This is a genomic window from Pontibacter chinhatensis, assembly GCF_900113285.1.
Lineage (GTDB): Bacteria > Bacteroidota > Bacteroidia > Cytophagales > Hymenobacteraceae > Pontibacter > Pontibacter chinhatensis.
This window is the reverse complement of sequence record NZ_FOOT01000001.1, coordinates 807,401-865,071: the sequence shown is the minus strand read 5'-3', so window position 1 is coordinate 865,071 and position 57,671 is coordinate 807,401. Positions and strand designations below refer to the sequence as shown.

At 51.5% G+C, this 57,671-nt stretch carries 39 protein-coding genes and 1 riboswitch (2 of these 40 running past the window's edge); of the genes, 19 read left to right on the top strand and 20 right to left on the bottom strand.

Features of this window, described 5'->3' with window-relative positions; genetic code table 11:
• From BM040_RS03600 to BM040_RS03585, 4 genes are all read left to right on the top strand, one after another.
• Positions 1-863: the 3' portion of an NRAMP family divalent metal transporter gene (locus BM040_RS03600; protein WP_092099085.1), read on the top strand. It extends 328 nt beyond the left edge of the window; 863 of the gene's 1,191 nt are visible here — the last part of the coding sequence; its start codon lies beyond the left edge, outside the window; it ends in the stop codon at positions 861-863.
• Between the two features lie 72 nt (positions 864-935).
• Positions 936-1,682 carry a Mut7-C RNAse domain-containing protein gene (locus tag BM040_RS03595; RefSeq protein ID WP_092099082.1) on the top strand — a complete coding sequence of 249 codons (747 nt, stop codon included), beginning with the start codon at positions 936-938 and terminating at the stop codon, positions 1,680-1,682.
• A 637-nt stretch (positions 1,683-2,319) separates the two neighbouring features.
• Positions 2,320-5,583, top strand: coding sequence for a SusC/RagA family TonB-linked outer membrane protein (locus tag BM040_RS03590; protein WP_092099081.1), 3,264 nt, complete (start codon positions 2,320-2,322; stop codon positions 5,581-5,583).
• An 18-nt stretch (positions 5,584-5,601) separates the two neighbouring features.
• The gene (locus tag BM040_RS03585) at positions 5,602-7,308 is read left to right on the top strand and encodes a RagB/SusD family nutrient uptake outer membrane protein (RefSeq protein ID WP_092099079.1); all 1,707 of its coding nucleotides are present in this window, start codon (positions 5,602-5,604) and stop codon (positions 7,306-7,308) included.
• 265 nt (positions 7,309-7,573) lie between these two features.
• Here BM040_RS03585 and BM040_RS03580 read toward each other — a convergent pair whose 3' ends face one another.
• Entirely contained in the window at positions 7,574-9,115 is a 1,542-nt protein-coding gene (locus tag BM040_RS03580) for a glycoside hydrolase family 10-like protein (RefSeq protein ID WP_092099078.1), read from the bottom strand.
• 213 nt (positions 9,116-9,328) lie between these two features.
• Here BM040_RS03580 and BM040_RS03575 point away from each other — a divergent pair, with 213 nt between their 5' ends.
• The 4 genes from BM040_RS03575 to BM040_RS03565 all read left to right on the top strand — a co-directional run bounded on the left by BM040_RS03575 (position 9,329) and on the right by BM040_RS03565 (position 14,496).
• Positions 9,329-9,940, top strand: coding sequence for a peptidoglycan recognition protein family protein (locus tag BM040_RS03575; protein WP_175490964.1), 612 nt, complete (start codon positions 9,329-9,331; stop codon positions 9,938-9,940).
• 48 nt (positions 9,941-9,988) lie between these two features.
• Positions 9,989-11,854, top strand: a complete 1,866-nt coding sequence (locus BM040_RS03570) for a glycoside hydrolase family 9 protein (protein WP_245756084.1) — start codon at positions 9,989-9,991, stop codon at positions 11,852-11,854.
• Entirely contained in the window at positions 11,854-12,555 is a 702-nt protein-coding gene (locus BM040_RS21970) for a polysaccharide deacetylase family protein (RefSeq protein ID WP_175490980.1), read from the top strand. The genes BM040_RS03570 and BM040_RS21970 overlap by 1 nt, the downstream gene beginning before the upstream one ends.
• A 72-nt stretch (positions 12,556-12,627) precedes the next feature.
• A complete protein-coding gene (locus BM040_RS03565; RefSeq protein ID WP_092099076.1) occupies positions 12,628-14,496 on the top strand; it encodes an outer membrane protein assembly factor BamB family protein in 1,869 nt (622 codons plus the stop codon).
• 208 nt (positions 14,497-14,704) lie between these two features.
• Here BM040_RS03565 and BM040_RS03560 read toward each other — a convergent pair whose 3' ends face one another.
• Complete coding sequence (locus tag BM040_RS03560; protein WP_092099075.1) at positions 14,705-16,285, bottom strand: glycoside hydrolase family 10-like protein; 1,581 nt, start codon at positions 16,283-16,285, stop codon at positions 14,705-14,707.
• A gap of 461 nt (positions 16,286-16,746) precedes the next feature.
• Between BM040_RS03560 and BM040_RS03555 the strand changes: the two genes are divergently transcribed.
• Positions 16,747-19,584: a serine hydrolase domain-containing protein gene (locus tag BM040_RS03555; RefSeq protein WP_394333074.1), complete on the top strand. Its 2,838-nt coding sequence runs from the start codon at positions 16,747-16,749 to the stop codon at positions 19,582-19,584.
• Between the two features lie 312 nt (positions 19,585-19,896).
• Here the strand turns inward: BM040_RS03555 and BM040_RS03550 are convergent, their stop codons facing one another.
• Positions 19,897-20,196, bottom strand: coding sequence for a hypothetical protein (locus BM040_RS03550; RefSeq protein WP_139217753.1), 300 nt, complete (start codon positions 20,194-20,196; stop codon positions 19,897-19,899).
• 609 nt (positions 20,197-20,805) lie between these two features.
• On the opposite strand from BM040_RS03550, the gene BM040_RS03545 reads away from it, so the two are divergent.
• A complete protein-coding gene (locus BM040_RS03545) occupies positions 20,806-21,693 on the top strand; it encodes a DUF3078 domain-containing protein (protein WP_092099072.1) in 888 nt (295 codons plus the stop codon).
• Between the two features lie 481 nt (positions 21,694-22,174).
• Here BM040_RS03545 and nagB read toward each other — a convergent pair whose 3' ends face one another.
• The 4 genes from nagB to BM040_RS03520 form a co-directional block, all read right to left on the bottom strand.
• Positions 22,175-24,142, bottom strand: coding sequence for a glucosamine-6-phosphate deaminase (gene nagB, locus BM040_RS03535; RefSeq protein ID WP_092099069.1), 1,968 nt, complete (start codon positions 24,140-24,142; stop codon positions 22,175-22,177).
• 43 nt (positions 24,143-24,185) lie between these two features.
• A complete protein-coding gene (locus BM040_RS03530; RefSeq protein WP_245756083.1) occupies positions 24,186-25,253 on the bottom strand; it encodes an ROK family protein in 1,068 nt (355 codons plus the stop codon).
• Between the two features lie 580 nt (positions 25,254-25,833).
• The gene (locus BM040_RS03525) at positions 25,834-27,225 is read right to left on the bottom strand and encodes a SusD/RagB family nutrient-binding outer membrane lipoprotein (RefSeq protein ID WP_092099065.1); all 1,392 of its coding nucleotides are present in this window, start codon (positions 27,223-27,225) and stop codon (positions 25,834-25,836) included.
• Between the two features lie 12 nt (positions 27,226-27,237).
• Positions 27,238-30,441, bottom strand: a complete 3,204-nt coding sequence (locus BM040_RS03520) for a SusC/RagA family TonB-linked outer membrane protein (RefSeq protein ID WP_092099063.1) — start codon at positions 30,439-30,441, stop codon at positions 27,238-27,240.
• 270 nt (positions 30,442-30,711) lie between these two features.
• Between BM040_RS03520 and BM040_RS03515 the strand changes: the two genes are divergently transcribed.
• The 4 genes from BM040_RS03515 (at position 30,712) to BM040_RS03500 (ending at position 35,565) form a co-directional block, all read left to right on the top strand.
• A complete protein-coding gene (locus BM040_RS03515; protein WP_092099061.1) occupies positions 30,712-32,061 on the top strand; it encodes a D-alanyl-D-alanine carboxypeptidase in 1,350 nt (449 codons plus the stop codon).
• A gap of 128 nt (positions 32,062-32,189) precedes the next feature.
• Complete coding sequence (locus tag BM040_RS03510; protein ID WP_092099059.1) at positions 32,190-33,203, top strand: dipeptide epimerase; 1,014 nt, start codon at positions 32,190-32,192, stop codon at positions 33,201-33,203.
• A complete protein-coding gene (locus tag BM040_RS03505) occupies positions 33,203-34,291 on the top strand; it encodes an aminotransferase class I/II-fold pyridoxal phosphate-dependent enzyme (protein ID WP_092099057.1) in 1,089 nt (362 codons plus the stop codon). Before BM040_RS03510 ends, BM040_RS03505 begins: the two co-directional genes overlap by 1 nt.
• Before the next feature lie 92 nt (positions 34,292-34,383).
• Positions 34,384-35,565: a C40 family peptidase gene (locus BM040_RS03500; protein ID WP_092099056.1), complete on the top strand. Its 1,182-nt coding sequence runs from the start codon at positions 34,384-34,386 to the stop codon at positions 35,563-35,565.
• Positions 35,566-35,651: 86 nt separating this feature from the next.
• Here the strand turns inward: BM040_RS03500 and BM040_RS03495 are convergent, their stop codons facing one another.
• A complete protein-coding gene (locus BM040_RS03495) occupies positions 35,652-36,695 on the bottom strand; it encodes a serine hydrolase domain-containing protein (RefSeq protein WP_175490963.1) in 1,044 nt (347 codons plus the stop codon).
• A gap of 259 nt (positions 36,696-36,954) precedes the next feature.
• Here BM040_RS03495 and BM040_RS03490 point away from each other — a divergent pair, with 259 nt between their 5' ends.
• The gene (locus BM040_RS03490; protein WP_092099052.1) at positions 36,955-38,214 is read left to right on the top strand and encodes a DUF819 family protein; all 1,260 of its coding nucleotides are present in this window, start codon (positions 36,955-36,957) and stop codon (positions 38,212-38,214) included.
• A gap of 219 nt (positions 38,215-38,433) precedes the next feature.
• Here the strand turns inward: BM040_RS03490 and BM040_RS03485 are convergent, their stop codons facing one another.
• Positions 38,434-39,354: an N-acetylmuramoyl-L-alanine amidase gene (locus BM040_RS03485; RefSeq protein ID WP_092099050.1), complete on the bottom strand. Its 921-nt coding sequence runs from the start codon at positions 39,352-39,354 to the stop codon at positions 38,434-38,436.
• Positions 39,355-39,526: 172 nt separating this feature from the next.
• A riboswitch (SAM riboswitch) is annotated at positions 39,527-39,628 on the top strand.
• A gap of 240 nt (positions 39,629-39,868) precedes the next feature.
• Here BM040_RS03485 and BM040_RS03480 point away from each other — a divergent pair.
• Positions 39,869-41,209 (top strand): Na+/H+ antiporter NhaC family protein, encoded by a 1,341-nt coding sequence (locus BM040_RS03480; protein ID WP_092099048.1) that lies wholly within the window; start codon positions 39,869-39,871, stop codon positions 41,207-41,209.
• Positions 41,210-42,053: 844 nt separating this feature from the next.
• Here the strand turns inward: BM040_RS03480 and BM040_RS03475 are convergent.
• Genes BM040_RS03475 through BM040_RS03450 form a run of 6 tightly spaced genes read right to left on the bottom strand, consistent with a single transcriptional unit; the run spans position 42,054 to position 48,110 of the window.
• Positions 42,054-43,385, bottom strand: a complete 1,332-nt coding sequence (locus BM040_RS03475) for a DUF58 domain-containing protein (protein WP_092099046.1) — start codon at positions 43,383-43,385, stop codon at positions 42,054-42,056.
• Positions 43,385-44,377, bottom strand: a complete 993-nt coding sequence (locus BM040_RS03470) for an AAA family ATPase (RefSeq protein WP_092099044.1) — start codon at positions 44,375-44,377, stop codon at positions 43,385-43,387. The genes BM040_RS03475 and BM040_RS03470 overlap by 1 nt, the downstream gene beginning before the upstream one ends.
• Before the next feature lie 3 nt (positions 44,378-44,380).
• Entirely contained in the window at positions 44,381-45,568 is a 1,188-nt protein-coding gene (locus tag BM040_RS03465) for a DUF4350 domain-containing protein (RefSeq protein WP_092099042.1), read from the bottom strand.
• A complete protein-coding gene (locus tag BM040_RS03460) occupies positions 45,565-46,302 on the bottom strand; it encodes a DUF4129 domain-containing protein (protein ID WP_092099040.1) in 738 nt (245 codons plus the stop codon). Before BM040_RS03460 ends, BM040_RS03465 begins: the two co-directional genes overlap by 4 nt.
• On the bottom strand, positions 46,286-47,173 hold the full coding sequence (locus BM040_RS03455) for a DUF7847 domain-containing protein (RefSeq protein ID WP_092099037.1): 888 nt from the start codon (positions 47,171-47,173) through the stop codon (positions 46,286-46,288). Before BM040_RS03455 ends, BM040_RS03460 begins: the two co-directional genes overlap by 17 nt.
• Positions 47,148-48,110, bottom strand: a complete 963-nt coding sequence (locus tag BM040_RS03450; RefSeq protein ID WP_092099035.1) for a stage II sporulation protein M — start codon at positions 48,108-48,110, stop codon at positions 47,148-47,150. Before BM040_RS03450 ends, BM040_RS03455 begins: the two co-directional genes overlap by 26 nt.
• Positions 48,111-48,191: 81 nt before the next feature.
• Here BM040_RS03450 and BM040_RS03445 point away from each other — a divergent pair, with 81 nt between their 5' ends.
• Positions 48,192-48,911, top strand: a complete 720-nt coding sequence (locus tag BM040_RS03445; RefSeq protein WP_092099033.1) for an RDD family protein — start codon at positions 48,192-48,194, stop codon at positions 48,909-48,911.
• A gap of 828 nt (positions 48,912-49,739) precedes the next feature.
• Here the strand turns inward: BM040_RS03445 and BM040_RS03440 are convergent.
• From BM040_RS03440 to BM040_RS03430, 4 genes are all read right to left on the bottom strand, one after another.
• Positions 49,740-50,408: a V-type ATP synthase subunit I domain-containing protein gene (locus BM040_RS03440; RefSeq protein WP_139217752.1), complete on the bottom strand. Its 669-nt coding sequence runs from the start codon at positions 50,406-50,408 to the stop codon at positions 49,740-49,742.
• 246 nt (positions 50,409-50,654) lie between these two features.
• Complete coding sequence (locus tag BM040_RS03435; protein ID WP_092099030.1) at positions 50,655-51,956, bottom strand: NCS2 family permease; 1,302 nt, start codon at positions 51,954-51,956, stop codon at positions 50,655-50,657.
• A 110-nt stretch (positions 51,957-52,066) separates the two neighbouring features.
• On the bottom strand, positions 52,067-52,270 hold the full coding sequence (locus tag BM040_RS21540; protein WP_139217751.1) for a hypothetical protein: 204 nt from the start codon (positions 52,268-52,270) through the stop codon (positions 52,067-52,069).
• Between the two features lie 56 nt (positions 52,271-52,326).
• Positions 52,327-53,094 (bottom strand): S1/P1 nuclease, encoded by a 768-nt coding sequence (locus BM040_RS03430; protein ID WP_092099029.1) that lies wholly within the window; start codon positions 53,092-53,094, stop codon positions 52,327-52,329.
• A 303-nt stretch (positions 53,095-53,397) separates the two neighbouring features.
• Here BM040_RS03430 and BM040_RS03420 point away from each other — a divergent pair, with 303 nt between their 5' ends.
• Positions 53,398-53,835: an acyl-CoA thioesterase gene (locus tag BM040_RS03420; RefSeq protein WP_245756082.1), complete on the top strand. Its 438-nt coding sequence runs from the start codon at positions 53,398-53,400 to the stop codon at positions 53,833-53,835.
• On the opposite strand, the gene BM040_RS03415 is transcribed toward BM040_RS03420, so the two are convergent.
• Positions 53,832-56,294 carry a penicillin-binding protein 1A gene (locus BM040_RS03415; RefSeq protein WP_092099025.1) on the bottom strand — a complete coding sequence of 821 codons (2,463 nt, stop codon included), beginning with the start codon at positions 56,292-56,294 and terminating at the stop codon, positions 53,832-53,834. The two genes, BM040_RS03420 and BM040_RS03415, sit on opposite strands and share 4 nt — an antisense overlap.
• A gap of 334 nt (positions 56,295-56,628) precedes the next feature.
• Between BM040_RS03415 and BM040_RS03405 the strand changes: the two genes are divergently transcribed.
• On the top strand, positions 56,629-57,671 hold the 5' portion of the coding sequence (locus BM040_RS03405) for a potassium/proton antiporter (RefSeq protein WP_092099021.1). It continues 415 nt past the right edge of the window; only the first 1,043 of its 1,458 coding nucleotides appear in the window; it begins with the start codon at positions 56,629-56,631; its stop codon lies off the right edge, out of view.

The following is a 57,671-nucleotide window of genomic DNA, read 5'->3' as shown; positions in this document are numbered from 1 at the left end:
TGCTTGGCATCTCTCCCGAAACCGGCGCTATACTTGCCGCTGCCATGGCCGTGGCGGTGTTCCTGGTACGTGAAGCCGGTAAAGTGATGGACCGTTTTGCGCAAGTCATGGGCTTTCTGATGATTCTGCTTATCGTTTATGTAGCCATTATTTCGGAGCCGCCCCTAGGAGAGGCTGTTACCAAGACTTTCCTACCCGATGAGGTGGACATGCTGGCGATTGTAACGCTGGTTGGAGGCACTGTGGGTGGTTACATCACCTTTGCCGGGGGCCACCGCCTGCTGGATGCCGGTATAAAGGGGAAGGAGTCGCTACAGCAGGTAAACACCAGCGCCGTGATGGGAATTGGAGTAGCCTCTGTTATCCGTATTTTACTTTTCCTGGCTGCCTTTGGGGTGGTAAGCAAAGGGTTGGTGCTGGATGCAGCTAATCCGCCTGCTTCCGTTTTCCAGCTGGCCGCAGGGGAGGTGGGCTATAAACTATTTGGCGTGGTGATGCTTTCAGCGGCGGTGACTTCTATTGTTGGCTCTGCCTATACCTCGGTGTCCTTTATCAAGTCGTTTAGCAGCTCTATCCGCAAGTACGAGAATTGGGTCATCATCGGATTTATACTTGTATCCACGGCTATTTTTGTCACTATCGGCCAGCCTGTGCGCCTGCTTATACTGGCCGGTGCCCTCAACGGACTCATTCTGCCGCTTACCCTGGCAATTATACTTGTGGCTGCCTACAAACCCGGCATTATGGGTACCTACCGCCACCCGCCGCTGCTTGCTGTTTTTGGGGTGCTGGTGGTGCTGGTGATGGCCTTTCTCAGTGGATATACTTTGCTACAGCAACTGCCTAAGTTGTTTAGTTATTAGTGGTTCTAGATTTTATCTAATTCAAGTAACGAACAACGAACACCCATCCCGCCGTACAACTAAAGTATGAGCATGCAGCAGCATACAGCTACTTTCCGGTTCCATGGGGGTTTAAATGATTTTCTGCCCAAGGGCCGGCGAGGGAGCGCTATACTTTATATTTATAATGGAACACCGGCAATTAAGGATTCAATCGAAGCACTGGGCGTGCCACACCCCGAGGTGGATGTGATACTGGTAAACGGGAAGCCAGTTTCTTTCTCATACTTGCTAAAGGAGAATGATGCGGTGGAAGTATACCCGGTGGAGGAGGGGAGGAGCTGGCCGGTTGGCTATACGATGGAGGAGAGAAATCCGCCACCACACCGTTTCGTGCTGGACGTGCACCTGGGCACGCTGGCTAAAAGTATGCGCATGCTCGGCCTCGACACCTACTACCAAACCGACCTGACCGATGCTGCCATTGCCCGCATCGCGGCAGCAGAAGAGCGTGTGGTGCTCACGCGCGACATAGGGCTTTTGAAGCAGAAAAGCATTACCTGGGGTTACTGGCTTCGCTCGCAGCTCGCGGAGGAGCAGTTGGAAGAGGTAATCAGGCGCTACAGCTTGCAGCCCAGTTTCCGGCCGTTTGCCCGCTGCCTGGCCTGCAATGTACCGGTACAGCAGGTGCGCAAAGAGGAGGTGCTGGAGCAACTGCCACCCAAAACCAGGGTATACTTCGAGGAGTTCTACCGCTGCTCCTCCTGCAGCCGCGTGTACTGGAAAGGCTCGCATTATGAGCATATGCAAAAGTTTGTCGCCAGAATCAGCCGCACCTGAAACATGGCGCTACGTTTAAGCAACCTCAAAAAATCGGGTCCATTTTAAAAAGACTCGTTGCTTTTCTGAAGGCTGTTTTCTTTTAAACTGAGTTCAAACATTAATTTTTCATACAATTACCGCTTTTCCTCATAAGCTAGCAGCAAGAAATGTTAATTTATTCACCTAATCTGCTTTATCGCTGTCATACCTCATGTTATGAGGTAAAATGAACATATTGTATTCATACATTAATGAGTAGGTTTATCCCTGTCTAAACTTGCTTTATCCTACCCACCGATTGTAACATCTCTATATGTAGCTGCCCTTGCAGGTTCCGCATACGTTTGCGGATGGCAAAATCTAATACAGTAATAATTGTACTATTTAAAGTGTGCAAGGTTGAAAAAAATGTCCCCAGCATGCGTCTGTAGCTGCAGTGGGTAGTTGCTTACTTCACGTTAAGAGTATCCTTTGTTATGTTGTAAATGCTTGTATGTAAATATTTTGCATTATTATTTATAGGGTGTTTTGAGAGGTGATAACACACTCATTTTTGACCTGAATATTGAATCAGGAATGATAAATTCTTTTGAATAGTAGCATAGAATATAAAAGATTATATATCTTCACCCCCAAATAACAACCTATCATAAACATGAAGAACTATTTACGATGTATTTTGTGGGGGCTTTGCATGCTCCTGCTACATGCAGAGGGTTTTGCGCAAGGCAGAACTGTAAGTGGAACAGTTACTTCCGCGGAAGATAAGATTGAGCTCCCGGGTGTATCTGTTGCAGTAAAAGGTAAAACGCGCGGTACTACTACAGATGCCGCCGGTCGTTACTCTATCTCAGATGTGGAGGCGACAGATGTATTGGTGTTCTCCTTTATCGGTATGAAGCCTGAGGAACGGCTTATTGGTGAAGCGAACACTATCAACGTGGCCCTAAACACTGACGCCAAAGCGCTTGAAGAGGTTGTCGTGGTGGGCTATGGTACGCAGACCAAGGCAAACCTGACAGGTGCTGTATCTACTGTTGATACAAAAGTACTTGAGTCAAGACCAGTAACCGACGTGGCCCGTGGCCTCCAGGGTACTACCCCAGGTCTTACTATTACTACGTCAAGTGGCGCGATTGGTCAAAATCCGGATATTACTTTAAGAGGTATGTCCGGTACGCTTAGAAACCCAGGAGCTAAACCACTGATCCTGGTAGACAACGTGGAGATTCCAAGCTTGCAGATGGTTAACCCGGAGGATATTGAGTCAATCTCTGTATTGAAGGATGCTGCCTCTTCTTCCATTTATGGTGCCAGAGGTGCCTGGGGTGTAATCCTGATTACAACAAAGACAGGTAAAAGGAACTCTGATACCAAAATTACTTACTCTAACAACTTCTCCTGGTCTACACCAACTACAACACCGGAGATTGCTGGGGCAGCCGATGGAGCCGAAGTGGCCCTGCAGGCTCTGAGAAGAAAGAACCCTAACACAAACGTGTTTGGCATCGTGGGTATGTACATTGATGAAACCTCTATCGAGAAAATGCGGGAGTGGGAGCGTCTGTACGGTGGCCAGAACCTTGGCAACGAAATGGTGATGGGCCGTGACTTTGAAATCAGAGACGGACGCCTTTTCTTCTATCGTTCTTGGGACCCGGGAGAAATGTTCATGAAAGACTGGACACCTCAGCAGAAGCACGATATCTCCGTTTCAGGCGGTAGCGAAAAAACCAACTACTACATGGGTTTTGGCTACTTAGGCCAGGAGGGTGTGCTTAAGGTAAATCCGGATAACTATGACAGATACAACCTGAACTTAGGGGTTAACACCTCCGTTACGGATTGGTTCGATGCCCGCGCCAAGGTATTGTACTCCAAGTCAGACTTCACTCGTCCTTTCTACTTCTCCAGCGAAACCTATGACCCTTGGTACTACCTGTACAGATGGCCATCTGTTTACCCGTACGGCACTTACGAGGGGCATCCATTCCGAAGTGCTATCACAGAGGTGCAACAGGCCAAGATGAACAACCAGACCGCTGCGATGACAAGAATCAATATCGGTGGTACACTGAAGCCGCTTCCAGGGCTGACAGTTGATGCTGACTATACTTACACCAGCAACAACGACCACGAGCATCAGACTGGTGGCGTACTTTCTGCCTATAACTTTTGGGCCACTGGTGCAGATTTGAAGTACGAGCCTTACAGCAGCGCGGCGTATAACCGCGTGCAGTACAACTCTGACTGGAGCAACAGAAACGTAGGTAAAGTATTTGCCACTTACGTGAAAGATATTGGCCGTCATTCATTAAAAGCAATGGCTGGTGGTGACGCGGAGCACTATGAGTATTGGTTCCAGATGTCTCAGAAGCGTAACCTGATGGACCCTAACATGGGCGAAATTGACCTTGCTACTGGTGAACAGTTTGTGGACGGCGCCCGCGACGAGTGGTCTAACATTGGTACATTCGGTCGTATTAACTACTCGTTTGACGATAAGTACCTTATCGAGTTGAACGGCAGATACGATGGGTCTTCCCGTCTGTCCCCAACTAAGAAGTGGGCTTTCTTCCCATCAATGTCTCTTGGTTACGTGATTACTAAGGAGCCATTTATGGCTTTCACAGACCCAGTTATGAGCTTCCTGAAACTGAGAGCTTCCTATGGTGAAATCGGTAACCCGAACTCCAGACTTGGTGACATCTATCGTTTGATGAGTTCCTCCACATCAGGATGGTTGATCAACGGCGTGAACGTGATGACAGCAGGTACACCAGGTGCTTTCCCGGCAGGCTTAACATGGGAATCTGTTAACACGCTTGACTTTGGTTTGGATGCCAGATTCCTCAAGGATAAAATTGGCCTTACCTTCGACTGGTATAGAAGAACTACCAAGGATATGCACAGCGAAGGTCTGGTTCAGCCGGCTACTTTCGGTACTACACCTACCATCCGTAACAGCGGAGAACTGCAGACAACAGGTTGGGAACTTGCCCTTGATTTTGAGCATACCTTCAGCAATGGCTTTAACATAAACGCCACAGCTACACTGGCAGACTTCCAGGAGAAAATTACAGCGTATGCTGACAACAAAGGAATCAACTCTAACCGCCCGGGCCGTGTGCTAGGTGAGATTTGGGGATATGAGACCGATCGTTACTTCACAAACGACGACTTTGTGCAGGATGCCAGCGGAAATCTTATCGTGGATGCTAATGGCCATTACGTGATGAAGGAGGGTATTCCTAGCCAATCGTTCTTTGAAAGCGGCTGGTTCTTCTATGGTCCAGGCGACGTGAAATACAAAGACCTGAACGGTGACGGCAAGATAGACCGAGGTGCGCAGACAATCGATGACCATGGTGACATGAAAGTTATCGGTAACTCTACCCCTCGTTATCAGTATGGCCTTCGTTTAGGTGCTGACTATAAAGGTTTTGACCTGAGTATGTTCTTCCAGGGTGTTGGCAAGCGCGATTTCTGGGCAAATGGTCCCCTGTTCATTCCAGGCTACAGAGCTGGGGAAGCTTGGTACACGCACCAGCTTGACTACTGGACTCCGCAGAACCCGAATGCGTTTTATCCAAGACCAACAGATCAGGAAGGCTCTGCAACGGCTAACAACTCCAGAAACTTCCTGCCGCAGACCAAGTACCTGCTTGATCTTTCTTACATGAGAATGAAGAACATCACGTTTGGTTATACACTGCCAAGCACGCTGACCAGCAAAGTTAAGATCGACCGCCTGCGCGTGTATTTCAGCGGTGAGAACCTGTTTGAGTTTGACAACCTGGATATTCCGATTGACCCAGAGGTAAACTATACTACTGCCGGTCTGAACGATTCCAACACATTTGGTAGAGTTTACCCTTATCGCAGAACCCTATCATTTGGTCTTCAAGCTACATTCTAATTTAAAAGCGGTATTAACATGAAAATAAGATTTATAGCAGCTATACTTCTCTCCTCATCCTTGCTGATGAGTTGTGAGAAAGAATTTCTTGAAACACCACCGGTTGATAAGTTGACCGACGATACTTATTGGACAACCGAGGAGAACGTTAGAACCTTTTCTTACGGCTTCTATACGGCCTACTTTACAGGCTATGGTTCAGGCTATACCTGGGGTAAGTACTTTTCAGGTCAGTCCCTTAACGATGATTTCGCCCCATCTAACCCAACGCAGTTTACCAGAAACGTGCCTTCATCAGGTGGTGGCTGGACTTTTTCCTGGGTAAGAAAAGCCAACATCTTCATCGACAGAGTACAGAAGGTGCCGATGGATGACGCGGCCAAAATTCACTGGACCGGCGTAGGTCGGTTCTTCCGTGGGTTAGAATACCATGATCTGGTAAACCGTTTCGGGGATGTGCCTTGGTTTGAGCGCGAATTGACTGAGGCTGACGTGGCAGAGCTTTACAAGCCACGCGACTCACGCACGCTGGTAATGGACAAGGTGTTGGCTGACTTCAAATTTGCCGCTGAGAATGTTAGGGAGACAGACGGTGTGAAAGGCCTGACTGTTAACAAAGACGTAGTTCTGGCTTACATGTCCCGAGTGTTCCTGTTCGAGGGTACCTGGCAGAAGTACCATAACAACAACAACGAGAAAGCTGCTGAGTATCTGGCTGCTTCTAAGTGGGCAGCAGAGCAGATCATCAACTCTGGCAAATATAGCCTCGGAAACTACAGGAGTGTATTTAACTCTTTAAACCTGGCTGGCAACCCCGAGGTTATCATGTACAGACAGTATGAGCCAGGCATCCTGACCCATGCGTTGAACAGCTATAACAACAAGGAGCCGCAAACTGGTCCTTCTAAGGACGCCATTGACGCTTATCTGGCAGCAGATGGCCTTCCTATTTCGCTATCTGAGCAGTATAAGGGAGATCGTGGCATTGCGAACGTGATGGCAAACCGTGACCCGCGTATCAAGGAAACATTTGTTTCTACTGAACTGCGCCTGAACGGTGTGGCTAATAACTACTCCTCTTCTGGTTATGCTACACACAAATTCCTGAACGAGAGTATCATGAATGCTCCGGAAGGAAGTTCTAACTTGAACCCGACAGATGCGCCGGTCATTCGCTATGGTGAGGTGTTGATGAACTATGCTGAAGCTGCCGCTGAGTTAGCAACTGTAGGAGGTCCGGCCTTCACACAAGCCGATCTGGATATGTCTATTAACGTGTTGCGCTCAAGACCAGGTATAAAGATGCCGCACTTGCAGGTGATGGGCTCTGAGGCTGCGGTAAATGATCAGGTTTACACCGATCCGGAAAAAGATCCGTCTGTACCTTCCATTATTTGGGAGATTCGCCGTGAGAGACGCGTTGAGTTGATGATGGAAGGCTTTAGACTGGATGACCTGAGAAGATGGAAGAAGCTTGAGTACGTGGACACACAGGCAAATCCGGAAATTAACAGAGGGGCCTGGATCAGAAAAGCTGACTATAAGGACTTGAAAGATGACGTAGTGTTGACAGAGGGCACAGAAGGGTACATCATCCCTGCTTCTGCTGCTGCCTCACAGCGTCTGTTCACCGAACCTAAAGTATACTTGGATCCGCTTCCACTGGATCAAATTAAACTTTACCAGGATAACGGTGCCACATTAAGCCAGAACCCTGGTTGGTAACCCTTAATAACTGATTAACCTTTAAAGCCCCCGGCATTTTATGTCGGAGGCTTTTTTATTGGCTGCCCATGTAGTAAAGCTCTTAAGTTATCATACATGAAGAGGTCGCAATACTGTAATTATACTAACATTGTTTTAGTAATGGTATTAAAGAGAAGTAATAGCTTACAAGTATAGCAGATGACACTTACCAGGATATAGGACTAAAAAGTGGGTCTCCATGTCGAGCCCGCTTTTTAGTTTTATAGTTCTGTTACCTAATTCTCTACAACAGCTTCTTGCCCTTCACCTTCACCCGTGCCGTAGGTGCGCTCTCATTCTGGATCTGGTCCAGTGCCGTTACAACGTAAGTATAGCGCTTGCCTGGTTGCACGTTCCGGTCGAGGTAGTGCAGCGTGTCTTTGTATACTTTGGCTACGATGTTTTCGGGGTTATCAAAGTTAGGTTGCTGGTTTTTCGGGAAACGGTATACCACGTAGTAGCGAGCGGTTTCGCCGTCGGAGGCAGGCTTGGAAGGGCTCCAGTTGAGGTAAACACCTGCATGCGTGCTTTTAGCCTCCAAAGCCTCCGGGGCCAGCGGGGCAATAGCGTCTATCCAGGCCATGGTGGGTACCAGTGCGGGCAGTCGGTAAAAGTCCTGGCGCAGGCTGTCCTGCACCCCGTTCGGGTTGCTCATTACCGATCTGGAGCTGAAGAACACGCTGCCATGCACATCGGGCGTACTACGGTTCAGGCGAAGCTGGCGTCCATTCTCTAAGGGATCAGACCATTCCTTAAACCTGCGGTCGCTGTTGACTTTATAGGTGCCCTGGCCAATGTAGAGGTGCTTGCCAAAGTTGTTCTTGCTCCACCAGTCCAGCAGCTTGGCGTAGTCAGCTACATCATAGCCGATATGGAAGTATAGCTGCGGCACGTTGTAGTCTATCCAGCCTTTTTCGAGCCAGCCGCGGATGTCGGCGTACAGGTGGTCGTAGTTCGTGAGTCCGCCTTTGGTGTCGGAGCCGCGCGGGTCCTCCGCAGTTTTGTTACGCCAGATGGAAAAAGGGCTGATGCCAAATTTTACCCTTGGGTTAACAGCTTTTATACTATCAGAGAGAGACTTGATAACTTCATCCACGTTATAGCGGCGCCAGTCGTCTTTGCTGGCAAAGTCTGCCCCATACTTTTCGAAGTCCTCATCATCCGGAAAAGGCTCGGCCGTAGGGTAGGGGTAGAAGTAGTCGTCAAAGTGAATGGCGTCAACCTCATAGTTGCGCACCACATCCATGATAATGCCGGTGATGTACTCCCGCACCTCCGGGAGGCCCGGTTTAAAGTATAACTTGCCGCCATACTGTATAAACCACTCCGGCTTGGTTTGGGTGATGTGGTTGGGGTTGAGGTTAGCGATGACGGTGTCGTGGGAGGCGCGGTAGGGGTTAAACCAGGCATGGAACTCCATGCCGCGCTTGTGGGCCTCTGCAATCTGAAAAGCGAGCGGGTCGTAGGGCGGGTTGGGCGCTTTGCCCTGCGTGCCGGTAAGCCAGTGCGACCACAGTTCCTTGTCGCTGCGGTAGAATGCGTCCGTGGTGGGACGCACCTGTACTACTACCGCATTCATGCCATTCTTCTGGTGCTCGTCCAAAATGTATTTAAACTCCTCCTTCTGAATAACCGAGGAAAGGCCCGGCTGGCTTGGCCAGTCAATGTTGGCCACCGTGGCAATCCAGACGGCCCGAAACTCGCGCTTTGGTGGGGTGGACTGGGAAAAAGCCTCCAATGCCGGAAAGCTTAGCAAAAGGAAGCAAAGTATAAAAAGTTTCTTCATGGGTAATGGTTAAAGATAGGATGGTTATAAGGAAGTTATCAGTTGGTTTCTTTGTGATGGCTCACCGTGTAAAAGAAATCTCTGAAGTATAGGAGTGGTGCATCAGTGTTTAATTGTCAATATATAATGGATATTGTATATTAGCAATGCTAAATTGCTATCACTGAGTGCGGAGCAAAGTATAAAGCCTGTGCCTCACCTCCCGGTTAACCTATGAAATACCTCCTCCTGATCCCCTTTATACTTGTGCTGCTTCTGGGCTGTCAGCGGCCCGCCTCGCAACAAGTAGTGCCTGGCGATATCGCTTTTCTTTCGCGCGAGGCTTGGGGGGCTAACGCACCAGTATTGCCCATGCGCAGCCATACCCTCAACCGCCTAACCATCCACCACACGGCCACCAAGCAGCTGCCCGACCGAACCCTGACCGATAAGATGCGGGCCCTGCAGAAGTTCTCGCAGGAGGAAAGCCTGTTGTGGGACGGCAGAACCAAGCCGCAGTGGGCGGATATTCCATACCATTTATACATCGATTGCCACGGCCAGGTAGCGGAAGGAAGAGACCTTGGCTATGCCGGAGACTCCAACACAGCCTACGACCCGGCCGGCCACCTGCTGGTAGTGGTGGAGGGAAACTTTGAGGAGGAGCCCATCACCCCGGAGCAGATGAAGACGCTCAACAGGCTGGTGCCTGCCCTGGCCCAGCGCTACAACATACCAGCCGACAGCCTGGGCGGCCATATGGACTTTGCACAGACCCAGTGCCCGGGCAAAGGGCTCTATGCCATGCTACCGCATTTCAGGGAATTGGTGGCACAGAATAGGTAACGCTTTATCTTACGATTTATACTTTAAAAACTGAGCGAAAATCTCTGCATGATGATACAAAAGAAAACACTTAAAGCGCTGGCGCTGGCGGCACTTATTTCGGCGTCTGGTGGCCTGGGCCTGATGGGCTGCGCACAGACAAAGTATAAAGGCACTGACGAGGCTGCTTCACAACAGGCGAGCGCTTGGGTGCGCATCAACCAACTGGGATACACGCCTACAAGTATAAAGGTAGCGGTATGGGTGAGCAAAGGGCAGGAAAAGCTGCGCCGGTTTGAGCTGGTAGACGCTTCTACGGACAAAGTGGTGTTCAAAGGCGAGGCAGGGGAGGCATTTGGATCCTATGGTCCTTTCACGGAGTCGTATCGTCTTAACTTCACGTCTTTTACAGCGCCAGGTACTTACTATATAAAAGCCGGGGGCGCAACATCGCCGGTTTTCAGGGTAGCGGCTGATGTGTATGAAGGAACCGCCGACTTCACGCTTCGCTACATGCGCCAGCAACGCAGCGGCTTTAATCCATACTTGAAGGACTCCTGCCACGTGCACGACGGCTATACCATGTATGGGCCAATGCCGGATAGTACCTTAATTGACGTGTCGGGTGGCTGGCATGATGCTTCCGATTACCTGCAATATTCGACTACCTCAGCCAACGCGACTTACCACCTGCTGGCTGCTTACCGCGATTTCCCGGAGGTATTCGGTGACGATCACCAGGACAACGGGCTGGAGGGAAGCAACGGTGTGGCCGACGTGCTGGATGAGGCGAAGTGGGGCTTGACCTGGCTCACCAAAATGCACCCGCAGGAGGATTGGCTTTTTAACCAACTGGCTGACGACCGCGACCACCAGGGGCTGCGGCTGCCGACCAAAGACGATGTAGATTATGGTATGGGGCCTGGAAAAGCGCGGCCCGTATACTTTGTGACCGGCGAGCCGCAAGGGTTGGGCAAGTATAAAAACCGGGCGACAGGCGCAGCCTCCACGGCGGGTAAATTTGCCAGCGCCTTCGCCTTGGGAGCCCAGATCTACAGCGGCAAGGATGATGCTCTGGCAGCGTTATACAGCAAAAAAGCCCAGTCGGCTTACAAGCTTGGGCTAGCGAAACCAGGTGTAGCCCAAACCGCGCCAAACCGGGCGCCCTATTTTTACGAGGAGGACAACTGGGTAGACGACATGCAGTTGGGTGCGGCCGCCTTGCATCAGCTAACCGGCGACCAAACATACTTTACCCAAGCCTTTACTTACGGGCTACAAGAAAAGGTAACTCCCTGGATGGGCGCCGATACGGCACGGCATTACCAGTGGTACCCCTTCCACAACTTCGGGCACTATGAGCTAGCCAAAAAAGCCGACGACGCTAAAAAGGCAGAGCTGCTTGGTTTTTATAAGGAAGGCATCGAACGCGTTTATGCGAAAGCAAGGAAAAACGCCTTTTACCGCGGAGTTCCTTTTATCTGGTGCTCGAATAATCTGACCACCTCCTTCGCCATCCAGAGCTACCTGTACCGCACCCTGAGCGGGGATGAAACCTATGCTGAGCTGGAGCAGGCCAACATCGATTGGCTGTTTGGCGTGAACCCCTGGGGAACCAGTATGGTGTTTGGGTTGCCTGATCATGGCGACACGCCGGAAGACCCGCACTCTGCACTCACCTTCCTGCACCAGATGCCACTAGATGGAGGATTAGTGGATGGCCCGGTTTATGGCAGCATTTATAAAAACCTGATCGGTATTAAGCTGGAGCAACCGGATGAGTATGCCGAATTCCAGTCGGACCTGGTGGTATACCACGATGATTTCGGCGATTACTCCACCAACGAGCCTACCATGGACGGAACTGCCTCGCTCATTTACCTGCTCGCGGCTAAAGAGCACAGCGCACGGGAGGGGGCGCAGGCAAAAAAGTAATCCGGGATGCGCACGGGGCCATCATCCGGGGCGATACCACTGTCAAAAGTTTAGCGCTGGTTTTTACCGGCGATGAGTATGCGGATGGCGGGGAGGTAATTGCATCGACGCTGAGGGAGCATCGGGTGAAGGCCTCGTTCTTCCTGACCGGGCGCTTTTACCGGAATCCGGCTTTTAAACCCTTGCTCCAGGAGCTTGTCAAAGAGCAGCATTACCTGGGCGCCCACTCCGACGAGCATCTGCTCTACTGCGACTGGACCAAACGCGATAGCCTGCTTGTGACGCAGGAGCAGTTTCGCCAGGATTTGCTCAAGAATTACGAGCGCATGGCTGCCTTTGGGGTGCGGAAATCGGATGCGCCTTACTTTCTGCCACCCTATGAGTGGTACAACCAAAGTGTAACCGAGTGGACGGCGCAGGAAGGGTTGCAACTGATAAACTTCAGTCCCGGCACCCGCTCCACCGCCGACTATACCTGGCCGGAAATGGGCAGCCGGTATGTTAGTTCCGAAAGGGTATACCACTCCATCCTGGAGCAGGAAGCCAATGACCCAAACAGGTTGAATGGGTTTATACTGCTGGTGCACATCGGCACAGACCCGCGTCGCACTGACAAGTTTTACCACCACCTGGATGCGCTGCTGACTGAGCTGAAGGGGAAAGGGTATAGTTTTGTGACCATCGATGCGCTGTTACAATAATGGATTTAAAATGTAAAGCCTTAACTCAAACAACTGAGTATACTTCACTTAACCTACAAACCCTATAATTTAATGACAAGATTGAAAAGTACCTGGCTGCTGGCCCTTCTGTTCCTAGTGCAAGTGGCCAGTGCCCAGTCCTTTAAATTTGCTTTCGTGTCAGATACCCACATCGGTGGTAATACGGCAGAGGAAGATCTGCGCCGCACGGTGGCGGATATTAACGCTAATGACTCCATCAGTTTCACTGTGCTGACAGGAGACATCACGGAGTTTGGCTCCGATCAGGAGCTGAAACTAGCCAAGCAGGTGCTGGATAACCTTCACAAGCCTTGGTACATCATTTCCGGAAACCACGACTCCAACTGGTCGGAGAGCGGCAGCAACAGCTTTCGGACTGTGTTCGGATCCGAGACCTTTTCTTTTACTCATAACGGCTATCTTTTCGTCGGTACTAGTTCCGGACCCAACATGCGCATGGGGCCGGGTCAGGTGCCAAGGGAAAACATTGTGTGGCTCGACTCGGTGCTCAACCACATGAAGGAGCCCGAGATGCCTGTGATCTACCTCAACCATTACCACCAGGATTCTTCGCTAAACAATTGGTATGAGGCAATTGACCTTCTGAAGCAGCGGAATGTGCAGCTGATGCTCCACGGCCACGGCCATGGCAACCGCCGGTTCACCTACGACGGCATCCCAACGGTGATGGGGCGCTCCAACCTGAGGGCCAAAGACGAGGTGGGCGGCTATAACATCGTTACTTTCAAAAATAATATAGCAAGCTTCCAGGTGCGAAAGCCAGGCGTGGAAACGCAGCAGACCTGGGTAGAGGTACCCCTGGTGAACCATCACTTTGACAAAGACACCACCCGCTACCACCGGCCCTCTTACGCGGTGAACAGCCGATATCCTCATGTAAAGGTGGTATGGGAGTATCAGGATGACAGTGATGTGGGCGCAGGCACTGCCACCTACAAAAACCACGTGTTTGCCACCAATACAAGCGGCGAGATCTACGCCCTGGATAAAGCGAGTGGGGAGAAACGTTGGGCCTTTCAAACAGGTGGCAAAATCTACTCCACCCCGGCCGCATCGAAAGGCTATGTGGTAGTGGGCTCTTCGGATAATAGCATCTATTGCTTGTCTGCTAAAGATGGTAAACTGATCTGGAAAACAGAAACACAGCGTCCGGTATTAGGTGCTCCACTGATAGATGGCAACACCGTGTACATAGGTGGCTCAGATGGCCACTTCAGGGCACTAAACCTGAAGAACGGGAAAATTATCTGGGACTTTGATCAGGTAAACGATTTTGTAGTAACCAAGCCGCTGCTCTATGAGGGAAAAGTATACTTTGGAAGCTGGGGAAATGAGTTCTATGCCTTGGATGCCAAATCAGGTGCGCTGGTGTGGAAATGGAGCAACAGATCTAATAACCGTATGTTCTCAGCTGCAGCCTGTTACCCTGTCGCTACAAATGGGCGTGTATTTATCGTAGCACCCGATCGGTTCATGACTTCCCTGAACGCAATGACGGGGGAGGTGATCTGGCGCAAGAAAATGGATAACATCCGCGTGCGGGAATCGATGGGCTTATCTGAGGACAAGTCCCTGGTGTACGTGAAAACAATGGATGGCGAGTTGCTTGGTGTATCGACGGCCGCAGACACGATGCAAATCAGCTGGGAATCGGCCCTGAAGTTGCCGTATGAACTTGCGCCATCTGCCATTGTAGAGCACGCAGGTGTGGTTTACGTGCCCAGCCACTCAGGTATGGCCAGCGCTATCGAGCGGAGGAGCGGCAAAGTGCTGTGGAAGTATAAAGTATCTAACGGCCTAATGAATCCTGCTATGCCACTGGGTAAAAGAAGAGTGGTGGTGAGTACCATGGATGGCAAGATTGCCTGTCTGGAGTATGAAGCGCAAAAAGCACTGTAAACAGCATTGTTAAGTAGGAATTTATACTTTCCTTAAACAAGAACAGCCGCTCCCAGAGCGGCTGTTCTTGTTTAAGGAAATCTGATAAGGTTAAGTATAGGGGCAGTTGTTAAAGTTTAATCAGTTAAAAGAATCTGAAGGTATCTTTACGTTTATACTTCAAAAGTCCTTTCTAAAACTTTTTTGTCCAAAATTTCTCAGTCGAGCTTTACCATTTATACTTTACCGTAACCGGCAGCGAAGGCTCGCTCTCGTTCTGCTGGCGGTCCAGGGCGGTTACCACGTAAACATACCTGCCGCTCTCCAAAGGCGTTTCGTCGATGAATACGGTGTTGGTGCCGAAGACCTTTGCCACGATGCTGGCCGGGTTGTTCAGGTCATTTATACTTGGCTGCCACTTGCGGTCCTCCCAGAAAGCACGTTTCCAGATAGGCGTTTCCCACATGTCGGCTTTCTCAAAGCGGTAAATCAGGTAGTAGCGCACATCCTGGTCGTGTTGCCAATGCAGGCGTACCCCATTATCTGTCTGGCGAGCTTTTAGCGAAAATGGTGGCTCCAGCTCCTCACTTTTCTTCCACTCCATCACAGGCGGCAGGGCAGGGTATCTATAATATGACGTGCGCAAAGAGTCCTGCAGGTTGTTCGGGTTGCTCATCACCGATTTGGAGCTGAAGAACACGCTGCCCGTAATGTTGGGGGTATGCCTGGTGAGCTGCAGCTGGCGCGGCATCTGGTTTGGGTCGTGCCAATCGGAGTAAGTAGGGTCGGAAGCAATTTTGTAGGCCCCCAGCCCTATGTACAGGTGGCGCTGGAAGGAGTTCTGCGACCACCACTCCACCAGCGTCTTAAAGTCGGCGGCAGGGTTGCCAATGTGCCAGTACAGCTGTGGCACCAGGTAATCAATCCAGCCCAGCTGCATCCACTTGCGGGTATCGGCATAGAGGGCCGTGTAGCTCGGGGCGCCCGCGCGGGTATCGGAGCCGTCCGGGCCGTCAGCCAGGTTCTTCCAAACGCCAGAAGGGCTGATGCCGAACTTTACCCAGGGCTTCACGGCGCTTATACTATCTGATACGGCTGCTATCAGCTCATCCACGTTGTAGCGGCGCCAGTCGTCCTTGTTCGTGAAAAGGCCCTTGTAGGCAGCGTATGTGTTGTCATCCGGGAACTTCAGCTTGCCCACCGGGTAAGGGTAGAAGTAGTCGTCGAAGTGCACTCCGTCTATATCGTAGCGGTTTACCACGTCCATCACAACGCTGGTAATGTACTGGCGCACCTCCGGAATGCCCGGGTTAAACAGCAGCTTGCCATCATACTGCACAAACCAGTCCGGCTTGCGCTTGGTGATGTGGTCCGGGGCTAGCTGTGCCTTGGCATCGAATGTAGCGCGGTAGGGGTTAAACCAAGCATGGAACTCCATGCCGCGCTTGTGGGCCTCGTCGAGCATGAACTGCAGCGGGTCGTAGGGCGGGTTCGTGGCCACCCCCTGCTTGCCGCTCAGAAACTCCGACCAAGGCTCCAGGTTGCTGCGGTAAAGGGCGTCTGCGGCGGGGCGAACTTGCACTATTACCGCATTCATCCCGTTTTTCTGGTGCTCGTCCAAAATGTACTTAAACTCTTGCTGCTGCACGGCAGGGGAAAGGCCTTTCTGCCCCGGCCAGTCGATGTTGGCCACGGTGGCAATCCAGACGGCGCGGAATTCACGCTTCAACGGCTGCTGTTGTGCCTGCGCCAATGTAGCAGAGGCTCCCACGAAAATTAGCAGGAAATACTTGAGTAAAAATTTACGCATTAGCAGTAAGGATTAAGATGGTATTATACTTTATTAAGTTGATGTTTTCTTAAAAGTAGTTTGTGGGTGCAAAACTGTACTTTATCGAAATATAGTAATAGGATGTTATTTAGGAAACAATCCGCCTCAAATTAACCGCATAATTTGTACTATAATTTAGAGGGGAGAGGAGGGTGTAAGAATCTGTGATAACATGGGCCACCTTTCTTATAAAAGGTTTAAATTTACCCTCTGACATGCTAATCACTAACCCTTAACAAACCTTGAAAAAGAGTTCCTATCTTTTGTTCACCCTTGTTGCCCTGCTGATGTTTGGGGCGATGGATGCGGATGCTCAGAGGAGCACCTCTAAGACACGCCGCAGTACAACCCAGAAAGCGATTGCCAAAACCTTTAATCCGGCCACTGATCCGCCTTTCCTGAACGCCAACCAGGCCTGGGTGGACTCTGTGTTTAACACCATGACACCGGAAGAGCGCATCGCCCAACTCATCATGATCCCCGTCTACTCTAACAAAGACCAGGCACACATGGACTCGGTGAGCAGGCTGGTAACAAAGTATAAAGTAGGCGGACTTATCTTCTTCCAGGGTGGCCCGGTGCGCCAGGCGCACATGACCAACCGCCTGCAAAGCGAAAGCAAGGTGCCCCTGATGGTAAGTATAGACGGGGAGTGGGGCCTGGCCATGCGCCTCGACAGCACGATCCGTTTCCCGTACCAGATGGCTTTGGGCGGCATCGAGGATGAGCAGCTCATCTACGAGATGGGAGCTGAGATTGCCCGCCAGTGCCGCCGCCTGGGCATACACGTGAACTTCGCGCCGGTGGTGGACGTGAACAACAACGCCAATAACCCGGTTATCGGTTTCCGATCTTTCGGCGAAGACAAGTATAACGTAAGCCGCAAGGCCATGGCCTACATGCGCGGCATGCAGGACGAGAAGGTGCTGGCCAACGCCAAGCACTTCCCCGGCCACGGCGACACCAACGTGGACTCACACTATGGCCTGCCGGTTATTCACTTTTCCAAACAGCGCCTCGACTCGCTGGAGCTTTACCCGTTCCGCCAGCTGATGAAAAACGGACTAGGCAGCCTGATGGTGGCCCACATGAACATCCCGGTGCTGGACAATACCGATAGCCTGGCCTCCACGCTCTCCAAGCCTATCGTAACCGACCTGCTGAAGAAGGAAATGGGTTACCAGGGACTGGTATTTACCGACGCCCTGAACATGGACGGCGTGGCCAAGTTTTACCCGCCAGGGATTGTGGACGTGAAGGCCCTTCTGGCCGGTAACGACATGCTCCTGAACACTATGGACGTAAAAACGACCATCCAGGAAATTAAGAAAGCGATTGCCAACGGAGAGATTACGCAGGAAGAGGTAGATGCCCGCGCCCGTAAGGTGCTGGCCGCCAAGCAGTGGCTGGGGCTCGACAAGTATAAGCCGGTGGAAATCGAGAACCTGGTGGAGGATCTGAACAACCCGCATGGCAAGTACCTGAACCAGCAGTTGGTACAGGCCTCACTCACGCTGCTGCGCAACAAAAACAACATCCTGCCTATCCAGAACATCGATACCCTGAAAGTGGCGGCGATTGCCATTGGCACAAAGCAGGAAACGGACTTTCAGAAAGGTCTGTCCCGTTATACCAAGGTTGATACTTTTTACCTGCAGCCTACCGCCTCTTTAGCAGAACTGATGGCCCTGAAAGAGAAACTGCAGGAGTATAACCTGGTTATTGCCGGACTGCATAAGCTTAACCTGAAGGCTGGCAGCAGCAACTTCGGTATCTCTGCCGAAATGAACCTGTTCCTCAAAGACCTTATCCGCTCCAAGCCAACCATAGTGGGCATATTTGGAAACGTGTACAGCTTAGCAGAACTGGAGAGCCTGGACAAGGCACATGCTGTGATCGCCGCTTATCAGGAAACGCCGGAAACGCAGGACCTGACCGCGCAGATGGTTTTTGGTGGTATTGGTGCCAAAGGCAAACTGCCGGTAACCATTAACAATACCTTTAAGCTTAACGATGGCCTGAGAACAGAGGGCGGCCTGCGCTTTGCCTATACGATGCCTGAGGCAGTTGGCCTGAAATCAGCTGACCTGAAGGGAATCGACTCGCTGGTGGCGCAGGCAATTGCCGAGAAGGCGACGCCTGGAGCACAAGTACTCGTTGCCAAAGATGGAAAGGTGATTTACCACAAGGCCTTCGGCCACCATACTTATGACAACGAGCGTCCGGTGCAGGTAACCGACCTCTACGACCTGGCCTCTGTAACCAAAATCAGCACGGCGCTGGCAGCCTTTATGAAGCTGAGTGGCGAGGGCCGTTTTGATGTGGACCGCACATTGGGCGAGTACCTGCCGATGATGGAAGGCACCAACAAGGAGAACCTCAAGTACCGTGACATCCTCACGCACCAGGCAGGCCTGAAATCGTGGATAGCGTTTTGGAGAGAGACGGTGAAGAAAAATGGCAAGTTTAAGTGGGGCACCTTCAAGGCCGATTCTTCCCGCCGTTTCCCGATAAAAGTGGCCGACAACCTGTACATCCACCGCAAGTATGCCGACAAGATTTACAAAGAAATCGCCAAGTCGCCGCTGAACGAGAAGCCGGGCTATGTCTACAGTGACCTCTCGTTTATTCTGGCACCGCTGGTGGTGGAGAACATCACCGGGGAAGATTTTGAAACGTACCTGAAAGAGAAAATCTACAGACCGATTGGCGCGACCACGCTGACGTTTAACCCTTACAAATACTACAGGCCGGAGCAGATTGTACCGACAGAGTATGAGCCGCACTTCCGTAAGCAGCTGCTGCATACGTATGTGCACGACGAGGGCGCAGCCATGCTGGGCGGCGTAAGCGGCCATGCCGGCTTGTTTGGCAATTCGAACGACGTGGCCAAACTGATGCAGCTATACTTGCAGGACGGTAAATTTGCCGGCCAGACCTACATTGGTGGCAACACTGTGAGCCAGTTCAGCAAGTGCCAGTTCTGCGACCAGGGCAACTACCGCGCCTTAGGCTTCGACCGTCCGGCCAAGCCGGGCCAGCAGAACAGCAACGCCGCTCCAAGCGCTCCGGTGGAGAGCTTCGGCCACTCGGGCTTTACCGGCACCTATGCCTGGGTAGACCCCGTGAACAACCTGGTGTACGTGTTCCTGTCGAACCGCGTGAACCCAACACGCGATAACCCGAAACTGAGCCAGCTGAACACCCGCACTAATGTGCTGCAGGTAGTGTACGATGCTATAGACAAAAGCAAATTAGCGCAGCGCACCAACCCGTAAACAGCTGCTTTATACTTTAACAAAAAGAGGCACCAGTAATGGTGCCTCTTTTTTTGTGGAATTTATACTTTGGAAGGCCAATAAAAAGTAGGTTAGTTCAAAAGGCCATCAGGTAGGCAATTGAGAATTCTATAATGTGTAATGGTCAATTATTGTTCTTCACCATTCTCTCCATTCATCTGCTATACCCTCGCCATCAGCAAACTCTTTAGGGTTAAGACCAGCAGCAACTGTAATTCGGTCTATCAGAGCACAAAGCTCTTCTCTTTCTCCTGTCTCTATTAAACCTGGTGCTTTATTATTCAGGTCATTTTAAGTAAGTATAGCCGTTTTAAAAAGCGTAGTCTTTTCATCATTAGGAGCATCCTCTCCAATAGCAATCAGCCCTTCTATTAAATCATCTAATACCTGCTTCGACTTCTCACAGTTCTCTTTTGTGTATTGCTTCAGCCCATGCCTGAAAGACTTTCTCCACCTTGAAAATGGGTAACTGCTTTTTGCTTCTGATAATCTTTCCTTATAGGTCATGCTTTCTGCTTTACCTATGGGCTTTGTAGCTGGTGCACTTGCTGCTATGCTAAAACACAAAAAAGCTGTTATGATTGCTATCATTGAGGTTTCCATTTCTTATATAAATTGCCGCTGAAATTTAGCATAATATGCGCTTCTGCGATTTTTAAATAGTGTTGTCAGAAGTTATTCCAATCCTTCTTTCAAAAGCATATAGCCAATTATTATGAACGCTATACCGCCTATATATCCTTTCAAATGCGTGATATAGCTAACAGATAAAGACGGTCTACGTGCCTTTTCATCTTTATAAGTTATATACAAAGTAAAGAAGCCTACTAAAAATGAAATTAAGGAATATACTATCTGCATCAGCGTTGATTTCTCCTTTGTAATTAAATTACAGGGGATTATGCCTTAAAATTAAACCTTGAAAGCTGATACATTTTACTTGTGAACCAACCTTTTCTACTTTAAAACTAGTTACAAATACGGCATAACTGTTATTCCGCGAAGCGTTCTAACAATAAGACTGGCTCAAGAATATGCGGCCCCAATACATAGTTCACATACATGATTCTGGAATAAAGTAAAAACTCACTTTTCCCAAACGTTCCGGCCCACATAGCCAGCCAAATTATCTAAAACTTTCACCCGCAAAATCAGTAAGTATAGCAATTAATAAATATAACCATTGTTTTATACTTGCCCATGATGCGACCTCTATTTATACTTTGCGCCCTGTTGTTGAGCGTACCAAGCGTATTTGCCCAAACCGTTACAGAGCCGGATACGGTGTGGCGGCGCTCTTTTGCGGCGGGCATCAACCTTAACCAGTCGGCCTTCAGCGACAACTGGAAAGCCGGCGGTATTAGTTCTATCGCCTTCAACACCAACCTCGATGCGCGGGCAGACTACAAGCGGGACAAGGTGAGCTGGGATAATGCCGTGCAACTGCAGTATGGCCTTATCAAAAACAAGGATGAGGAAGGACGCAAAAGTATAGACCGCATCTACCTCGACACCAAGTATGGCTACGCCTTTTCCTCCGACTGGAACACCTTCGTGTCGGCCAATTTTCTGTCGCAGTTTACCAAAGGGTATGAGTATGATGTAGACGAGGATGGCACCGACAGGCTCATTTCCAACTTCCTCTCGCCTGGCTTCCTGACCTTTGCGCTGGGTGCGGAGTATAAGCCTAACCCATACTTTTCGCTGAGGCTGAGCCCGTTTGCACCGCGATTTACTTTTCTGGCTGATGAGTCGGTGGGGGAGAACGAACGCTATGGCGTGCCTGAGGGCAAGCAGGTGCGCACTGAGTGGCTGGCTGCCATGGTGCAAGCCTCCTACACCCGCGACATTATGGCTAACCTGAATTTTAAGGCCAATTACCTTTCTTACATCAACTACAAGGAGCTGGAAGGGAAGAAGATTGACCACATGCTGAACGCCACGCTGGCGGCTAAGGTAAACCGCTACATCAACGTAAACCTGATGGCCAACTTTGTGTATGATTACGACCAGGACGCCGCCGTGCAATATAACCAGTCGCTCGGACTGGGCATACTTTATACGTTGCAGGGCTTCAGTGCCAGGTAAAGTATAACTGTAGGTACTCCAAGCCCTCGCTCGCCTCCGGCGAGTGTGCGGTATACTGAGGCCTCAGGCCGCCTTGGGTTATAGCTTTATAACCTAAGTTGTGATTAACCCACCCCAACCCCTCCCAGGAGGGGAATTCCTTCAAAGGCATTATAATTCCACTCTCGTGGACTAGCCAAAACGAGAGTTTTGAGCTAGCGAGCGTAGCTCTTAGGGGTGGGTTTACACCTTTACAATAATAATAAATCGCAACTTGAACTTTATACTTTCTGTGTAACGCAGCAAGACGCCAACTAATACCTAACACTCGTCAAAGCCGAGTGGCGCAAATGCTTTTATACTTTGCAGAGATGTAGCGCCAGGTAAAGTATAAACCACAACCTCCTAAAAAGCCTAAAGCCCGCTCAGAAACTGAGCGGGCTTTTTCGTAGCTCTAAAACCTTAATTTTTCCTATGTGTTTCCCTTGAGAGAGGGTGTGGTTTAGTAGTGAAAGCGTACGAATGCCTCCATGGCCTCATAATCGGCGAGGCCAAGTTTATGATATCTTTCTGCGGTTTCGCGGTTGCGTTCCTCAGCGCGTACCCAAAACTCGCGTGAGTCGTCGCCCGGGAATACCGGCGTGTCTTTCTGTGACTGGTGCTTGAAAATTGCCTGGCGCTTGCGGATAACCTCCTGTGGCGACAGCGGCACGGCCATCTCAATCTCGTAAGTCTCAAACTCGTGCCATGCGCCGCGGTACATCCACAGCCAGCAGTCGTTTACCCAGGTCTCACCCTTTTCTCTCAGGCGCTGCAGGGCATCTACAATGATTTTGAAGCAGACGATGTGCGTTCCGTGCGGGTCGGCGAAGTCGCCGGCGGCAAACACCTGGTGCGGTTTTACTTGCTGCAGCAGCTCCATAGTCAGCTCAATGTCTTTGTCAGAAACAGAGTTCTTCTTGTGCTTGCCTGTCTCATAGAAAGGCAGGGCCATAAAGTGGATGTGGTCGTCTTCCAGGCCAGCGTAGCGGGCACCTGCGATGGCCTCGCTCTTGCGGATGAAGCCCTTCACGTTCAGGATGTCCTGTGTGTCCACCTGGTTCGGGTGCTTCTCCTCAATAAAGCCGCGCATGTCGTCGTAGATCTTCTCCAGCTTAGCGGTGTCGTTGCCAATGCTTCTGTTAAAGTCAATAGCGAACTCCACATAACGCAGCACGTCATCGTCCCAAACAGCGGTGTTGCCGGAAGTCTGGTAAGCCACATGCACGTCGTGGCCTTGGTCTACTAGTCGGATGAAGGTACCACCCATGGAAATCACGTCATCGTCAGGGTGCGGAGAGAAGATGATAGCGCGCTTCTGCGCCGGCTCGGCACGCTCCGGACGCTGGGAGTCATCGGCCTTTGGCTTACCACCCGGCCAGCCGGTAATGGTATGCTGCATCTGGTTGAAGACGTCGATGTTGATGTTATAGGCAGGGCCAAACTCAGTGGCCAGCTGCGCCATGCCGTTGTTGTTATAGTCTTCTTCTGTCAGCTTCAGGATTGGCTTGCCCAGCTTCTCAGAAAGCCAGATAACTGCTTTCTTCTGCATCTGCTTGTCCCAAACGCAGTCTTTTACCAGCCACGGGGTGTTAAAGCGGGTCAGGTCGGAGGCAGCGGCCTCATCCAGCACAAACTCTACGCTGTTGGAAAGCTGCAGGTAGGTAGCAGGCACGTCGCTCGACATGTCGCCTTCCACAGCTTTCTTAATGATAGGAGCCTTCTTCTGGCTCCAGGCCATCAGGATGATCTCGCGGGCCTTGAAGATGGTGCCGATACCCATGGTGATGGCCTTGGTGGGCACGTTCTCCTTACCGCCAAAGTCGCGGGCAGCGTCACGGCGGGTCAGGTCGTCCAGCGTAACCAGGCGCGTACCGGAGTTTGGCGCAGAACCCGGCTCGTTAAAACCGATGTGGCCCGTACGACCGATACCCAGGATCTGGAAGTCCAGTCCGCCCACTTCTTCAATCTTGCGCTCGTAGCTCAGGCAGTAATCGTGTATCTCCTCTTTTGGCAGCGTGCCATCGGGAATATGCACGTTATCCCTGTCGATATCGATGTGGTTGAACAGGTGCTCGTTCATGAACGTAACGTAGCTCTGAGCGGCGTCAGGCTGCATCGGGTAGTACTCGTCCAGGTTAAAGGTGATCACGTTGCGGAAGCTCAGTCCTTCCTCGCGGTGCAACCTCACCAGCTCGGCATACACCCCCACTGGGGTAGCGCCGGTTGCCAGGCCCAGTATAGCGGCCTCGCCAACCTCCTGCTTGCTTCTGATGATGTCGGCGATGCGCTTTGCCACCTTTACAGAGGCAATGTGCTGATCGGGATATACAGTTACCGGAAGTTTCTCAAAACGAGTCTCTTCCAGCAGGTTTAGTCTTGGAGCGGATAGCTGCGGGTTATAGGCAGCTTTCTTTTTAAGTAGATGCATAGTGCGTGTATACTTTTACTTTGTTTTACCTCTTTTTAATTCGTTAGCGGGCCTGCTCCAGCTGTTTCTCCAGTATGTTCTCCAGCACCGTGGCTGTTGCGCCCATCATATTAGCCTGCGGCCCCAATGCCGACAGCGCGATGTTAGTAGACTCTCTGAGCTGCGCCATACAATACGTGTTAATCGATTGCTGGATTGGCGTGGTGATGAGCTGGCCTGCTTCGGCCATGTTGCCACCAAGTATAACCAGCTCAGGATTGAACAGCTGTATGAGTATGGCGATGCCTTTGCCCAAGTTAACGCCTGTTTCGGAAAGCAGGTTGATGGCAAACTGATCGCCCTGTTGGGCTGCCTGTATGATCTGTTTTGGCTCCAGTTGCTCCAGTTCCTCGGCAGAGAGCTTGCTCAGCAGCGACTTCTGGCCGGACTTTATACCTTCGCGGGCGGCACGCACCATCGCGATACCGGAGGCCAGGGTTTCGAGGCAGCCGCGTTTGCCGCAATGGCAAAGGATACCGTTCTCCACCAGCGGGATGTGCCCGAACTCGCCGGCAAAGCCAGCGGCTCCGCCGCGCAGGTTCCCGTCCATTATCACGCCGGTACCCACACCCCAATCGATAGAGATGACCAACACATCCTGCCTGCCTTTGGCCTGCCCGAAACGGAGTTCTGCCAGGGCGGCGCTTTTTACGTCGTTCTGTATAAATACCGGCTTGCCCAGCTTGCGGCTCAACACCTCCTGCAGCGATTCGTCCAATACGTCGGTGCGGAGGTATGTTCGGCTATCGCCTTCCTTGCTGGCTACCAGGCCAGGCATACTTAAGCCTATGCCTACCAGCTTTTGTTTGTCAATGCCGGATGTCTCGATTAAATCCTGTACCCAGCCGCAGAACGTATCCAGGCCAGTTAAGTCCTCGGGCAACGTATAGCTGTAGGATCGGATGGGGGTAATCTGGTTATTGTTGTTGTCCATGATCGCCATGCGTGTGCTAAAGCGGTTCATGTCGATGCTGAGGACAAAAAGGGAGTTGTTGCGGAGTCCGTAGAGGTCAGGTTTGCGGCCGCCCACTGATTTGCCAAGCCCTTGCTTCTCCACCAGTCCCTCTGCCATGAGTTCACCTAATAAACCCATGGAGGTAGGAGAGCTGATGTTGAAGCGAGAGCAAATGTCGGCATTTGTGCGGGCTCCCTTAACATACAAGTGTCTGATTATCTTGATTTTTTGAGAGAATTTCTTCTTCTCAACATTATTAAGACTATCCAGATACTCTGTATGCGATGTTAAGGTGCTCATACACATAGCGCGGTAAAACCTATCGTTACAAAAGTATTTAAAGTTTACGAAAGACCAAAACTTTTATAAAGTTTTTTACTAAAGTAAATAAGTAACGGAAAAAATATAAAGTATGTTTTAACATAGTTAGTCATCATACTTTGGCTGAAGCTTCTTACAAATTATAAAGCGCACAGGTATACTTCTGTATTCACCTCATTGTCCATACTTATACTTTTATCACCCTCTGGATCAGCCTATTTTATACTTTTTATACTTTTCTAAAACGTGGAATTACGAAGGGTGCTAGCGGGCTGAGGTAATACACTCTGCTATACTTTCGCGAAGTATAATTGCTGTTGCAGGCAATAAAAAAGGCTCCCCGTCAGGAGAGCCTTTTTTATTAGTGGAGAAGGGATTATTTATCCCACCATACTTTGCCGTAGAGGCCATCGGTGCCGCCAAATTGGCGTTGTAGCGCCTCGTTATAGTTAGCGGTGTTGTTGGCAGCTTCGGTTGCCGTATACATCAATCTGGTTGGTACGTCTTTGCCTTCCGGAGAAACTAAATTGTTAGGGTAACCTGTTCTGCGCCACTCTGCCCATGCTTCGTAGCCATGCATAAACAGGTGAATGTAACGCTGTGTAGCAATTTGCTCTAGTGCAGTGTCAGGGTTATAAGCTACTTCAGCATTTGCAAGGTAATCTGCTGCTTCTGTAGTGCTTCCGGTCCATTGTGCGATAGACTGTTTAATAGCTTCGTTGTAGTTGGCTTCTGCTTCTGCATCACCACCTTCAATCCAGCCGCGCTTGGAAGCTTCTGCCTTTGCAAATAACGCCTGTGCGTACGTAACCAGATAAACCGGCGCATCCTGCTGCCAGAGTTGCTCTCCCAAGGTAGAGTATTTGAGTGGGTCACCTCCGTTTGGCGATCCGAATCTTAAACCTGCATACTCGTCTGCGTCGTTTGTGTTGGCAAAAACCGGAAGCCGGGGATCAGCTGTAGCTTTTAGTGTGTTAACAAGATTCTCACTCAGAGACCACCATGTTAAACGGTTCTGGAGACTAATTTGTGAGTACCAGTAATTTTCATTGACCTCTAGAGCCAAGTGCTTGAAAACAAAATTGTCAGCATTAGAGGTCATTATTCCTGCTGCCAAAGCTTTGTTGAACTCCTCTTTGCCTTTGCTTGGGTTTACCTCTGAAATACGCAGCGCCATTAATAGCCTTATGGTATTGCTAAGTTTTCTCCATCTTTCCATGTCGCCTCCATAAACAATGTCATTGCTTATGGAGCCAGTAACAATCTGCTCATTTGCCTCATTCAGAAGTATAAACAGGTTGTTATAGATGGATTCCTGTGTATCATATGCCGGTGTGAAGTTGGCATTTCCTTTTAATGCCTGTGAAAATGGTACGTCTCCCCAACGATCAGTGATGTTCCAGAAATAATAAGCCTTCAGAATTTTAGCGACAGCTTTCTGGTTGGCAATCGGGCCTTCCTTGCCATCTAGTTCCTCTGAATTAATTACCGTTTCAAGGTTCATGAGAGGGCCAGTGTACCATCCATAAAAGTTTGTAGCCCCTTCCGGGTAAAGAGAAGTACCAACATATTGTAATTCTGAAAGGTACTGGGCCATAAACTGTGCCTGAGTAGAAGAACTTAAACCCGGTAGACTGAGCATGGAGTTTGCTAAAAGCTGCCCACCTGATGCGTCACTTGGCTTGTTCGGGTTCACATTAATATCCTCATCTATCTCACAACTTGTGAGAGACAGACAGGCTAGTAGAAAAATATATAGTTTCTTCATGTGTTTGTCAAATTAGAATGAAATGTTCAGGTTTACCCCGTACGATCTTACCGTATTCAGCCCGCCGGTTTCTAACCAGCCGAAGGAAGATGAGCCGGTTGCAAGTTCTGCAGGATTTAGGCCTTCAGGCGCCTTCTGCCAGATCATTAATGGGTTACGGGCAATAAACGCGATGCCAACTTTTTGGAAAGGTAAGCTACCCAAGGAGGCTTTGTCCAGGCTATAACCTAATCTAATCTCTCTTAATCTTACATAAGAGGCATCGTATATCCATTCTTCGTAAATTCTGGTACCCAGTGTGTTTCTGAAGTAAGTTCTTGCATCTACAAACCCGGTAAACTCTCTGCCCGATACATCCTCGTCATTTATTTTTACACCAGGTCCATAAATGCCGCTAACTTTTACACCTCCACCTTCAGCCAGTGGGTCACGTACGTTTTTGCCATTTTCATTGATAGCGGCTGTTTCAGGAGCTAGGCCAGCTTTAACTGCCAGCATGCGGGACCAACTGATAAACTGTCCGCCCAGCTGATAATCTATCATAGCACTTAAGTCAAACTTACCTAAGCGGAACGAATTCTGAAGACCACCGGTAGCATCTGGTAGTACGCTGCCGAAATTATGTGTCGCAGTAGTGTATAGTGGCATATTGTTGCTGCCGAGCAGTATTTTGCCAGTCTCAGGATCGCGCTGATAGGCCTGCCCTACGATGCTGCCAAATTGTTCGCCAACATTGGAATATAGGTACATGGACACGCCACTATAGGTATTAGACTCTAATAAACGGGAATCCAGCCCAGGATAAAGTTCTTTTACAGTACCTCTGTTTCTAGCAGCGTTAAATGCTATGTCCCAGGAGAAGTTTTGGGTCTGGATTGGAGTACCTGTAAGGGCGATTTCGATACCTTTGTTTACCATCAGACCAGCATTGATGTAAGATGAACTGTAGCCACTTGCTCCGGATACATTCAGTGTGATTACATCATCCTCGTTACGCTGTTCATAGTATGTTACATCAGCCCCTAAGCGTCCGTTAAAGAACTTCAGGTCAGCACCTACTTCGTATGATGTAGCAAAAGATGGCTTAATGAGCGGGTTGTTTAATACATCAGGCACAAAGGATGTATTAACGGTGCCGTACAGTCCGCCTATCTCATAGTTCATTGAGGTGGCATACACACTTACATCGTTACCTGCCATGGCATAGCTTGCTCTCAGTTTACCGAAGGATAATGGCTGCCAGTTTAGCAACTCACTAAACACGAACGAAGCAGATACTGATGGATAATAATAAGGGTCTGGCAGGGTGGAAGAGTGGTCTCTTCTTAGAGAAAAATCCACAAAGTAGGTGTCTTTGTAGCCCACGGTTGCCATACCGTAAATACTATTTAGTTGTTTACGAAGAAGGTATGAAGCTACTGCTGGCCTTTCGCTCGAGCCTTCAATATTATAGAAACCAGGGCTAGTCAGACCACCTCTTGTTGCCTGACTTAGATACGTGTAGTTTCTGTCAAATAAGTTAGCTCCTACGTTTACATTGAAGGAGAAGTCATTCCATTCCTTTGTATACTGTGCCAGGAATTCGTAGTTCATTTCCTTATTCTGATACTTTCCTGTTGAGTAAGCAGCGTTAACACTTCTGCCGCCGGCTGCTATTCTGCTCTCAATATTCTGGGTGTACATATCAGAACGGACGAAGCCACTCACTTTTAAATCTGGCAAAACCTGGTAGGTCAAACCCACATCGCCAAAGAAGCGATCACGGTTGTCGTTATTCAGGTTCTCGTAGGCCTCAAAGTATGGGTTATTCCAATCAGATGGACGCCAGTTCGTGATTACACCCTGAGCATTTGGCCTTCCAATGTTCCAGTGGTAGAAAGTACCATCGTCATACTTGTAGTTCTTCAGGCGCTTCATGTCCAGGTTGCGCTGAAACCACTGCATAAAGTTTCTGGAACCTTCATAGTACCCTTGTGAAGGACGCTGCGCATCGTTGTTAGCATAGTTGATGTTAGCCGAAGCGGTTATCTTGTCACTCAAATCTAGTGAGGCACTCAATCCAAGGTTATTTCTTTTCAACCATGTGTTCGGTTCCACACCCTCAATGCGCGTGTTGTTGTAGCTTAAGCGGAAAGAAGAGTTTTCGTTACCGCCGGAAATACTTACTCCATTGTTCAGGTTGTGGCCTGTTTCAAAGAAATCTTTAATGTTGTCAGGCTGAGGTACAAAAGGCTCTAATTGCCCATACATCGGGTCTTGCGGATAAAAACTGTGCATATGGCGAACCGGCGTGCCATCCATTTTAGGTCCCCAGCTTTCGTCTGTGCCATCCACATACTTTTCACCATTGGCAAGCGTTCTCCAAGTCTGGCTTCCGCCGCCGCCATAGATGTTCTGCATTGGCATGAAGTTGCCAACTTTTTCAACAGAGAAAGCAGAGTTCAATTGCACATCGACCTTTTTAGGGCCCTTCTTGCCTTTTTTTGTTGTGATCATAACCACCCCATACTGGCCACGAATACCATACAGGGCAGATGCAGCAGGGCCTTTAAGCACGTTGATAGATTCAACATCTTCCGGGTTGATATCCTGGGCTAAGTTACCATAGTCAGCTCCGCTTCTGCCGGCAAAGTTTGCGTTAGAAATTGGTGTTCCATCTACTACAATTAAAGGTTGTCCACCTCCGGTTACAGAGTTTACACCCCTGATCTGAATTTTCTGAGTGCCCCCCATACTAGAACCAGAAGAGCCAGTCATCTGCACACCAGCCACTTTACCGGAAAGAGAGCCAAGCACGTTCTGCTCTTTGGTCAGGGTAAGGTCTTCGCCTTTCACCTCCTGGGTGGCGTAGCCAAGCGAGCGCTCCTCACGCGCAATACCCAAAGCAGTTACCACCACTTCACCAAGCTGCTTGCTGTCAGGGTTCAGGCGCACGTTAAACACGCGCTGGTTGCCTACCCTTGTCTCCTGCACCTCGTAGCCCAGAAAACGGAACAGCAGCACCGACTCCTGGTTTGGCACACTAATCTGGAAGGTACCGTCCGCTGAGGTGGTGACCCCGGTGGTGGTACCCTTTACAATTACACTGACTCCGGGCAATGGAATGCCGCTATCAGCGCCTGTTACCGTGCCGCTTACGTTAACTTGCTGGGCAAGGGCCGTGCCGCACCAGCAAACTAACAGCAACAGTAAAGTTGACAGGTATAATTTTCTCATGAGTGTTTTAGGTTAGTTAAAATTTAGATTAGCCAACTAATTTACTTATATTAACTATATAGCCAAATTTCTATAGATAAATTTGGTAGTTAATAAAGGTGTTGTAACATTAAAAATGGTTTCGTTCATCTTTTAGATGAAAAGATTGGATTGTAGGCAGGAGTAAGTCCCAATGGCTTAGCAAACAGACAGCCTGTCCGCAAACATTTTTGATTATATAGCACTTTTTACTTATTTAAGCGTTTCAACCTGCTTCGAAAGCCTATCCCTATGCGCCTGACACAACTAACGTATACTTACGGCCTGCTTTGCAGCCTTTTCCTGACGGCGGCCTGCGGCAGCAAGGTACCATCAGCCTCGAAAGAAACGGCTCGTTTCGGGCCTGCGGAGATAAAGCGGGAGGTGGCTGAGTCGCAGGTGCTGCGGCAGAGTTTTGTGGGCTTTGCCTTGTATGATCCGGAACTGGGGCAGATGGTGGTGGAGCACAATGCCGACAAGTATTTTGTACCGGCCTCCAACACGAAGCTATTTACCTTCTATGCCACCCACAAAATGCTGGGCGACTCCATTGCGGCGCTGAAGTATGTGAGCCGTGGCGACTCGCTTATCTTCTGGGGTACCGGCGACCCTACCTTCGCGCACATGGACCTGAAGAACTCGCTGGCCTACGACTTCCTGAAGAACCGTCCGGAGAAGAAGTTATACTATGTGGAGGCCCCTTATACCAGCACGCCTTTCGCCACCAACTGGGGCTGGGACGACTATAACTACTACTACCAGCCGGAACGAAACGTATTCCCCATCCACGGCAACGTGATTAAGTTTTACAAGGAAGAGGCGACACCCACTTTCACGATAACCCCTTCCCACTTTGAAAACAGCGTGGTGGTGGATACTACCAAAACCCGCTCCCGCACGACCTTTGTAAGGGGCTGGCGCACAAATAATATCACCTACTATACACGTAACCTCACCAATAGCTTCTCTACCGAAGTGCCTTTTATCACGTCTCCGGAGATGGTGGTAACGCTGCTGTCGGACACCCTGAAGCGGGAAGTGGAGCTGCTGAAGATGCCCGTTCCTGCTGGCGGCAGCGTGTTCTATGGCATGCCCACCGATTCGGTAGTGAAGCGGATGCTGCAGGTAAGCGATAACCTGATGGCAGAGCAACTCATGGCGCTCTGCTCCGGCACTATCTCCGATACCCTCTCGGTAGAGCGGGCCATCAAGCACGTAAAGGAAAATTACCTGGCTGACCTGCCGGATGAGCCGGTGTGGATTGACGGGTCGGGTTTATCCAGCATGAACATGTTCACGCCGCGCAGCATCATCGTCCTGTTGCAAAAGCTCATGCAGGAGCGCCCACAGGAGCGCCTGCTGCCGATGCTGGCCGTTGGGGGGAAACCCGGTACTTTCCGAAACATCTACAAAGCCGAGGTGCCGTTTGTGTTTGGCAAGTCCGGCACCTTGTCGCACGTGCATAACCAGAGCGGCTATATCAAGACCAAAAGCGGCAAGCTGTTGCTTTATAGTTTCATGAACAACAACTACAAAGTGCCTACTTCTGCCATCCGCGACGAGATGGTGCGCATCATGACGGAAGTACACAACCGGTACTAAAAAGTTAGAAATTTAGAGAGTTATAAAGTTAGTAAGTTCAAGAATCGTATCTAATCTGCCTATCTTTAATTTCTGTAAATCCTGAGCTGATACCAAAACTTAACCTATACAATCATACTTACACCATCATGAAACTAACCATCCGGTCTTTCGACCTGCCCCTGAAGTATACGTTCACCATTTCTTACGACTCGCGCGATGTGCAACCTACTCTGATAGTGGAGCTGGAGCACAACGGGCAAAAAGGCTATGGCGAAGCTACCAGTAACCCCTACTATGGCTTCACGATAGAAAACATGACGGCGGCGCTGGAAAACATCCGCGGACTGATTGAGGAAACGGAGCTGGAAAGCCCTGAGTCTTTTTGGGCAACGGTACAGCCGCACCTGCAGGACAACCCTTTCGCGCTGTGCGCCCTCGACTTGGCAGCTAATGACCTTTTTGGTAAACTACAGGGACAGCCGCTCTACAAAATTTGGGGCTTGAACACGGACCATATCCCACTTACCAACTATACCATCGGCATCGACACCATCGAAAACATGGTGAAAAAGCTGAAGGAGATGCCTTGGCCGTTGTATAAGATTAAGCTGGGAACGAAGGAAGATGTGGCCATTATTCAGGAGCTTCGCAAGCACACCGACGCCGTGTTCCGGGTGGATGCCAACTGCGCCTGGGGCGTAGAGGAAACGATTGAGAACTCAAAGCAACTCAAGCCGCTGGGCGTGGAGTTTATCGAGCAGCCCATGCGCGCCGATGACTTGGAAGGTATGAAGAAAGTGTACGAGCAGTCGGTGCTGCCGCTGATTGCTGACGAGAGCTGCATTACCGAGAGCGATGTGGCCAAGTGCGTGGGCCATTTCCATGGCGTGAACGTGAAGCTGATGAAGTGCGGAGGCCTGACGCCTGCCCGCCGCATGCTGAAAGAGGCGCGTGAATTGGGCTTGAAAACGATGGTAGGCTGCATGACGGAGTCTTCGGTGGGCATCTCGGCCATCGCCCATTTACTGCCGATGCTGGATTACGTGGACATGGACGGCGCCCTGCTGCTAAGCAAAGACATCGCACGCGGCGTTACTATCACCGACGGAAAAGTAACTTACAGCAACGTGAACGGAACAGGAGCCGAGCTGCTGGCCTAATGGGCGCTCCATTTTATACGGACCATCTGCCCGGTAGAACCGTTACTTTAGACGGGGAAGAGTTTCTCTACTGTAGCGGCACGTCCTACCTGGGCATGGCCTGTAACGAGGTGTTTCAGAGCCTGGTGGTGGAGGGCCTGCGTCGTTACGGTACTAACTACTCCAGCTCCCGGCGTTCTAACCTGCGCCTGGAAGTATACCGGCAGGTGGAGGAGCAGCTTGCAAGTATAAGCGGGGCGGAGGCAGCCGTGACTATGTCGTCGGGTTTCCTGATGGGGCAGACGCTGGTGCAGGTGCTGCGCCATCGGGGCCGGTTTCTGTATGCGCCCGGCGCGCATCCGGCTTTGTGGGAAAGCGATGCCGCCGCTGTGCAGGCAAACGCCCAAATCAGTTTCAAAGACTGGACGAAGCAGGTACTGGAGGAGGTGCTAACGTCAGATGAATTTTCCTTTATCATCATCTGCAATGCACTGGACCCGCTCTGGGCCAAGCCTTATACTTTTGACTGGATAGGCCAGCTGCCAGCGCACAAAAGTATAACCGTGGTGGTGGATGACTCCCATGGCTTTGGCGTGACCGGTCCGGGCGGCGTGGGCATTTACCCCGAGCTCAGTAAGTATAAAAACGTGGAATTGGTTGTCGGTAGCTCCTTTGGCAAGGCCTTGGGCATCCCGGCGGGTTTCATGCTGGGCTCGCGTAAGCTGGTGGAGGAAGTGAAAAGCAGTCCATACTTTGGGGGAGCGTCACCGGCGATTCCGGCTTACCTGTTTGCCTACTTGCAGGCCGGTGAAATCATAGCGGAAGCCAGGCAGCGGTTGCAGCAGAACATTCATACTTTTACAGGATTGCTGAAAAAGCCTCAGGAGCTGTTCAGCTTTATCCCGGATTATCCGGTGTTCAGTACCGGCATGGAAAGTATAGCCGAGCACCTGCATCGCCACCGCATCCTGATTTCCAACTTCCGCTACCCAACGGCCGAGAGCCCGCCCATTGTTCGGGTTATCCTGAACAGTCTGCATACTGCTGCGGATTTGCAGCGACTGGCTGAGGCAGTAAACCAATTTTACCCGGATAATGTCTTTAAATAAGAAGTAATTGTAACGCAGATACTTAACTTTACTCTGAATACTAGTCAGTCACCTTAGCTGTAGCCCTTAAAGCGACAGAGAACTTAAACATCATGATGAAGAAGCATTATTTTATACTTGCCCTAGGGTTGCTAGCGGCCGCTTGCACGCCAGGAAAGGAGACCGCTACCTCGGCCGACGGTGCCATGGAGGAGCACATTGAGGCGGTACGACAGGAGTTTGCCCCTGATAAGCGCGTGGCCCTGTTCAAAATTGAGCAGCGCGGCAACGTACTGGCCGGCGAAACCAACATGCCCGAAGCCAAGCAGGAACTGCTGGGTAAATTAAAAGCAGAAAACATCGCTTTCGTGGATAGTATCCAGGTGCTGCCCGATGCAGAACTGGAGGGCAAAACGTATGGCGTTATCACCATTTCGGTTGCCAACCTGCGCTCGGAGCCCAAGCACCCGGCCGAACTGGCAACACAGGCTACCATGGGCACACCGGTGAACGTGCTGAAGAAACAGCGTGGCTGGTACCTGGTGCAGACCCCGGACAAATACCTCTCGTGGGTGGATGCAGCGGGCGTGAGCCTGATGGACAAGGGCAGCTTTGAGAACTGGCAGAAGAGCCCGAAATTGCTTTACACCAAGCCCTATGGCTTTGCCTATGCCACTGCCAGCGCTAATGCCGGCACCGTATCGGATATGGTGTATGGCGATGTGGTGGCCTTGAACGAGAAGCAAGGAGATTTTTATGCCGTTACCTTCCCCGATGGAAGAAAAGGTTTTATCCCGGCCGCTGAGTCTGCCAAGTACGACGAGTGGGTAGCCAGCCGCAAGCCGACAGGGGAGAACCTGGTGAACACCAGTAAGCAATTGATGGGCCTGCCTTACCTATGGGGCGGCACTTCCTTTAAAGGTGTGGATTGCAGTGGCTTTACCAAAACGGTATACTTCATGAATGGCCTGGTGCTGCCACGCGACGCCTCGCAGCAGGTGCATGTGGGCGATTTGGTAGATACCTCCAACGGCTGGGATAAGCTGCAGCCTGGCGATTTACTTTTCTTTGGTTCACCGGCCAAGGACGGCAAGCCGGAGCGTGTGGTACACGTGGGCATGTGGATTGGCGGTAACCAGGAGTTCATTCACTCTGCTGGCCGTGTGCGCATCAGCAGCATGAACCCACAGGCCGAGAACTTCGATGAGCCGGAGCTGAAGCGTTTCCTCCGCGCCAAGCGCATCGCCCCCGAGGATGTGGTAGTTGACTTGCGCAAAACGGCTTTATACCAATAGTAGGCACAGCATCTTATACTTCAAAGAGGCGCATCATGTATGCGCCTCTTTTGTTTTCAGGCTACAGTAAGTATAAACTGAGCAGTTTATCGCGTCAGTTCCTGTAGATGGTATACTAACTCAGATTTGGGGCTATACTCTGTAAACGACTTTAACTCCTGCAGCAGCTCGCCCAGGAAAGTATGGTTTTGGGCTGTGTTGGAGAAACAGGCCACCAGGGTGTCGTGTTCCGGCTGCCAAAGTACCAAATTGGTAAAACCCGACGTGTCGCCGCTGTGGCAGTATTCATACTTGCCGTTTCCGAGGTCAGATACAAACCAGCCCATGCTATACTTCCATCCCTTTGCATCATCTATACTTGAGGTGGTTGTTTTGAGTTGATTAGTTATGTTAAATAAGAAATTGCTCTCTAAAGCTTGCCACCACTTAAGGTAATCCAAAGCCGAAGTATAGATGCAGCCGTCGCCACGGGTGGCAGTGCCGATGTTCTGGTCTGAAAGTATAAAGTCGCCATTGTTAGCCTGTCGGTAGCCCATGGCTCGGTTCGGAATGAGTGCATCTACCCTGTAAAGCATAGAATGCTGCATTTCGAGTGGCTTAAAAATGTACTCCTGCAGCACATTGGCATAGTTTTTCCCTGAGACGCGTTCTGCCAGGAGCCCCAGCAGCACGTAAGCGGTGTTGCTGTAACGGTATTGGGAGCCTGAGGGGAAGAGAAGAGCCTGCTGTTGCGCGGTAAGCTGCAGCACGTCCTCGTCGGTTAGCTGCGCTTGCTGGCTTTCGGGAATGTGCTCCTCAAAATCGGGAAGGCCCGAAGTATGGTTGAGTAGGTGCAGCAACCGAACTCCTTCCAAGTGTCTTAGCTCCGGAAAGTATAAACTAAGCCTGTCGGTGAGTTGCAGATGCCCTTGCTGCGCGAGCAGATGCACGCACATGGCTGTGAACTGCTTGGATACCGAAGCCAGCCGGAAGGTAGTATCCGGGGTGATGGCTGCGACGGTTTGGAGGTTGGCAAGGCCCCGGCTTCCCAAGTATATCACCTCTTTTCCTTTGGCCACCAGCAGGACTGCTCCGGGGGTGTTGGCAGTAAAGTGGCGGGCCAGTAGGGCGTCGAGGGTGTTTTGTAACATAGCAGGCATTTGTTTTTCAGGGCTATACTTCTGTTCTGCTCTAAATTTAGGAAATCACCAAGTATAAACTTGCTTTAGGCCATACTTACCCTTGCGGAAAGCAGCAAAGTATAGGAAAAGCGGTATTAAATCGGCGCCAAGTGTTGGCATTGGGCGGTAGTAATTCTAACTTTAAAGCTTCGGATCATGTGTTACGACGTAGCACGAAGATTTCCGCAACAAGCATCACCCTTAACAACTTAACACTACTACCAACCTCATGACTGAAACTAACGCACCGCTGCTTACCAACGATGCCGTAGTGCTGGGCCTTTTGCTCTTTATCCTGGCCTTTGTATTCCACACCTCTACCAGTACCAACCGCTTCTGGATGAAATTTTACCGGGTGGTACCATCGCTGCTGCTTTGTTACTTCATCCCTGCCCTGTTCAACACGTTCAATATCATTTCCGGGGATGCCTCGCAGTTATACCACGTGGCCTCACGCTACTTCCTGCCTGCCTCGCTTATCCTGCTTACCCTCAGCATCGATTTTAAGTCGCTGCGGATGCTGGGCAGCAAGGCTGTGATTATGTTTTTTGCCGGTACGCTGGGGGTAATGTTTGGCGGTCCGCTGGCCTTGTTTCTGGTGGGCTCGGTGTTTCCAGACATCCTCTATACCAGTGGCGACGAAGTATGGAAAGGCTTGTCTACCATCTCCGGAAGCTGGATTGGCGGTGGCGCTAACCAGGCAGCCATGCTGGAGGTGTTTGGGGCCAGCAAGGATGCCTTTGGGCAAATGATTGCCGTGGACGTGCTGGTAGCCAACGTATGGATGGGGGTGTTGCTGTACTTCTCGCAGAAACCTGAGAAAATCGACAGGATACTTGGTGCCGACAGCCGTCCGATTAAAGAACTGGAAGCGCGCCTGGAGGGCTTGCAGGAAGGGAAAAGCATGCTTCCGACGACTTCTACGACCATCGTACTGCTGGGGGTGGCCTTCGGTTTTACAGGCATCTCGCATTTACTGGCCGACATCATTGCGCCATACTTTGCAGAGAATTACCCGGAGCTGGCCACTTACTCCATCACCAGCGGCTTCTTCTGGCTTGTGATTATCGCCACGACAGCCGGACTTATACTTTCCTTTACCAAAGCCCGTAACCTGGAGAGCTACGGTGCCTCGCGTTTCGGTTCGGTGTTCCTGTACTTCCTGGTGGCTACCATCGGCATGAGCATGGACCTTGGCGCAGTGCTGGATAACCCGAAACTGTTTTTAGTCGGAGCCTTCTGGATTTCTTTCCACGTGCTGATTATGCTGGTGGTGGCGCGCATCATCAAAGCGCCGTTCTTCTACGTAGCCGTGGGCAGTCAGGCCAATATCGGTGGGGCAGCCTCTGCGCCAATTGTGGCAGCGGCTTTCAACCGATACCTGGCCCCGGTGGGCGTTCTGCTGGCGGTGCTGGGTTATGCGGTAGGTACTTACGGCGGCTACCTCTGCGGGCTCATGCTGCAGTACGTCTGGAATATACTGGCGTAGAGAGTTTGAGAGTTTAGGAATTAAAGAGTTTGGGAGTTAGAAAGTTGTAGAGACGCAATACCTTGCGTCTTTATAGCTAGAGAATTATCTAACTGAAGTATAAAATTTAACCCGACTCAAGTATAAAGTATAAAAATCGGCCCCGGTGGGAGAAAGGTTCTCCTGCCGGGGCCATTTGTTTATGGCCTCTCTGTAGGTTGAGTTTAAGCCTAATTTATCCTACAAATACTTCTGGTACAGGTTGTAAAGTACAGCTTTGTCGCGGTCGGTGAGCTCCATATTTACCTCATCCTGGATGAAGTGCAGCTTGAAGGCCCGAATAGCGGCCGGCAAATCGCGGGTGTCGTAGCCGATGATACGGAGCGCTTCCTTCGGGTTGAAGTGCGGCGGAATAGTCAGCACTGAATCGAGGGGTTGCAGGATGAGCGCTGGCTGGGTGCCGGTGCTGTCGAGGACGGTGATAGGGGCGGCTGGTTGCAGGTAATCTTTCACCACGTCCTCATCGTACCACAGGCCAAAGCCATGCTCGGACAGTTTCTTCCACGGAAAGGTCTGGTTGGGGTCTACCTTGCGCACCGGAGCAATATCGGAGTGACCGATAAAGTTTTCAGCCGGAATCTTGTGCTTCTCCTTTAGCATGGCCAGCACCTCCAGCAGGCTGTTTATCTGTTCATCCGAAAAGGGCTCAGTGCCGTTGTTGTCCAGCTCAATGCCGATAGAACAGGAGTTCAGGTCGGTGTTGTTGCCCCAGCGGCTGTTGCCTCCATGCCAGGCACGCAGGTTGTCGTGCAGCATGTGGAACACCTTGCCGTCGCGGCCAATCACGTAATGGGCGCTTACGCTGGTTCTGGGCAGCGTGAAGGTCCGCAGGGTATGGTCCGTGGAGTTCTGCGCCGTGTGGTGGATGACCACGTAATTAGCCTTGCGCATGTTAAAGTTAGTAGTTCCCACCCAGTAATCGCCCAACTGCAGGGTAGATTCCTTTGGATTGATGGCCGGTACTGTGCGCAGTTCCTTGGCATAGGCCTTCAGTTGTTTTTTGTGTGAACGGTTGGTGCTGGCATAAGGGTTGGGCGTGCAGCTGAAAAGGCCGGCGCCTGCCAGCAGCAGGGATAAAAGGGCAGTAGAAGTATACTTCATGCAGGTTAAGAAAGTATAGGTTGTTCAAAGTATAAACTTGAGCGAATTTACCATCAGATGCAAATTTCGACACTGAACTAAAGGGGTAGTTAAGTATAAACTTTAGATGAAAATTGGGTGGAATTTGATTTTGTCACTTTGCCGGCTTTACCTTTGCAGCATCTTTATGCAAGATTTATAAAGAAGAGGGGAGAGAGCAGGCTCTGAGAACCTCTAGCAACCACGGCCTCGCCGTAAAGGTGCTAACACCTGCCCAGTTTGGGACCTATAAATTTATTTACATGCACCTACTACACCAGCTTCTCGCTACCATTTTCCGTGCCTATACTGCCGTAACTGCGCCTAAACAGGTGCTGTGCTGTTGTTGCTGCTGATCAGGCCATAAGCGCCGACACCTTGCCGGTTCAGGCATCATCATTCAATTTATACTTTCTTTTTAAACTTCCCGGAGTAACTGCCGCGTGCGTACCTAACGCTATAGGTGTCCATGCCTGTTTGTAGCTCCACACTACATATGCAACATATTCAGAAAACCGGCGGCTGGGCGCTCATACCTTTCCTGGTGTTTGTACTGACGTTTTTAGGTGCTGGTATACTCTTAAATGACTTTTATGCGCTGCCGGCACCGGTGGCCGTAACACTGGGTATTATCTCCGCCTTCTTTATACTTAGGGGTTCCTCAGAGGCCAAGGTGGCCGCCCTGATACGTGGCTGCGGCGATTCTAAAATCGTTACCATGTGCCTCATCTACTTGCTGGCCGGTGCTTTTGCCTCGGTAACAAAGGCGGTGGGAGGCGTGGATGCCACGGTAAACCTGGGCCTGAGCGTGCTGCCGGTGCAGTACCTGGCGCTGGGTGTGTTTCTGCTGGCGGCCTTTTTGTCCACCGCTACGGGTACCTCTGTGGGAGCCATCGTGGCCCTGGGACCCATCGTGGTGGGGCTGGCGGAGCAGAGCCATACCTCCATGCCTTTGCTGCTGGGGGTGCTGTTGGGCGGTGCTATGTTTGGCGACAACCTTTCCTTTATCTCGGATACAACCATCGCTGCCACGCAAACGCAGGAGTGCAGCATGCGCGATAAGTTCAGGGTCAACATCCTGATTGCCGGTCCTGCTGCCCTGGTAACCATATTCCTGTTGCTACTAACGGGCTGGAATACGACAGGCGCGGTGGAGGCGCAGCTCCCTGCGCTTCAGGCAGCGAGTTTCTGGCAAATTGCTCCTTACCTGCTTGTTATCATACTGGCTGTTTCCGGCATAAATGTGTTTGTCGTGCTTGTACTAGGAACCCTCGCATCCGGAGCCGTAGGACTGTGGCAGGGACAACTGGAAGTGCTGGCCTTCGGCAAGAGCGTGTACGAAGGTTTTACAGGCATGACGGAGATTTTTCTGCTCTCGATGCTGACAGGTGGGCTGGCGCAAATGGTGAGCGAGGCAGGAGGTATTACGTTTCTGCTGCAAAAGGTGAGCAAGGCTGCAAATGGAATGCGATCTGCGCAAGTGGGTATTCTCTCGCTGGTAGGAGGCACCAACTCCGCTATTGCCAATAACACGGTTTCCATCGTCGTGACTGGCCCGGTGGTGAAAGAAATCAGCCGGAAGTATAGCATCGACAAGCGCAAAACCGCTGCCCTGTTAGACATTGCCTCCTGCGTGGTGCAGGGCCTGTTGCCTTTCGGCGCACAGATCCTGCTGCTGGTTAGCTTTACGAACGGGCAGCTGAACTTCCTGGACCTGTGGGCGAATGCCTGGTACCTGTACCTGTTGCTGCTGTTCAGCCTTCTGGCCATTTATTTGCCTTTCGTGGATAAGTATTTAGATAAGCAGCCAGCAGCAGAACAAGCGGTGGCGGTGTAAGTGCAGGAGGGTAGTTGTTCCTTCAGAGAGTTTGGAATGGTTGGAGAGGGGGCTTTGCAGAGCCGGGTCCAACCACCCCTTTATCCCCTCCTTGTCTAAGGCGGGGAGTCTGTAGTTACTTCAGCTGAAGTATGAGTTTCATAGCTGCTGTTTTAACACCCCTATTGAGCGTTGCTCGCAAGTTTCGAACTCGCGTTATCACTTGTCCTCAAGGGGACAGTTTATACTTACATCGTTCCCTGTCATCTCGAGTACTCTTGAGGCGAGAGCCGAAAAGAGCCAGCGAAGCTGTGAGAGCTCTATCCGGAATTCTATCCAGATCTCTCCCAAAGGTCGAGATGACAGTAAGGGCAGGAGCTATCGACCTTATCCCAGCCTTTGGGTTGAGCGCCTTGTGAGATCCGGTGCCCGTCAAGGGCATGCAGAGCGAAAGCGAGGCAAGGAGGGAACACAGCGCGATGCCCGAAGGCGAGGCCTCCCGGCCTTGAGGGAGCCAAGTTGGAGGTGCAACGAGGCGTTTGTGGGAACTAGAGGATGAACGGAAGCTAGATAGGATAGCTTGGTTCAGTAAGCGGGAAGCAGTGGCTAAAAGAGTATAACCAAAGTATAAAGTATGGCTTTTCAAGCCAGTTGGGTTACAAACCCAACACTAGAGAAGGCACGGGTTGCACCCCCCCGCCAGCAATGGAACACAAGCTTGAAGACTTGCGCCAGAATAAACAAGAAATATAATGTATAAACCAAACTGAACGATATCGAAAAAACTTTACTCTCACCTTAACGCACACTACTCTAACTTTACTAACCTTACACAAAAAAAGGAGACAAGTTTTGTCTCCTTTTTTTATAGCAGTCCCCGTGCCTTCAGTTCAAGGTACTTGTTAATGGTATTTACCGTAAGGTCTTTGGGTAGAGTGAGGATAGCATGGATGCCGTGCTGCTGCAACTCCTTTACCACCTGCCGTTTGTCGTGGGTAAACTTTTCCGCAATGGCTTTGGTGTATACTTCCTCGGTTGTGGTAGCGGGCTGGTGCAGCAGGCTGTGCAGCTCGCTGTTCTCAAAGAAAATAACGACGAGCAGATGGTGCCTGGCCAAAGCGCGCAGGTAAGGCAGCTGGCGCTGAGCACTGTTCAGGGTCTCAAAGTTGGTGAAGAGCAGGAGCAGGCTGCGCTGTTTTAAAGTACGGCGGATAGTGCCGTAAAGTCGCTCGTAATCTGTTTCCTGGTATAACGTTTTCTGGTTGTAGAGCACCTCCAGAATGCGACGCAGCTGGTCGGCTTTTCGCTGGGCTGGCAGGATGTTACTGATTTTGTCGGAGAAGGTGATGATACCTGCCTTGTCCTCCTTTTTAAGGGCAATGTTGGAGATGACGAGCGAGGCATTGATGGCATAGTCCAGTAGGCTCAGCCCCTCAAACGGCATCTGCATTACGCGGCCCTTGTCAATGAGGCAATATACCTGCTGCGATTTCTCGTCCTGGTAGCTGTTTACCATCAGCTCTGCCCGGCGTGCGGTGGCTTTCCAGTTAATCGTGCGCTGGTCGTCGCCGGCCACATAGGGACGAATCTGCTCAAACTCCGTGCTCTGCCCAATCCGGCGTATTTTCTTCAGACCAAATTCGTGGAGCCTGTTGGAGATGGTGAGCAGCTCGTACTGCCGCATCTGGATGAAGGACGGGTAAACCGGCACCTCCTGGTCTTGGGCAAACTTATAGCGGCGTTTTACCAGTTGCAGCACGCTCATGGCAAACACGTTGATGGCCCCGAAGCTGTAGCTACCGCGTTTGGTGGGCCGCAGCGTATAATGGATGATGTGCGTGCGGCCTTCCGGAACAATGGCTTTGAACAGACTGTCGCGCTTCTGGAACTGGAAGGGCAGCTCGTCAATCACCTCGGTGTGCAGGGTAAAGCCATACTTGTTCTCCAGGTACAGGTACACGTCGTTGTCGCTGCCGTTGGAGAGCTTTTCCTGCATGCTTCGGCTGGCATGCACCCCTGCTTTATTCCGGTACAGCAGCAGCAAATCTACCAACGTCAGCAGCACCAATACGGCAACGGCCACCTTGGCCAGCACCAGTAGCAAGGGCACGAAAAAGGTGAGCACGAAAAGGCATGCCAGGCTGGCCAGGCTCAGGTAAAAGCGGTTGGTGAAGTATAAACTGCGGATAAACTGCACTAGCGCGGCACTTCTATTTTCTGAACAATCTGTTTAATCACCTCGTCTGGCGTAATGCCTTCCATCTCGCGCTCCGGCGTGAGCAGGATGCGGTGGCGCAGCACCACAGGCGCTAGTTCCTGCACATCCTCCGGCGTCACGAAGCCACGGCCACGCAGGGCAGCCAGGGCCTTAGTGCTATTGAGCAAAGCAATGGAGGCGCGCGGCGAGGCTCCCAAGTATAAGGACTTGCTCACCCGAGTCTCCGCCACGATTTGGGCCATGTACTCAAGTAGTTTTTTATCCAAGTGCACGGCCTGCACGGCCTGCCGCAGCGCCAGCAGCTGCTCTGCCGACAGCACCGCTTGGACCTGGTCGAGCTCCTTTTTCAGCTGCGGGCCTTTGTGCTGCAGCTCCAGTATCGCCACTTCCTCCTCCAGGCTCGGGTAATCTACCAATACCTTGAACATGAAGCGGTCGAGCTGGGCCTCGGGCAGGCGGTAGGTACCTTCCTGCTCAATCGGGTTCTGGGTGGCCAGCACGATAAAGGGCGCGGCCAGCGGGTATACTTTGCCGTCGTGCGTCACGTGCTGCTCCTCCATCACCTCAAACAAGGAGGCCTGCGTTTTAGCTGGGGCCCGGTTTATCTCGTCAATCAGCACGATGTTGGCGAAAATAGGCCCTTGTTTATACTCAAATGAGGCGGTGCCCGGGTGGAAAACCGAAGTGCCAAGCACATCCGATGGCATCAGGTCCGGGGTGAATTGGATGCGGCTGAAGTCAACGGCCACGGTGCGTGCCAATAGCTTGGCGGTCAGAGTTTTGGCAATACCCGGTACCCCTTCGATAAGCACATGGCCATCGGCGAGTAGGGCCACCAACAGCGTCTCCACGAGCCGCTCCTGACCCACAATGATTTGGCGAAGCTCCTGTTTTATACTTTCAGTGGCGGCGCGCAGGGCGCTATAATCGGTTTTGTTTTCCTGTGTGGTGATGAGTACGTCTTCTTGCATAAGCTATACATTGGCCTTGGGCCGTATGGAAGTTTGGCTGTAAAAGTCTTCTAAATAAGTGTTGAGCATCAGCAGGGTTTGGTCGCTGAGGGCGCTGCTCTGGTGTATACTTTGGATGAGGCCGAAAATCTGATCTACCAGTGCTGCGTCTGCTCCGGATTTAACCTTCACACGCTCACGCAGCTCCTCGTCCAACGTATGGGTGGCCAGGTGGTAGTGCAGGCGCAGGTGCTCCAGAAAATAAGCAATTTTCTTCTCGGCGATATTCTTGTGACTGCCGTGGTTAAAGTATAAACTGCCGATAGCTTTCACAAAGTCGAGGGTGGTGTTGCGCGGCGGCTCCATGACCGGGATAATGCGCTGGGTGCGCTTGCTCTTGAACAGAAGGAACAACACCAACCCAATCAGACTAAGGTAATAAGCCCAGGTAAGCGGCTCGTGTTGCATCAGCACCCGGAAAACCGACTGATCCTCCTCGCGGCCCAGGTTCTGGTAATCGTCCCAGATAACGGGCTGCACCGGCAGGTGGGAGAGGGCCGTGGCGGCATAGCCGCTCTGGTTTAGCGTCAGGAGCTGGTAATTGCTGAACGCCAGAGGTACCGTGTTGATGTAAAAATATCCCTCCCCAAATGGCACTCGCATGAAAGTCAGCTGCCCCGCTTTGTTCCTGCCCAGCGCCTCGTGGTCATGTTGCTCTTCCACCCGAAGAACGCGCATGTAGCTGTTTGGCGGGAAAGTATAAACTTGCCTATCTGACTGACTCGTAAAGGAAAAGTCAGTGGAGTCCGGGTTGGTGGTGTTGAGGTAAACGGTGCTGAAATGCAGTGTATCCCGCAGGTAAGTGCTGAACTCATCGGCTGCAATGAATACCTGGTTGCCCCGTTGCACAAAGTCGAGCAGCAGGTTGGTGTCCAGGCTATCAGCCTCGAAGTATTTCGTGATAAACACATAATTCCCGTTCAGGGTAGAGTCCTGCAGCACGTTGTAGGCTGGCTCCCGCACCAATTGCACCGGCTGACCCGGGAACAGGTCCGGAAGCAGCTCATACAAGGCGTAAGTGCCGTAGGGGATCTTGTCTTCCCGCGAGAAGGTCTGTGACCAGTCCACCGGCTTGGGGCGGAAGTACTCCAGCAGCACCAGCGCTACGAAGAGCAGGCCGATCAGGGCGATATATCTGCGGTAGCCTTTCATGCGCGCTGCTGAACCAGGTGATTGAATTGGCTAAACTCTTCGCGGGCCGAGGTATAAAGCTCGTCGCTGAGCGCCGCGCCGCCGTACCACACATACTCAAACATCCCCGTAAGTTGCTCAAACTCGCGGCGTACCTGCTGGTTCGGGATTTCGTGGATGTAGGAGCGGTTGGTTTTGCCCGGTTTCCAGTCAATCAGGCCCGTGTTGGTGAGGAACTTCAGGCTCTGGAGGTAGTGCAGGCGCACTGCCTTGCGGTAGTTTCGCTCTCCCACCGCCTCGGCTATCAGCGCTTTCATGTCCATCTCATGGATGTTTTCCTCAAACACATCGTAAGGCGTGGCCATACTTCCGGCCCTGCGCCCAAACAGACCGCCGGTATCCACCTTCTGTATTTTTATCACGATAAAGACAATGGCAGCTGCAATGGCTGTGTAAAGCAGCGCTTCCCACAGGCCGCTGGCCCGGCCCTCGTAGAGCGCCTCGCGCAGCCAGTTCTGAAAACGGCGCTTGAGGCGTTCCCACAGGCTTTCTCCTTCCGGTATGGCTTCGTAGTATTGGAAATCTTCATCCGTGCGCAGCTTCTCCACCTTTTCAGTGTCGAAGGGGCGGACTACTACAGGCTTGGCAGCGTTAGGGACGCTGTCTGGCTGCTGGGCGCGGGCGATGGTGCCAAAACCGAGCAGCAGGCAAAGTATAAGTATAAACGTAGACGTATGCCTAAAACTCGCCCTCATTGGCCGTGGTATTCGTGTTGGTTTTGCCGATAAGCTCTACCTGTTCCATCAGGCCCACGCCGTCTTTCTCCTCCACCAGGTTAAAATACTGAAAGCCAATGGCCAGCACAGAGATGCAGTAAGTAAAGGTGGTGAGCAGGGTCGTGATGGTATTCGAAATGATCAGCAGCGCATCGCTCTCCGCACCGGGCACCAACAGGCCGCGCAGAATCATCACGGCGCCAAGCGGAATAGCCGCCAGCCAGCTAATCACAGTCTGTATAATGCCCGCTACAATCATCAGCCCCAAGGTAGCCCACCAGTTGCCTTTGATCAGGTAAAAGCAGCGCTCAATCGTCTCCACAAAGCCAGTTTCCTCGCGCACCATCACAGCCAGGAACAGCGACAGCACCACCATCAGGTAAATGCCCAGGCCAAACAAGAAGATGCTCAAAATGCAGATCACACCGATGACAATGCTGGAGTAAGTAGCCTGTACAATATTCCGTTTGATGTGCTCCCACACTGCAGCTGGCCTCACCTCGCCCTCCTCATCCATATAAACTGCCATAAATCCGTAGATAGTAAGCGCCACCACCACGTAGGCCAGCACCGCAAAGAACATGGAGACGACTTGGTTGAGCGAGGTAAGCTGGTTAAAAACGGCAAACTCACCGGCACTGCTGTAGGTACCATCGCTAATTTGCTGGAATAACCGTGATTGGTAGATACCTGAGAAAATACCCGCCAGAATGGCCACCGGCGACACATACAGCAGGATGCTTTTAGATAAAGGTTTAAAGTTTTGCTTGATAAAGGTGAAGGTGGCGTTCAGTTTCTCGCCGAAATCCCTTTCTTCTCTTAAGTTAATTTTCTGGCTGGTTTGGTACATGTTTCTTGTGCAGTGAACGTGGGTATAGTATAAAGTAATAGAGTATAAAGGCGGCAGAGGAAAGTATGATAAACAGGCTCAGGGCCAGCGGCATACTGGTGTGGCGCGTCACAAAACCTTCCAGAAACCCGGCTGTGATGAACACCGGCACCAGCCCCATCACGATTTTAAGTCCCCGGCGGGCGCCTTGCTTAAAGGCGTGCATGCGGGAGTAGGTCTTCGGGAAAAGCAGGCTGTTGCCCATCACAATCCCGGCACAGCCCGCAATCACGATGGCCGCAATTTCCAGGGTACCGTGTATCCAGATGGTAAGCATGGAGGTAACCAGCAGGCCTTGTTTGTAGAAGAAGTACTGAAAGGCCCCCAGCATCACGCCATTCTGAAAAAGCACCCAAAAGGTGCCGATGGAGAAGAACACGCCCATCACAAAAGCCAGAAAGGATACCCGGATGTTGTTGATAGTGATGAAGAGGAACATTTCTGCCTCGCCACTGCTTTTGTAAACCGCCATCGGGTCGCCCTTGCGGATGTTCTCCAGCGTCATGTTCACGTAGTGGTCACCCAGGATAAGGCGCACAAAGGTATCGTCCATGGCGGCCGACAGCGCCCCCAAACCACAGGCTACAGCAAAAGCCAGAAAAGCGTAAAACAGCTGCCGGTGGTGCTGCCGGAAAAGATAGGGGAGCTCATACTTCCAGAAACGGGCAATACGGTTGCTTTTCTCTTTCTTGTTCCGGTAAATGGCCTGGTGGGTACGGCCGGTCAGGCCGTTCAGGTAAGCGGTGGTATCGGACTCAGGGTAGAAAGTGCGGGCATAGGCCAGATCGTCGGTCAACTCAATAAACCTATCGGCCAGCGCATCAGGGCTGGAGGCCGGCTGGGTTTCGTATGACTTCCACTTAAGTTTGTTTTTGCGGATAAAGGCAGCTTCGCGCACAGGAACTGTGTTTTAATCTCTACCAAATATATGTATATTGTGATGTAAAAAGAAAATGAAAACAAGCTTATTTTACTGAGGATGAATACCGTTAAAATCCGGACTACACAAAACGTGGAGGTAGAGTACCCCCTGGCCAGTGCAGGAGACCGTGTGGTGGCGCATATGATTGACCTGGCCGTTTACTTTTTGTGGCTGATGATGTGCGGCATTGTGTTCACGACAACCAACATGAGTCAGGGACCGATTTTTTCTATTGTGCTGACGCTACCGCTGATGTTCTACCACCTGTTGTGTGAGATTTTCCTGAATGGGCAGAGCGTTGGCAAAATGGCCCGCGATATAAAAGTAGTGAAGCTGACAGGGGAGGCCCCGACCATTGGCGATTACCTCTTGCGCTGGCTTTTCCGGCTGGTGGATACGTTCGCCTCACAAGGCCTGATTGCGCTTATTATGGTGGCTGTCAGTAACAAAGGCCAGCGCCTCGGCGATATGGCGGCCGGCACCTGCGTTATCCGTACCCGCGCTATCAAGCGGGCAGAAGCGGTTACGGTAGAATCGGAAGCAGGGTATCAGATCCGCTTCCCGGAGGTGCACCTGCTCACCGACAAAGATGTGGCGCTTATCCGGAAACTCCTGTTCAAGGCCCAGAAGTATAACAACTATGAGCTGCTGGAGAAGATGGTCAAACAGGTGCAGGAGGTAACTGGCATACAGCAGGGCGAGCTTTCGGAGTGGGATTTTCTGCAAATCGTGCTCAAGGATTACCACCACTATACGCATGGGGATATAGAGGTGTAGGGGGGTGGAAGGTTCTCTGTGAGAAAGTTGTAGAGAATTTTTGCAGTGCCGGGTCCAACCACCCCTAGCCCCTCCTTGTCCAAGGAGGGGAGTCTTGAATTGCTTTGGCTGAAGTATAGGTTTCATAGTTGAGGTTCTCGCGCGGACAGATCGTTAACTGTCCCTACAAAGTACAAACCCACCCTTAAGAGCTGCGCTCGCTAGCTCAAAACTCCCGTTTTGGCTAGTCCAGAGGAGGGGAATTTCTACTTGCTGTTTTCCCTGTCTTCTCGAGCAGAACGAGAGAACTATAGGGAATTCTAGCCAGATCTCTCCCGGTGGTCGAGCTGACAGCAAGGCAGCAGCTATCGAATGATTCCCAGCCTTTGGGTTGAGCGCCTTCTAGATTTCCGGTGCCGCCTTAGCGGCATTGCGACCGAAGGGTAGCAAAGGAAATGTAGACAGCGCGATGCCCGAAGGCGAGGCCTCCCGGCCTAGGAGGGCAGAAAGTTTAGATGCAACTGTAGCTTAAGTAAGTCTGGAGGGTGAACGGCCGCTAGCAAGGATAGCTAGCTTCAAGTCGAAGGAGGCAGCGACTATGGAAGTATAAACCGCCAAGTATAGGCAAAGTATAAAGTATGGCTTTTCAAGCCAGTTGGGTTACAAACCCAACACTATAGTAGGCACGAGTTACAAACTCGCGCCAGCGTAGACAGCGACTAAAGTATAAAGTCACAAGCCTCTGCTTGCGCTGGAAAAAGTATAAATGTATAACTCAAGTATAAACGTATAGCCCCGGCAGTTTTTCAAAGCTGCCGGGGCTATACGTTTATACTATGAATAGTGTGTTTACAGCTGCGGCTGCTTCTTCACCGAGGCCAGTTGTTGCTTCAGCTCTTCCACACGGTTCAGCTCCGTCTGCAGCTCACGCTTAATTTTCAGCTCGCGCTCACGGGCACTCTTCTTGTACTCAGTCAGCTCCAGTTCCATCTCATCATAAGCTCTGCGCTTCTCGTTGGCAACAGCTCTGCTGCTTTTATGCTGCACCGCCATCACACCCAAGGCAATCAGCAGGCCTATAATGATGCCACTGTTGAGCAGCACGTAAAACTGCTTTGGCAGGTCGATACCCAATACCGAAATATGGGTGATGTCGTGCATGCTCTGCTGAATCTCAGCCTCTTTCTTCTTCACTTCTTCCTGCATCGCCTTCAGTTGCTGCTCCTGTGCAGCCACGTCTTTGCGCGCCTCCTGCAGCTTGGCATCGGCCTCTGCCTCGAAATTGTCTAACTTTTTGTCCTTGGCAGAAACGGTTTCCTGCACGGTTTTCCAGAACGACTCCAGCGTGGTGATCTTAACGACCTTGTAGCCTTGCCAGGTGTTGGAGCTGGATTTAAGATTCTCGTATTGTTTCTCCAGTTTTGCGTTGGGAGCAGGTGCTTTTTCTGCTGCATTACCCTGCGCTTGTACCAATGTAGCAGAACATACGAGGGCTAGGGAGAAAAAGAGTGCCTTCATAATTTAATTATTTGGTTTGTACTAAAAGTTGTATTGCTGCGGCAGGCGGAAAGCGCAGTGAAGCAAAAGAATTATATCTTTTTTAGTCCTGTAGCCAGTATGCCTGATCCTGCTGCGATTTAAATATGGTTTAAGATTACTAAAAATTCCGGTAACTCAACAGTACTTCCAACACAAATATGCTAAAAGCAAGTTCAGTCTGTGGAAAGATTCCACACTTCCGGGCAGGATCTGGTGGAGGAGGTGCTATAGCAGCAGGGCAAGTATGGCGAAGAAGTCGATGATCCAGAGGGCCAGGCTTACCTCTTTTCGCTTGCCGGTCGCTACTTTCAGGGCTGTCCAGCTCAGGAAGCCCCAAATAATGCCCTGGGTAATGGAGTAGGTGAAGGGTATGAGCGCCATGGCCAGAAAAGCCGGAATAGCCTCGTCCATTTTATACCAGTCTATCTTGATGATGGGACGCACCATAAAGGCACCTACCAGCACCAGGGCAGGGGCTGTGGCAATAGCCGGAATCATGGAAAGGAGCGGGGCCAGAAACAGGAAAGGCAGGAACAGCATACCGCCTACCACCGCGGTTAAACCGGTGCGGCCTCCGGCCTCAATCCCCACCGCCGACTCTACATAGGCCGTTCCGGGGCTCGAGCCGACAAGCCCAGCCAGGGTGGTGGCCACGGCATCGGTCGTTAGCGAGCGCTGGATGTTGCGCGGCTCCCCGTGCTCATCCATCAAATCTGCCGCCTCTGCCAGCCCTACAAACGTAGAGATGCTGTCAAACATATCCGTAAAGACGAAGGCAAAGATTACGGGCACGATCGCCAGTTGAAAGGAGTTAACCAGGTCCAGTTGCAGGAGCAGGCTGAAGTCGGGAGAGGAGAGTACGCCCTGCCAGTTGATGATTGGGTCTAAATCGGTCGCCCACCAGCGGCCCAGCGGGTAGGCAGCCAGCGTGGTAAATAAAATGCCCAGCAAAATGCCGCCTTTCACGTTGTGCACCACCATGAGGGAGGTTACCAGCAAGCCAGCCAGAAAAGTGAGCAGCGCGGGTGTCATGTCGCCCACCCCAATAACCGTCGCTGGATTGGCGACGATGAACTCGGCATTGATGAGCCCGACAAGGGTGATGAACAGGCCGATACCGGCGGCAATGGCAAAGCGCAGCGGCCGCGGGATGGCCCGCACGATGAGGGTGCGTATGTTAAAGACCGAGAGGATGAGGAACACAATGCCCGACCAGAAAACCGCTCCCAGCGCCACCTGCCAGCTAATGCCCATGCCCAGCACCGCCGAGAAAGTGAAGAAGGCATTCAGGCCCATGCCGGGCGCCACCAGCACGGGGTTGCGGGCGTACAGGCCCATCATCAGGCTGCTGAAAAACGCCACCAGCACTGTAGCCGTGAGCACACCGGAGAAAGGCATGCCCGCCTGCGCCAATATGGTAGGGTTTACCACAATGATGTAGGCGGTGGCCAGAAAAGAGGAGATGCCGGCAATAACCTCTGTTTTGATGTTGGTGTTGTTGCGCTTCAGTTGGAAGAATGACTCCATGCGTTCTCGGTGTTGGATTAAGATTTTCCTAAAATGAAGAGGGCAAAATTACGGGAACTTGCCGTAAGATAAAACTGATAATCAGGAGGCTGTATAACAGGTGCTTATACTTAGCAAAGTATAGATACTCCATTCATGCCATTCCGTTTTTCAAGCCAACCCTTGCTGCCGGCTTTCTGCACGTTAAAAGTATAAAGTATAGACTGCTGAAGTATAAAGTATAAATCCTGTGGCCGGATACCGTGGGATAGCGCACACTTGCCGGACGAGAGCGAAAGTATAATCTGTAAGAAGTATAATTCCCTTAAAAGCAAACAGCCACAGCACTCGGTTAAAAGTGCTGTGGCTGCGGAAAAGTATAAGTTACGGTTTAGCCGTAGATTTCGTTCAGAAGACCCGCCAAACGGATGCCGGCCTGCAGCAGGCGCTGCTCAACCAGGCTGTAGTTCTCGTAGGCGTAGCGGTAGCCCAGCTTCTTGTCCTCCGGCAGGTTGTACACCTGTGGCCGGTACTTCATCGACTCATAGGCCCAATCTCTTACCGTGGATGCCTGCCACTGCTTTACCTGCTCCTTACCCGGCTCGTCCAGGAAACGCACGATTTCCGTGAAGCTCAGATTTTTGCTTTCTATCATGTCGGTATCCCATACGCGGTGCAGGTTGGATGGCTGGTAAAACCACTGCACTTTCACGGCATTACCGCCCTGGTCGTCGCCACCGCCCACGTGCAGCGGCTGGTGGATGTCGCCTACCAGGTGCACCAGAAACTTCAGCAGCTCCTGTTCTTTCGCCTTGTCCAGGTTACCGGCCTTCAGCGTTTTGGTGATTTCCTCAATCTTGCCCAGGATGTCGCCATTTGGGTTCTTCTCTGCCTGCTCATAGGTTTGCCCGTCCTGAATGGTTACCCAGTGCCAGTCGTGGGTGTGGTCGTAAGCCTTGTCGCTCTTGATATCGTCCATCCAGACCGATACCTCTGCCAGTGAGTTGTGGTCCAGCAGGTTCATTATTTTCTTCCTGGCTTTCTTGCTCAGGTGATGCTCGGCTACCTGCCCGACGGCGCGGTGACCGTTCTGCCCCCAGGCGAAGGCCTGGCCGCACAGCAGCAGGCACAGGAAGAAAATGCCCGATATTTTTTTCATGGAGATGTTATGTGTTGTGTTAAATTCTCTGCAAAACAACAAAATTTATGCGGAAAGGCGGCGCATGCCGGGGAGTTTTGCGCGGAAACTTTGCAAAGGAGCCGGTTGCGGCAAGCCAACATCTGATTTTACCGGCACTTGTAGGTGTTGTTATACTGCAGGCGTCCTGGCAGGAGGGAGGTACCATACTTCTTGCTGCTGATCAAACAAGTGCCATAACCGTCATCTTTGGTAAGTGGTTGCCGGAAACCCAAAACCCAATTACGGTTTAAATGTTGTAGCTTTGAGAAAAACACGAAAACGATGAACAACAAATACGAAGGCACGGTGATGTGGTCTCACCTGGATGCCAACATGCACATGCGCCACTCCGCTTACGCTGATTTTGCTGCCCAGGCCCGTATCGTGGTGCTGGAGCGACTGGGGATGGACATGAGAGCCTTTAAACACCTGCACATCGGGCCTATACTTTTCAGGGAAGAATTGATCTACCTGCGCGAGGTGGGCCTGAACGAGCAACTAACAGTGACGGTAGAACTTACCAAAAGCCGCCCCGATGCCTCCCGCTGGTCTATCCGCCACGAAATATTTAGGGCTGATGGGGTAAAGGCAGCCGTGGTAAACGTAGATGGCGCCTGGATGGACCTGCACAAACGCAAGCTTACCACGCTGCCAGCCGAGCTTCTGGAGCAATTCAGCTCCTTAAACAAAAGCGAAGATTTTCAGGAAGAAGGGGCTTAATTGTCCCTTCTTCGTTTACGCTCTTCTCTTTGCTGCTTGCGGCGCTCCTTCCAGTTCTCTTTCCACTCCTCATAGCTTTGGGCGGCTTTCCTGCCCACGTTGTCAAACAAGCGCTCCAGGAAGTTCTCCTTTGGTGGCTCGGCCCGGAACGAGTCGCAGGTGAGGGCTTCCAGCAACCGGGGTGGCAGTGGCTCGAAGCGGCTGTTGTAGTAGCCCTTGTAGGCCGGGTCTATGGCTACGCGGCGGATGTACTCTCCCCAGATAGGCAAAGCGGTGCGGGCACCCTGGCCCAAATCCAGCGTCCGGAAGCGCACCTCGGGGCTCTCGCCGCCAACCCAAACACCCGTTACCAGTTGGGGCGTAATGCCAATGAACCAACCGTCTGCGTGGTTTTGGGAGGTGCCCGTTTTACCGGCAATGTCCATTTTTAGTCCGTAGCCGGAGCGGAGTCTTACGGCACTGCCTTCTTCCACCACACCCTTCATCAGGTGCAGCATCACGGCAGCCGTTTCCTCCGAAATCACCCGTTTGGCACCCTCGCCATCACGGTGCTCCCGCAATACGCGGCCTTCGCGGTCTTCTATGCGGGTAATGTACACCGGCTCCACCTGCATGCCCCGGTTCGCAAACGTGGCATAGGCCGTCACCATCTCCATCAGCGACAGATCGGCCGTTCCCAAAGCCAACGAAGGCACCTCCGGCAGCTTGGACTCGATGCCGAGGCGGTGGGCCATGGCTACCGTTCTGCCCACACCCGCCTTCATGATCAGCTGCGCCGATATGGTGTTCACAGAGTGGGCCAGGGCACCTTTCATACTATACTCACCTCCATACTGCTCATTGGCGTTCCTTGGCGACCAGTTGTCATACTCGGGGTAGGTGGTGCGTTCGTTGGGGAAGTAGTCGCATGGTTTAAGGCCCTGCTCGAGGGCGGCGGCATATACGATCGGCTTAAAGGTGGAGCCCACCTGCCGCTTCGCTTTTACGTGGTCATACTTAAAGACGTGGTGGTTAATGCCGCCAACCCATGCCCGTACGTAACCGGAATGCGGCTCTACAGAGAACAGGCCGGTGTTGAGAAAGCGAGAGTAGTAGGCCAGCGAGTCCAGGGGGCTCATGTCCTTCCTGCTGTTTCCGCCCCAGGCATACACCTGCATGGGCACCGGCTGCCGGAAAGCTTCCTGAATATCCGCCTCCGATTTCCCGGCCTCCTTCATTTTTCGATACCTGTCTGAGCGCTGCATGGCTACCTGTATCACATCAGAGTTGCGGCCCCAGGGATTGCGCCCGCGCCAGTGTGCGTCGAACTGCTTCTGCAGCTGCGTCATGTGCCTTCGCACGGAGGCCTCGGCGTGGCGCTGCATGCCGGCATCAATGGTAGTATAAATCTTCAGGCCGTCTTTGTAGAGGTTGTATGGCTCCCCGTTTGGTTTCCGCTTGCCCGCGGCCCATACTTCCAGCTCCTTGCGCAGGTGCTCCCTAAAGTATGGCGCAATGCCGTCGTTGTGGGAGGTAACGTTATACTTTAGCTTCAGGGGCAGCTGCTTCAGCGAGTCAGCCTGGGCGGAAGTGAGGTAGTTATACTTGGCCATCTGGCCCAGCACCACGTTGCGGCGTACCTTAGAGCGCTCCGGGTCCAGGCGGGGGTTGTAGGTGGTGGTGGCTTTCAACATGCCAATCAGCACGGCGGCCTCCTCTACTTTAAGGGAGTCGGCGGAAGTGCTGAAAAAGCGGCGGGAGGAGCGTTCGATGCCGTAAAGGTTGCCCCCCATGGGCACGGTGTTCAGGTACAGCTCCAGCAATTCTTCTTTCGAGTAGATGCTCTCCAATTTGCGGGCAATGATCATCTCGCGCAGCTTGTTAACCGGCATGTCCCAGAAGCCATACTTGCGGCGCGGGTACAGGTTCTTGGCCAGCTGCTGGCTTAAGGTACTACCGCCCCCGGAGCTTTCGTTCTGCAGCAGCAGGGTTTTTATGAACACACGCGCCAGGCTGCGGGCATCCACCCCGCTGTGCTCGTAGAAGCGGGCGTCCTCGGTGGCGATAAGCGCCTCAATGGCGGCAGGGGCGATGTTCGCATACTTTACATTGGTGCGATCCTGGATGTAGTATCGGCCCAGCAGCACCCCATCGGCCGAGTATACTTCGGAGGCGGTATTGTTACGAACTGATTTCAGCTCTTTTGTGGAAGGCATGCCCCCCAGAAAGCCGGAGTACACGGCAAAGTAAAAGATCGTCAGCAGGAGCACCCCCACCAGGGAAAGTTTGAGGAAGGTGCGGAGCAGGAACCGGCCTTTGCCCTGGCGCCATTCCGCTGCCTTTTGTTGCCAGTAAGTGCGGGTGAATTTAGGTTTCTGGCTCTTCCAGAAAGCGGAAAGTTCGCCGTGAACCAGGCGCACAAAGGGCGCCATAACCTTGGTAATAATGAATTTAAGTATCTGTCTGAGCCTTGCCCTCATGTGGAGTCTAACGTGCTGTTTCGCTGTGGCAGCTGCTACTGCTGTGCCCGGTTAAAACGCAAAAGTACAGTTTTTGGTGCATTTACAGGTGGCTTGCAAATTTTGCGCCACAGTGGCAGAAAGCTAAATACGAGAAAGCAGAAACCACTATATTTGCAGTATCCTCCAGTGCCGGTATGCTTTCTCAGCCCGTCACCGATCACAAATATTATTAGGGAATCATCTTTGCCGCAGTTTAGGTTCTGTGCATTCATCTTAAAAGGTGGTGCCGTGCAAATTTTTTTAAACTCATAGTGCAAGAGTGATGTAAATCCTAAAAGTATAAAAGCCATGTATGAGTTTTACCGTTGAAGACATCCTCTTTGCTGTTGCCATTCTGCTGTTTCTGAGCATACTGGTAAGTAAGAGCCTGGGCAGGCTGGGCATTCCGGCGCTGGTGCTCTTTCTGGGTGTGGGCATACTGGCCGGGTCTGAGGGCTTAGGCGGGATATACTTCGACGATGTACAGACGGCGCAGTCGCTGGGAACCATTGCCTTGGTTCTAATCCTGTACTCGGGAGGGCTTGACACGAAATGGCAGAGTACCAAGCCTGTGCTGTGGCGGGGAATCGTGCTGTCTACCTTTGGGGTATTAATCACAGCCTTGCTACTGGGTATATTTGCCTCTTACCTGCTAGGTTTTACGCTACTGGAGGGTTTGCTGCTCGGGTCCATTGTTTCCTCCACCGATGCTGCTGCTGTTTTCTCCATCCTTCGCTCCCGCAATATCGGCCTGAAGCACAACCTCAGGCCCACGCTGGAACTGGAGTCGGGCAGTAACGACCCGATGGCCTATTTCCTCACCATCAGCTTCACGTTTCTGCTCACCAACCCTGGCACCGCGCTTATCAACCTGGTGCCCATGTTTTTTATGCAGATGAGCATTGGTGCGCTCATGGGCGTGGCGATGGGTTACATCATGGCCTGGGTCATCAACCGCATCAGCCTGGAACAGGAAGGGCTCTACCCGGCCCTGACGCTGGCCATGGTGCTGTTTACCTACGCATTTACGGCGTTTATTAGCGGCAATGGGTTTTTGGCCGTGTATACGGCAGGAGTTATACTTGGCAACAAGAACTTTATACACAAGCGCAGCCTCACCCGCTTTTACGATGGCGTGGCCTGGCTCATGCAAATCCTGATGTTCCTCACATTGGGCCTGCTCGTGTTCCCATCGGAGGTGATGCCGGTGCTGGGGGTAGGGGTGCTTATCTCCGTCTTCCTAATATTCGTTGCCAGGCCTATTAGTGTGTTTATCAGCCTTATCTTTTTCAAAGTATCCCTCAGGGAGCAGATTTACATTTCCTGGGTAGGTTTGCGCGGCGCGGTGCCCATTCT

Coding starts and splice junctions, on each gene's coding strand:
- BM040_RS03505 (WP_092099057.1), top strand. CDS start 33,203: ATGGGCGCTCCATTTTATACGGACCATCTGCCCGGTAGAACCGTTACT.
- BM040_RS03525 (WP_092099065.1), bottom strand. CDS start 27,225: ATGAAGAAACTATATATTTTTCTACTAGCCTGTCTGTCTCTCACAAGT.
- BM040_RS03490 (WP_092099052.1), top strand. CDS start 36,955: ATGACTGAAACTAACGCACCGCTGCTTACCAACGATGCCGTAGTGCTG.
- BM040_RS03430 (WP_092099029.1), bottom strand. CDS start 53,094: ATGAAAAAAATATCGGGCATTTTCTTCCTGTGCCTGCTGCTGTGCGGC.
- BM040_RS03590 (WP_092099081.1), top strand. CDS start 2,320: ATGAAGAACTATTTACGATGTATTTTGTGGGGGCTTTGCATGCTCCTG.
- BM040_RS03575 (WP_175490964.1), top strand. CDS start 9,329: ATGAAATACCTCCTCCTGATCCCCTTTATACTTGTGCTGCTTCTGGGC.
- BM040_RS03510 (WP_092099059.1), top strand. CDS start 32,190: ATGAAACTAACCATCCGGTCTTTCGACCTGCCCCTGAAGTATACGTTC.
- BM040_RS03460 (WP_092099040.1), bottom strand. CDS start 46,302: ATGAGGGCGAGTTTTAGGCATACGTCTACGTTTATACTTATACTTTGC.
- BM040_RS03485 (WP_092099050.1), bottom strand. CDS start 39,354: ATGAAGTATACTTCTACTGCCCTTTTATCCCTGCTGCTGGCAGGCGCC.
- BM040_RS03555 (WP_394333074.1), top strand. CDS start 16,747: ATGACACCGGAAGAGCGCATCGCCCAACTCATCATGATCCCCGTCTAC.
- BM040_RS03530 (WP_245756083.1), bottom strand. CDS start 25,253: ATGGCAGAGGGACTGGTGGAGAAGCAAGGGCTTGGCAAATCAGTGGGC.
- BM040_RS03545 (WP_092099072.1), top strand. CDS start 20,806: ATGATGCGACCTCTATTTATACTTTGCGCCCTGTTGTTGAGCGTACCA.
- BM040_RS03515 (WP_092099061.1), top strand. CDS start 30,712: ATGCGCCTGACACAACTAACGTATACTTACGGCCTGCTTTGCAGCCTT.
- BM040_RS03570 (WP_245756084.1), top strand. CDS start 9,989: ATGATGATACAAAAGAAAACACTTAAAGCGCTGGCGCTGGCGGCACTT.
- BM040_RS03585 (WP_092099079.1), top strand. CDS start 5,602: ATGAAAATAAGATTTATAGCAGCTATACTTCTCTCCTCATCCTTGCTG.
- BM040_RS03470 (WP_092099044.1), bottom strand. CDS start 44,377: ATGCAAGAAGACGTACTCATCACCACACAGGAAAACAAAACCGATTAT.
- BM040_RS03455 (WP_092099037.1), bottom strand. CDS start 47,173: ATGTACCAAACCAGCCAGAAAATTAACTTAAGAGAAGAAAGGGATTTC.
- BM040_RS03580 (WP_092099078.1), bottom strand. CDS start 9,115: ATGAAGAAACTTTTTATACTTTGCTTCCTTTTGCTAAGCTTTCCGGCA.
- BM040_RS03445 (WP_092099033.1), top strand. CDS start 48,192: ATGAATACCGTTAAAATCCGGACTACACAAAACGTGGAGGTAGAGTAC.
- BM040_RS03560 (WP_092099075.1), bottom strand. CDS start 16,285: ATGCGTAAATTTTTACTCAAGTATTTCCTGCTAATTTTCGTGGGAGCC.
- BM040_RS03440 (WP_139217752.1), bottom strand. CDS start 50,408: ATGAAGGCACTCTTTTTCTCCCTAGCCCTCGTATGTTCTGCTACATTG.
- BM040_RS03595 (WP_092099082.1), top strand. CDS start 936: ATGCAGCAGCATACAGCTACTTTCCGGTTCCATGGGGGTTTAAATGAT.
- BM040_RS03565 (WP_092099076.1), top strand. CDS start 12,628: ATGACAAGATTGAAAAGTACCTGGCTGCTGGCCCTTCTGTTCCTAGTG.
- BM040_RS03420 (WP_245756082.1), top strand. CDS start 53,398: ATGAACAACAAATACGAAGGCACGGTGATGTGGTCTCACCTGGATGCC.
- BM040_RS03465 (WP_092099042.1), bottom strand. CDS start 45,568: ATGAAAGGCTACCGCAGATATATCGCCCTGATCGGCCTGCTCTTCGTA.
- BM040_RS03550 (WP_139217753.1), bottom strand. CDS start 20,196: ATGATAGCAATCATAACAGCTTTTTTGTGTTTTAGCATAGCAGCAAGT.
- BM040_RS03495 (WP_175490963.1), bottom strand. CDS start 36,695: ATGTTACAAAACACCCTCGACGCCCTACTGGCCCGCCACTTTACTGCC.
- nagB (WP_092099069.1), bottom strand. CDS start 24,142: ATGCATCTACTTAAAAAGAAAGCTGCCTATAACCCGCAGCTATCCGCT.
- BM040_RS03500 (WP_092099056.1), top strand. CDS start 34,384: ATGATGAAGAAGCATTATTTTATACTTGCCCTAGGGTTGCTAGCGGCC.
- BM040_RS03480 (WP_092099048.1), top strand. CDS start 39,869: ATGCAACATATTCAGAAAACCGGCGGCTGGGCGCTCATACCTTTCCTG.
- BM040_RS03520 (WP_092099063.1), bottom strand. CDS start 30,441: ATGAGAAAATTATACCTGTCAACTTTACTGTTGCTGTTAGTTTGCTGG.
- BM040_RS03435 (WP_092099030.1), bottom strand. CDS start 51,956: ATGGAGTCATTCTTCCAACTGAAGCGCAACAACACCAACATCAAAACA.
- BM040_RS03415 (WP_092099025.1), bottom strand. CDS start 56,294: ATGAGGGCAAGGCTCAGACAGATACTTAAATTCATTATTACCAAGGTT.